Source organism: Streptomyces sp. VTCC 41912, assembly GCF_045799175.1.
Classification (GTDB): Bacteria; Actinomycetota; Actinomycetes; order Streptomycetales; family Streptomycetaceae; genus Streptomyces; species Streptomyces albulus_C.
Map to the genome: position 1 here is coordinate 1 of NZ_JBJMAB010000040.1, position 57671 is coordinate 57671.

Consider the following 57671-nt stretch of genomic DNA (forward strand, 5'->3'; position numbering starts at 1 on the left):
CCACGAGGCGTTCCTTAAACTCGCCTGTTCACTGATCTGCTGGCGACGCCTGCAAAACACGTTGCGTTAGGAACTCTAAGCCGCCTAAGCCGCCGGGGCAGATCCGTGCCCAGTTCACTCGGTCAATCAAGGCCAACGAGGGTGCTCCAGGGACCGATCTCGGCCTGTGGGCCAGAGCCGGTAGCTACTACCGGGCCAGCAGCGGATGCCCCAACCCTCCACCACCAGGCTCACGAAGCAAGTCTCTGCAGTAGTTCCTAGTACGCGGCTGCAAGGGCTTGGCTACCGTCGGCGCATGGCCAACAGTTCACACACCCAAGACGAGATCCTCCAACTCGGTGCCGAGGCAGCGGCACAGTGCACCATGCCCCGTGGCGGACTGATCAGTCCGGTCGGTAGCACGACCTTCAGGTCGGCTTGCCTGGATCTCAACTACCACGCCGGCATCGCAGCAGCCCGCGCCGGTTACACCTCCGAGGAAGTAGGACCCGAAGCGGCCGACCTCTTCCGGCGGGGCTTCACTCGGTACTTGGGCGACAGCGAACACTTCCACACCCGGTAAGGCAGAGGAGCGTCGGGCCCGGCAACTCGCCCGGGGCGACAGGTACATTCAGCAGCGTGGTTGAGGCCACTGGGGGCACAGCGAGGCACACGTGCGCCTAGTCCGTCGACTAGCCCGCCGCCGTGGCCGACTGTCGTTGGCTCAGGCCCAGGCGAACACCATCGAAGGCAAGCGCCTTCGGTCACATGCAGGTCCTGCACCCATCGAAGCTGGGCTGCCCCTGGGCCGCCCGAGGTCACTCAACAGCGGCCGACGACGAGCACGCACCGCTCCGACCCTGGAAAGCCCCGCTGCGAGAACGCAGTGTCGACTCGCCGGCAGCCTCCACCGGCCTGCGTAGGCCGGTGCCCATACAGCGCTGCTTGACACCGCTGCGCCCTAGGCTGGATCAGCCACATACCGAAATCCGATTGCAGTCCACGTCCGGCTCCGCGATCTATTCCCCAAACACCGCGTAGGATCCATAGGTGACCCAAGACAAGCTCGGCAATATCCTCAGCTCAGTGGCAAAGAGAATGCGCGCCGACTTTGAACAGTCCCAGAACTTCAATCACAATGGCGAAGCTGGCACATCGCGCGAGCTTCTCATTCAGGAATTTCTATCCGGATACCTGCCGACGCATGTAGAGGCAGTACATAACGTGGAAGTGATTTCCGCAAACGGCGACGTTTCACCGCAATCTGACATCGTTCTCATTGATCGCGGTACGCCACCGTTCACGAGCCTCAAAGGGTTTCGGATCATTCCCAACGAATGCGTATACGGAATGGTCGAAGTCAAGACGAAGCTAGACGGAAATCAGCTCACCGACGCCTGCAACAAAATCAGCAAGATGCGGACGATGCCGAAGACGGCATACCGGCCAATCACCGGGACGATTCCTAGATCCACCAAGGCGTACGGTCAGGTTCACAACTACTTCCCGACTTCGGGCATGATCGTCGGGTTTGACAGCCTCAAGCTGGAGACGATCGGAAACCATCTCATTGACTGGTGCCGGACTCGCAACCCCTATGAGTGGCCGGACAGCGTATGGGTGGCGGGCAAGGGGCACCTTCAATGGGGGGATGCACGCACGGGTTCACTCTTCAGATCTCCGGTGGCGGGCGCATCGCTCTTCCAGATCGATGCCGACCCAGAACAAGACATCCTCCTCCCGCTAGCACTCCACCTCAACGTCCACTTCTCTGACGCTTGGATGAATCCGCTCGACCTCAATCCATATTCTGGCACCACGCCACTGGGGCACATAGCCAGGAATTGGACGTTTTAGAACCGGCCAGGTGCGAGCTACCCTCTCTGGCGCCAACGATGTGACGTCAGAGAGGGTAGCGGCATTACCGCTAGCCCTTAGGAACTGCCTCTCCCACGAAGCGGCCGTCATCCGACCGATACACCACACCTACGTCATACCGATCGAGCAGGGTGTACATGTCGGGCGTCGGAGCGGCCGGCAGCAGGATGACGCGCTTCGGCTCTTCTCCCTGCCCTGGCGCCTTGACGTAGCGGCTGTAGTCCAGGATCTGCCCGAGAGCCATGCGCACGTCTTCCCGGGAATTCGACCCCTTTGCCTCGTAGAGAACGTGATCCGTCGCGTCATACAGGTCGGTGCGGAGAGTTGAAGTGAGACCTTTCACTTTGATCTGAAATGCTCCGGTCTGGTGCCCAGCAGAGTCCAAGAAGCCCTTGTATGCCTGGGTCAATTCGGCCTCATGCCGCACGGCGACCGTGGCAGCAGTGGCAGCCCGAAGGCTCAGCTTGGTACGAAAAGCCTCGGGGACGACAAAGGTGCCACTGGTCTCGGCGTTGGGGGCTGCCTTCCGTCCAGCAGCCCCCTTGCGTACGCGCTGCTTGGGCAACGGCAGAGCGCCGCTCGTTGCCGGATCCGACTGGAACATCGCCGCGGTGACCGCACGGAAAGGCACGAACTCAGCGGTCGTCTCCTCCGCAGGAGGAATCACGTCCTGCTCAGCATGCTGCACCTCGCCCTCTTGGCGCAGGCGAAACACCACGACGCTGCGCTCTTGGCCGTCCTCGCCGTGAACCCGGCGCCACACGTACGGCTCCATACCGTCCAGCGTGAACGTCCCAAGGTATCGGTGCGTTTTCGTATCGCTCCCGGGAAGCTTGCCGACGCGCGTGAAGACACGAAGCACCCGGTCCTGCTCCGCGTGTCGAAGAATCGCCCGGTTCCCTGCGCCGGCGACACCATCAAAGGTCTGGTCGCCAGACTTGCCAGCGCCGGTGTACTCGAAGACGGGGCCCAGCTCGTCTCCCTCAGCCAACCAGCCGTCGTAGTAACCGGCTTGCTCGCCCACGTCCGGGTCTGAGTAGAGGTTGACGCTGTGCATGTCCTCGGAAGGACAGATCCCGCCCTGCGGACTTCCACCGAATGCAGCACGAATCTCCGTGCACGTCCGAACGTCACCGGGGTTGATCACCTTAGCGCTAGCGGTCATGGGGTGACCCTAGGCCACAGCACTGACAGTCCGGATCTACTTTGCTTGAGGGGGACATGGGCCCCAGAGGGGGTGCAGGTCTTCGGCTCGTCCGGGCTGAGGCGCCGGCCGCGGCCGCCCGAAGACCGCCGAGCTGCCAACGCGGAGGGGCATCACGCGGCCGGGGCCTCCGGAGGAGTGGACTGGCCCTGATCGTCGGCATGGTCCGCCACCTCCATCGCCAAGCCCATGACGAGCAGGCGTGCCAGTGCCTCTCCAGCCTCGGGCTGGATGGGCCCCAGACGCACCAAGCCATCACCGAAGATCGTCACGTTAGCCCTCAGACCAAGGAAGTCCGCCCCTGAGGCCGGCGCTGTGGAGTTGTTCAGCCAGCGCAACAGCGCCTCGCTTAGCTTCAGCCCAACCGCGTACGGACAACATTGCCGGCGAAGGGTTCTCGGCTCGTTTGGCGACTACGCGACGCGGGTTGGTCACGCCCTCCACCTCCTCCTTGATGTTGCTCAGTCCGTCTTGTGAGTGGCCGAGTCGCCCGCCTCTTCGGAACCGCGGGAGCGAAGCATCGCCCGCCGCAGAAGCTCCTCCAGGGCGCTCCGCCGTCTCCAGTGACACACGGCCGAGTTCGATGAGACCGTGGCCGACGGCGTTCGGGGCGGCACGGATCTCCGGCCCCTGCGCCACGCCCACCCTCGATCCCAACGGCACACGACGGGAGGGGAGTTCCGAGAAGCGGAGCCCTTTCGGAATTCCGTCAGTATGGACGTTCCCGCGGCCATGCCCAGCGGGAACGGCGTCCTCGCTGCGAACCGTGGCGACCCCAGTGAGCGTGAGCGCGATCTCGCGCCGATGACGGGAAGGCCCGAGGGCCATGTGCGACAAGGTCCAGAAGCGCTGCGATCTGGAATGACCGTCCGGGTCTCGTACGTCGTCGGGCCACTTCTGGGCAGTCCGGAGAGCCCTCGTGGGTGACCACGGCGGCTGGATTGCGCGGCCCTTTCGCCCGGCGGGGGGCGGCGTGGCCCGGCAACCCCCGAATCGGACAAAAGTGATAAGCAACACATCAGTGAGAAGTCGCACAGGGGTAAGTGGTTGTTCTGCGCGCGGCCTCGGGGTGGAATCACCGGAACTGTCGAGTGGGGGTCTCACCTTGCAAGGGGAATGAACATGCGCAGAGTTCGTGCGCGACGCCGCATCGCGGCCGCAGCCGTCGGGGTCACCACCCTCGCCAACATCGCACTGTTGTCCCCCGCCCTGTCGGGTTCCGCGGTCGCCGCACCGGTGCATGCGGTGCATCCAGCGCCTTCGGCACGAGGAGCCGAGGTCGTGCCGGCCGTGGCCGGGCAGCAGTCGGAGAGCGCGGCCCACGGCTTGCTGACCACCGGGGAGTGCCAGGCGAAGTGGCAGATCTCCTGTTACTCCCCGAACCAGTTCCGGCAGGCGTACAACCTGAACCCGCTGTACCAGGCGGGAGTCACCGGCAAGGGGCGCACGATCGTGATCGTGGATTCCTTCGGCTCGCCGACCATCCAGCACGACCTGGATGTCTACAGCGCCCGGTTCGGCATGAAGAGCACCCACGTCGACGTGGTGAAGTGGGGCAACGTCCCGCGCTTCGATACCACCAACCCCGACCAGGTCGGCTGGGCCGGGGAGACCACCCTCGACGTGGAGATGGCGCACGCCGTCGCCCCGGACGCGCACATCGTCCTGGTGGAGTCCGGGGCCGACCAGAACGGGGACGGCACCACCGGCCTGCGGGAGATGATGGACGCCGAGAAGTCGCTCATCGACCGCGGTGTGGGCGATGTGATCAGCCAGAGTTTCGGTGCGACGGAGAACACCTTCCCCGGCTTCCGCAACGGTGACTTCTCCAGCATCGAGAACCTGCGGTACGCCTTCAAGGACGCGGCCAAGCACAAGGTGACCGTCCTCGCCGCCTCCGGCGACGGCGGCGCCACCAACACCACCGCGAGCGGCAACGGCGACTACCCGTACCGGGTCAACGCCTGGCCGTCCTCCGACCCGCTGGCCGTCTCGGTCGGCGGCACCCGGCTGCACCTGGACGCCAAGGGTGACCGCATCGCTCCGGACAGTGTCTTCAACGACGAGGGCGCGAGCGGCGGCGGCCCGTCCCACGTCTTCGCCCGCCCCTCGTACCAGTCCGGGGTCGAGCAGGTGGTCGGCGACCATCGCGGCACCCCCGACGTTTCGATGTCCGCCGCGCTGAAGGGCGGCGCATGGGTGTACTCCAGCTACGACCCGAAGCGGGTCGGCTGGCAGGTCTACGTCGGCACCAGCGAGGCCAGCCCGCTCTTCGCCGGCATCGTGGCCCTGGCCGACCAGGTCGCCGGACACCGGCTGGGTGACATCCACGAGGCTCTGTACGCGCTGTCCGCACAGCCCGCACGGAACCAGTCCACCGGAATCGTGGACGTGAAGGACGGCACGAACAACAGCTACGCGGGAGTCACCGGCTACACCGCGGCGAAGGGCTACGACATGGCGACCGGCGTCGGCACGATCGACGCGGCCCGCTTCGTCCCCGCCCTCGCCAAGGCGGGCTGAGGGCGTTCGCGTCCCGGGGGATCGGGCGCCCGTCGTTTCGCGACGGGCGCCCGATCGTATGGCTGACACCCGACGCAGCCGCACCCGTCATGGCGATCAGTGGGATTTCCCATATGGCCGGGCGCGGCGGCGGGCGTGGGGCGGGTGGCGGGCGGCCGGGAGTGGGTGGAGTTGTCCACAGGGTCGGCGGCGGGTGGGGCGGAGCTCGTACGCTTTCGGAGTGGTTCCGGCGGACGTGGGAGTGGTCGTGGGCGTGGAAGGCGACGTGGACGTGGCGAGTGGCCCGGAGGCGGGCGAGGCGGTGCAGACGCTGCGCCGGGTCTTCGGGTACGACGCGTTCCGCGGGGATCAAGAGGAGATCATCGAGCAGGTGATCGGGGGCGGGGACGCCGTCGTCCTGATGCCCACGGGCGGCGGGAAGTCGCTGTGCTACCAGATCCCCTCGCTGGTGCGGCCGGGTGTCGGGGTGGTCATCTCGCCGCTGATCGCGTTGATGCAGGACCAGGTCGATGCGCTGCGGGCGCTGGGGGTGCGGGCCGGTTTCCTCAATTCGACGCAGGACTTCGAGGAGCGGCGGCTGATCGAGGCCGAGTTCCTCGCCGGCGAGCTGGACCTGCTGTACCTGGCGCCGGAGCGGCTGCGGGTCGAGCAGACGGTGCAGCTGCTGGACCGGGGGAAGATCTCGCTCTTCGCCATCGACGAGGCGCACTGCGTGGCGCAGTGGGGCCACGACTTCCGGCCCGACTACCTGATGCTGTCGATGCTGCACGACCGTTGGCCGGACGTGCCGCGGATCGCGCTGACCGCGACGGCGACGAAGGCGACGCACGAGGAGATCACGTCCCGGCTGCGGATGGACGGGGCCCGGCACTTCGTGGCGAGCTTCGACCGGCCCAACATCCAGTACCGGATCGCGGCCAAGAGCGAGCCCAAGCGGCAGCTGCTGGAGCTGCTGCGCAGCGAGCACGCCGGGGACGCGGGCATCGTGTACTGCCTGTCCCGCGCCTCGGTGGAGAAGACCGCCCAGTTCCTGGTGGACAACGGGATCGACGCGGTGCCCTACCACGCGGGGCTGGACGCCCGGGTGCGGGCGGCCAACCAGGCGCGGTTCCTGCGCGAGGACGGTCTGGTCGTGGTCGCCACCATCGCGTTCGGGATGGGCATCGACAAGCCCGACGTGCGGTTCGTGGCCCATCTGGACCTGCCGAAGTCGGTCGAGGGGTACTACCAGGAGACCGGTCGCGCCGGCCGCGACGGCCAGCCGTCGACGGCCTGGCTGGCGTACGGGCTGCAGGACGTGGTGCAGCAGCGGAAGATGATCGACGGGTCGGAGGGGGACGACGCGCACCGGCGCCGGCTCTCCGCGCATCTGGACGCGATGCTGGCGATGTGCGAGACGGTGGAGTGCCGTCGGGTGCGGCTGCTGGCGTACTTCGACCAGGAGAGTGGTCCGTGCGGCAACTGCGACACCTGCCTCACACCGCCGCAGACCTGGGACGGGACGGTGTCGGCGCAGAAGCTGCTGTCGACGGTGGTCCGGCTGAAGCGGGAGCGGGGGCAGAAGTTCGGGGCGGGGCAGATCATCGACATCCTGCTGGGCCGCAAGACCGCCAAGGTCATCCAGTTCGACCACGACGGGCTGAGCGTCTTCGGGATCGGGGAGGACCTCCGCGAGGCCGAGTGGCGGGGCGTGGTGCGGCAGTTGCTCGCCCAGGGGCTGCTGGCCGTGGAGGGGGACTACGGGACGCTGGTGCTCACCGAGTCCAGCGGTGAGGTGTTGCGCGGGCAGCGCCGGGTGCCGATGCGGCGGGAGCCGGAGAAGGCGGCGCGGGCGGCCAAGGCGAAGTCCAAGGGCAAGCGGGCGCCGGTGGACCTGCCGGAGGAGGCGCTGCCGGTCTTCGAGGTGCTGCGCGGCTGGCGGGGTGCCACGGCCAAGGAGCAGGGCGTCCCGGCCTACGTGATCTTCCATGACGCGACGCTGCGGGAGATCGCGACGGCCCGGCCGACGACCCTCGCCGAGTTGGGCACGCTCACCGGAGTCGGTGAGAACAAGCTCGCCAAGTACGGGGAGCAGATCCTGGAGGTGCTGGCCGGCGGGCCGACCCCGGCCGCAACGGCGGGCGGTGCGGGCACTGCGGGAGTGGCGGGCGCCGCGGGCGCGGCCACGGCGGGCGCGACCCGGCCCGGCGCGGCGGCTCCGGCCGGTACTCCCGCCGGTGCGACCGCGGTCGGCGCCGCGCCGGCGTCCGTGTTCGAGGAGGACGAGGCGCTGCCCGAGCCGCCGGACGACATCGACTGGTGAGGCGGGGCACGGGCGCACCGCTCGCCGGACGCGACGCGGGCGCCCCCCTCACGAGCCGAGCGACCAACGGGCGGCCGGCGGGCGGGCGGCCGGCGGGCTGAGGGGTGCGGCGGTCGGCCCGCTCAAGGCGTCGTCCGGCCGCCCGGACGGCCGGGCCGCTCCGGCGGCGGCTGCGGGGGGAACGTCAGGAGGGCGTGGGCGCCGCCGTCGGGGGCGTTGCCGAAGTGCAGGTCGATGCCGAGGACGGCGGCCTGTCCGACGGCGATGGTCAGGCCCAGTCCGTGGCCCCGGCCCCGGCCCGGGACGTCCGTGCGGAAGCGCTGCGGCCCGTGCTGGAGCAGGTCGGCGGGGAAGCCCGGGCCATGGTCGCGCACGGCGATGGTCGGGGTGCCGTCGGGCGGCGCGTCGACGGTGACCGTGACCGGGGGCCGGCCGTGCCGGTGGGCGTTGAGGACGAGGTTGGCGAGGACGCGGTCCAGGCGGCGCCGGTCCGTTTCGACGACCGTGTCGGCGTCGATCCGCACCTCGGCGTCGAGACCGGTGGCGCGCACGGAGCGCAGCACGAGCGGGCCGAGTTCGTAGGTGGCGAGGTCGGCGTGCTCGGTGCCGGAGTCCAGGCGGGAGATCTCCAGCAGGTCTTCGGTGAGTCGGTGCAGGGCCCGCAGCCGGTCGTTGATCATCTCCTTGGGTCGGCCCTCGGGGAGGAGTTCGGCGGAGGCGAGGATGCCGGTGAGCGGGGTGCGCAGTTCATGGGCGACGTCGGCGGTGAAGCGCTGTTCGGCCTGTAGGCGGCTCTGCAGGGTGGCGGCCATGGAGTCCAGGGCGGCCGCGACGGCGGCCACCTCGTCCTGCTCCGCCCCGTCGCGCCGCCGTTGACCTGCGGATTCGTCGACCCTGGCGTCCAGGTCGCCGGCGCTGATCCGGCGGGCGACGGCGGCCGTGGTGGCCAGCCGGCGGCTGATGTGCCGGGCCAGGAAGAGTCCGGCCGCGGCGACGGCCGCGGCGGCGAGGACGGCCGAACCGAGGATCGCGGTGTCGAACTTGTCGAGGCTCCAGCGGGTGTTCCCGTAGGGCGACCAGACGGCCATGATCTGGTCGTCGGCGGGCGCCGCGGCCCACATGACGGGCTGCCCGCGGTAGCTTCCGACCATGCTGCCGCGCCGCCCACGACGCACCAACTCCCGTAGTTCCGAGGGGAGTTCGGGGGGATCGAGGACGGAGTTGATGCCTTCGCGGGAGGTGCCGTACTCGAAGAGGTCCAGTGCGGTGTCGAGGTCCGCGCGGGTCTCCTTGCGCACCTGGCCGACGGTCTGGCGGGCGACCGCGTTGTGCACGAGCGCCCCGAGGACGGCGGCGACCGCGCAGCACACCGCCGTCACGGTGAGCGAGATCTTCCAGCGCAGGGAGACCGCCGGGCGCCAGCGGAGGGGGAGCGTCGGCCACCGGCGGCGGGGGACCGCCGGGCGTCGGCCCGGCGGTTCGCCCGGGCGGGGGCGCGTCACGGGGGCCCCGCTGCCGGGGCGGCGCCGGACGTGGTGGGTTTGGGCTTGTGGGCCAGGTCGAGGGTGAGGTCCCACAGGCCCATCGAGTTCCCGTCCCAGACGTAGTCGGTGACGCTGACGTAGCGCGGGTCCTTGGTGGGCTCACGGATCGCCAGGTGGCCGGCCGCGAGTTCGACGCCGGCCAGTACGCCGCGCAGCGCGAGGATCCGGGTGACCACCGTCTTGCGGACGGTGTAGACGCGCAGTTCGCTGGTGCGGCGGTCGATGTCGACGACGGCGATCAGATCGGGTTTGCCGTCGTCGGTGAGGTCGTGCAGTTCCGGGCGGCGCACGGAGCCGGGCGCGGGCGGGGCGGCCCCGGACGCGGCGAAGTCCGCGTCGAGGACGGCGAGCGGATCGGCGTGCCCCATGTCGCCGCTCGGGATGCGGGGGAGCTCGGGGAGCGGCTTGAGGGCGGCCGGGTTCTCGTTCTCGCGCAACGGGGCGGGCGAGTTCCGCGGCCAGAGGTCCAGTGGCGCGGTGACCTGCCGTGCCCGCCCCTCGTCCTTGAGGCCCTCGGGGCTGGCGCATCCGGCGAGGAGGGCCAGCAGCGCGGCGGCGAGGGCGAGGGGCCGCACGCGGGCACGGGGAACGGGCGCCGGGGTACGGGCGGGACCGACCGGCGCGCTCCCTGCGGGGCTAAATGCGGACATAGCCTGACCAAGCTACCCAAGGTGTCGGGGTAGGGAATCTTCGGGACGACCGTTCCGGCGGCGGCTCGCCCCGGGCGGCGCACCCGGGCGGCTCCCCCCGGGCCGCGCACCGGGACCTCGGCCCGGCTCGCGGCCGGCACCCCGTGGCGACGCCGGCCCCGACCGCGTCGTCACAGGAATGACAGCAGAGGTGGGGCTGACTGTTACACAACATACGGATCGCCGTTATGGGCCCTCCGTAGCGTGATCACCCGTTACCGCGTCCCCAGGGCGGCCGCCGGCCGCCCCCGTCAAGGAGTAGTCATGCGTGGTCAGCGCCGTTCCATGATCCGTACCGCCACCGTTGCGACCGGTGCGCTGGCCGTCCTGCTGCTGCCCGCGGGCGCCGCGTTCGCCGCCGACTCGACCGCGCCGACGGAGACCCGGACCTCGATCATGCTCCCGGACGAGGGGCTGGCCGGCCTCGCGGAGAAGGCCGGGCACCTGCCGAAGGCCGGCCTCCTCGGCGGCGCGGCAGCACTGGGCGCGGCGAGCATCGGCGTCGCGGTGCAGCGGCGGCGGAACGAGCCCGCGGACCGGTCCCGGTAACCACCCGGCGCCCGCCCCGCCCGCGCCCCGCCGACCGGCACGCCGCACACCGACGCGCTACGCCTCCCCGCGCTCCCCCGCACCCCGGCCGTCCCCGACGTCGCCGTTGCCGCCGGTCAGCCGCTGCACCTCCCCGTAAGCCAGCGCGTCCGCGCAGGCCGGCGGTTCCCCCGCGCCACGGACCGGCGCGCCGCCAGGCCGCCCGCCGCTCGCGCGGATCGCGTCCGCGGCCGCACAGGCCGCCCCCAGGGCCGTACGGAACAGCAGCGAGCCGGTGCTGATGCGGCGCACGCCCAGGTCGGCCAGGCCACGGACGGTGTGCCGGCCGGGAGCGAACAGCACGTTCAACGGCGCGGCGATGCCGTCCACGAGCACCGCGAGGTCCGCGTCGGCGGTGACGCCCGGCACGAAGACGCCGTCCGCCCCGGCGGCCAGATACGTCTCGGCCCGGGCGAGCGCCTCCGACAGCGGCGGCGGGGTGTCCACCAACCAGTGCGTGTCGATGCGGGCGTTGAGGAAGAGACCCGGCGCGCGCTCCTTCACCGCACGGATCAACTCCGCCTGACGGGCCGGGTCTTGCAGCCCACCGCCGCCGGGGAGGCCGTCCTCCAGATTGATTCCGGCGGCGCCACACTCCGCCAACTCCACTGCCAGAGCGGCTACTTCACCGGGTTCGGCGCCGTAGCCGCCCTCGATGTCGACGGTGTACGGGCAGGGCAGCCGGCCGGCGAGCCGGTGCGCCAGGGCGAGCGTGGCGTTACGGACCTCGGGCAGCGCCCGGCCGTCCGGATGTCCGTGCGCGGCCGCGACGCCCAGGCTCGTCGTGCCGATCGCCGGGTGACCGGCGTCGGCGAGGGCGAGGGCCGAGGCGCTGTCCCAGGCGTTGGGGAGCAGGAGGGGGTGGCCGGGACGGTGGTGGAGCGCGTGGAAGGCGGCGGGGTGCGGGTCGGTGCCCGGCGTGACGCCCGCGTTCCGGCCGTCGCCGGTGCCCGCGCCGCTGTGCGTGTCGGTGGTCATGGGCGCACCGTAGGCCGGCGACGTGTCGGTGGTCGCCGAAGCGTCGCCGCGGACAATGGGCGTATGACGTCGCCGAAACGGACCGCGCAACGGACCGGGCCCGGGCCGAGCGTCCCGTGGGGCCCCGCGGTGGCGCCCGACCACAGCCACGAGCTGGCCCGGCTCGCCGCGCTGCTGGCGGACCGCACCCGGGCCGCGTTCTGCCTGGCGCTGCTCGACGGGCGGGCCTGGACCGCCGGGGAACTCGCCGGGTACGCGCGGGTGGCGCCCTCGACCGCCAGCGAGCACCTGTCCCGGCTGATCGCCGGCGGGCTGCTCGTCGAACGGCGGCAGGGCCGGCACCGCTACGTCCAGCTCGCCGGCCCGCGCGTCGCCGAACTGCTGGAATCGGTGACCGCGCACCTGGACCCGCCGGCCGGGCCGCCGCGCGGGCTGCGGGCGGTCAGCGCCTCGGCCGCGCTGGCCCGCGGCCGGACCTGCTACGACCACCTGGCGGGCCGGCTCGGCGTCACCCTCACCGACGCCATGACCGCACGCGGCCTCCTGGACCAGGAGGGCGGTTTCACCCTCACCGACACCGGCCGGGAGTGGTTCGCGGACGCCCTCGCGGTCCCTGCCGACGCCCTGCGCGGCGGGCGCCGCCCGCCGGCCCGCGGCTGCCTGGACTGGACCGAACGCCGTCAGCACCTTGCCGGCACGGCCGGCGCCCGGCTCTGCGAACGGCTGCTGGAGCGGCACTGGATCCGCCGGATCGGGACCGGCCGGGCGGTCCGCCTCACCTCCGAGGGCAGCAGCGCGCTGCGGGAACTGCTGGGCATCGACGGGCAGGCGGCCGGGCTGGGGTGAAGGGCTGGGGTGAAGGGCTGGGGTGAACCGGCCGAGGGCGGACGACGGCCCCGGACCGCCGCGGCCCGCACCCGCCGGCCCGCGGCTCCGGGCGTCAGCAGCGGCCCCCGCCGCCCGGCCCGCCCACCCGCACGTACAGCGTGACCTCCGCACCCCGCACCCGGGTGCGGCGGCAGACCGCGAACGCCGAGCGCAGCGTGGCCCGTTTGGCGATCTCCTGGTCGTTGGTGTCGGCCGGCTGCCCGGCCGGGTCCCCGGCGACGACGATGCGGCGGCTGGCCAGCATCCGGTCGCGGATCTCGTCGCCGGACAGCTCCGTGCCGTAGAGGGTGCGGGAGGCCACCGGGCTCCGGTCCAGGGCCAGGTCGTGCAGTCCGTGGAAGTCGTGCGGCCGGGTCGCCCGCCAGATCCGGCGGCGGGACGGTGCGAAGAGCAGCCCGTCGCCCGGTTCGGACAGGTGCCGGACGGCCTGGGCGACCGCGGTGACGTCGTCGACCCGGCTGTCCGGACTGCGCAGGTGGACGTCCACCGGGAGCAGCGCGGCCAGGACCAGCACCGCCGCCGCCGACCGCCGCAGCCGCCGGGCGGGCGTCTGGCCCGCCACGCCGGCCGGCCGCAGCAGCCGGGCCGCCGCGGCGCCCGCGACCAGCGCGAACCCGACGACGTAGTAGAGGACGTAGCGGTCCACGTAGGCCGGCTCGACGTTGGACAGGAGCAGCAGCAGGACCGTCGGCAGGAGCAGCAGCGCCAGGCCGAGGGCGCGCAGCCCGATCGGGCCGCGGGAGCGCACCGGGACACGGGCGCAGAGGCAGCCGAGGACGGCCAGCACGGCGAAGGTGAGCAGTTGCAGCGGGTCCGGCCACATCAGCCAACTGATCTGGTCCGACTGGCTGGTGCTGAAGACGGCGAGCGGGGCGAGGACGGCGAGCACGGTGCCGGCCGCGAGCAGCCAGGCGCGCCGGGTCCGGCGCGGCAACCGCGCCAGGGCGACGGCGGCGCCGTGCGCGGGCAGCGCCAGCGACGCGAACTCGTGCAGCAGACAGGCCAGCACCATCAGCGCGGTGTACCCCCACCACAGCGCGCGGCGCGGTCGGGGGCCGGCGGCCAGCACGAGCAGGTACGACGCCCAGACCACCAGGGCGCAGACCAGCGCGTACGAGCGGCCCTCCTGCGCGTACTGCTGGACGACCGGGACCAGCGCGAACGCCAGCCCCGCGCACAGCCCGGCGCGCCGTCCCACCAGGCGCTCGCCCAGCAGGGCCACCCCGGCGGCGGCCGCCGTCATGGCCACGGCCGACGGCAGCCGCAGGCCGATCACCGCGCCGAGGGCGTCGCCGAGGGTGGCGTCGTAGACGGCGAACCAGCAGTGCATCAGCGCGTAGTACAGGCCGTGCACGACGTCGACGTGCAGCAGCGTCGCCGCGAGGTCGGGCAGGCTGCGGTGCGCCATGTCGTAGGTGACCGCCTCGTCGCGCCAGACGGCGTCCTGGCGGCGGATGCCCCACGCGCTCAGGAAGAACATCAGCCCCGCCGGCACCAGCACCACCGCGCCCCGTGCGGCCCACGCGGAGCGCGCGGCGACGGAGCGGGCGGCGGACCCGTACGCCGGGTACCCCGAGGCCGGGGCGGTCGCCGGGGCCCCGGTGGACGCCCCGAACGCCCGGGCCGCCTGGTGCGGCTGCGACGGCTGGTGCGGCTGCGGCGCTTGCGGGGCGTCGATGGCGGGCTCCGGTCACATCGGGGGCGGCGGCCGGCCGCCGGGAGCGGCCGGGGGAACGGTCCGGCGAGGACCGGACGGACGGACGGAAAAACGGCCGGACGGCCGGGGGATGTGAGACATCCGCCCGACCGTCCGGCCGTGGACTCACCCCAGTCGGGTCAGCTTCGCCCCGAAGGACGGGTTGCTCAGGGCCGACTGGAGCGCCACCGGCACCTTCTGCTGGCTGGCGCCGTTGCCGACGGTCAGCTCGCCGACGACGGTCCCGGCCGCGGCCTCGTGCGGGATGGTCTTGCCGTCACCGCCGACGCTCAACTGGAGCTGCTGGCCCGGGACTCCGACCGCCTTCAGGTCCTTGGTGGCGACGACCGGCGTCAGCGTGCCCAGACCGTCGTCGACGTAGCCGACGACCTGCCCCTTCTGCACCGCCGTGGCCGAGTCCAGCGCGTCGCGCACCGCCTCGATGACCTTCTTGCTGTTGTCCTTGACCAGGGTCAGGCTGTTGGCGGCGTTGGGGTCCAGCCCCTTGAAGTGCTGGTCCATCATCGTGCCCAGTATCAGGCGGTCCTTGCCGTCCACCGTCTTGTACGCGGCCCAGGACAGGGCGCCGCCGGCCGCCGTGCTGGAGCCGGTCTTGATGCCCTTGACGCTCAGCCCCGCCAGCAGCAGGTTGTCGTTGTTGTTGTTGATCCGCTCCGGCAGGCCCGGGATCTCCGCGTTGGGCATGGCGACGATCGGCCGGAAGGCGTCGAACTTCATGACGGCCTCGGCGAGCTTGATCTGGTCGACGGCGGTGCTCACCGTCTTGGGGTCCAGGCCGCTGGGGTCCGTGTAGGTGGTCTTCGTCATCCCCAGGTCCTTGGCGGCGGCGTTCATCTTCTTGACGAACGCGGCCTCGTCGGCGGACTGGGTGTCCCAACGGGCGAGCAGCCGGGCGATGTTGTTGCCGGACGGGATCATCAGCATCTTGAGCATGTCCTGCTCGGTGAACTTCTGCCCCGCCTTGAGCCCCGCGATCCGCGACTCGCTCTCGGAGTTGCCCTCCTGGACCGCCTTGTCGTCGACCTGGATCTGCGGACCCTTGTCGTTCTTGTCCTTCAGCGGATGGTCCCGCAGGATCACGTAGGCCGTCATGATCTTGGCGACGCTGGCGGTCGGCACCGACTTCTGCTCGCCGAACATCCCGACCTCGCCGGAGCCCACGACCTTCACCGCCGCCTGCCCCTGCTCGGGCCACGGGATGGAGAGCTTGCCGCCCGCGAAGGTGAACGAGGACTTGGCGTCGCCGAGGACCAGCGTCGGGGCGGGCAGCGGACGCACCGCCTGGACCACCATGAAGACGATCACCAGCAGCACCGCCAGCGGAGTCCAGATCTTGAACCGTCGGACGACGGTGCGCATCGGGGTCTCGGGCGGCGGCGGGGTGTTGGTGAGCTTCGCCAGGAGGTCCAGCGGCGGCAGCGGCTCCTGCCGGGTCCGCTCGGCATCGGCCTCGGACGCGGACGCGGCGGGCGCGGCGGCACCGGCGTCGGGCTTGCCGTCCGGCTTCGCCGGCGCGGCCGCCGGCATCGCACCGGGAGCCTTGCCCGACCCCTTCTCCGGAGCCTTGTCCGACGCATCGCCGGACTTCCCGCCGGACTTGCCGCCCGACTTCCCGCCCGCGGCGGCATCCTTGTCAGCGGTCTTGTCGCCGGTCTTGCCGGCAGTCTTGTCGCCGGCCTTGTCAGCGGCCTCGTCGGCCGCCTTCTCCTGGCCCTTGTCCGCGTCGTCCGCGGCGCCGCCGGGCTTGCCGAGCGGCGCCTTGGGCGCGGTCTTGCCGATCGAGCGCTCCGCCGAACCGTCGTCCGACGACTTCAGCGCCACGAACTGGCTGGTCCGCTCGGCGTCCCGCTCGACCGCGGCGGCACCCTTGGCCTTCGCCCCGGCGTCCTTGGCGGCGGGCTTCTCGTCGGCCTTCTTGGCGTCGGCCTTGGCGGCGGACTTCTCGTCGGCCTTGCCGCCGGCCTTGGCCGCGGCCTCGGCGCCGTCCCCGTCGGCCTTCTTGGCGTCGCCGGCCTTGGGGTCGGTGTCCGTGCCCAACTTGAAGACGGCGGTCGGCTGGTCGGCGGGCCGTTCCGCCGCCTCCTTCTCGGACGCCTCGGACTTCGCGGCCTTGGCTGTCTTCGCAGCCTTCGCAGACTTCGCTACGGCAAAGACCCGCGTCGCGTCGTCGGCCGGCTCCTCCTCCGCGCTCTCGCCGGCGCCCTTCGGGTCCATCGTCTTGAAGACGGCGGTCGCCCGGTCCACGTCCTCCGCGCCGTCGGCCGGCGCGCCCTTCTCCCCGGACGCGCCCTTCTCCTCGGAGGCGGCCGGCTTCCCAGAAGCCGACTCCTCGGCCGACTTCCCGGACGCCCCGGACTTCTCGGGGGCGGCCGGCGCCTTCTCCTCGGCGGCTCCGGCCTTCGCGTCCGCGGACGCACCGGCCTTCACACGGCCCGCGCCAGCCTTGGCCTTCCCTTCACCCTCAGCATCGCCCTCCGCGGCCGCCTGAGCCGCCTCAGGCGCCTCCTCGGGCTTCTCGGCGGTCTCGGCCCCGTCCGCCTCCGCCGACACCTGCCCCGACGCGTCGGGCTTCGCCGTCCCGGACGCGCCCTTGCCGGGGGACGCCTTCTCCGCACCGGACGCCTTCGCCTCGGAAGCCTCCGCGTCGCCCACGTCGGACGACTTCGCACCGGCCGCCTTCGCACCGGCCGCCTTCGCGCTGGACGGCTTCGTCTCGGACGCCTTAGCCCCGGAAGTCTCCGCCTCGGGCGTCCCGTTGCCGTTGCCGGAAGCCCCCTCCTTGGGCGCCTTCCCCGCCCCGCCGTCCCCGGAGCCGTTCCCGGCCTTCTCCGCGCCGCCCCGATTCCCCCGCTCGTCGCGGAGGATCGACAGCCGCGGGTCCCGTTCGGTGCGCGCCGTCTCCCCCGACGACTGCTCCTTGCCCGACTTCTTGTCCGACTTGTCGGGGGACTCGCCCGCCACCGATGTCTCCTTCACTACGTCGCACTGCCCTGCCTGGTGCCATCTGGTACCCAACGGAACCAGTGTTGCCAAGTCTCCTGTGTCCGGGCGGCCGCTTCCCACCGCCACGCGAACCCGTTCGTACCGCGCCCCCAGGAAGATGTCGCCGACGTGCTAGACGAGAACGACATACCTACCGGTTCCCTACCGAACCCACCACGCACCCTCGACAGATGAATGTGAGAGGGGTCACCCTGTCATTCATCCACGCGGGGAGGCTTGGATGGGCAGGAGCCGCAGAACAATTCCGGAGGAGCTTCTGCTGCTGGCTTTGGACCCGACCACGGGCACCACAGCACAGCCGCAGTCGCTCGACCTCGGCCTGGCCGGGGCCCAGCTCGTCGAGCTGGCTCTGGCAGGACGGATAGCCCCAGACGGGGATCGTATCGCCGTGGTCATGGCACGGCCGACAGGAGATCCGACTCTGGACTCAGCGCTCGAACTGCTGCGCCGTCGCGGCAGTCCGGTGCGCGCGGTCCACTGGATCGGCGGGCCCCGACTGGGGCTGCGCCAGACGTACCTCACCCATCTCGAACGGTGCGGCATGGTGCATGCCGTGGCGGGCCAGATGTGCGGGGTGCTGCCGACGACGCGCTACCAAGCGACGGAGACGGCCATCAGCCGGGAGATCAGGACCCGGCTCGACAACGCGATCCGCACCGGAGTCCCACCGGACCCGCGGACCGCGGCGCTCGCCGCACTGGCCCACGCGGTCGGCCTCGGCAAGCACCTCTACCCGGGGAACGAGGGGCGCTCATCGCGCTCCCGCCTGCGGGACCTGATCCGGCACGACCCCATGGGCGGGCTGGTCGCACACGCCGTCATGGACGTCCAGAACGGCGTCGCGGCACAGCCGCGACGCAATGCCGGACCGGGCGGCGGCTCGGGGACACGGACGGCGGCGGCCCACCCGACGGCCGACGCCACCGGCGTGCCCGGCCAGTCACGACGGCACGGGCACGGCAGCATGGCCCGGGTCGGCGCCCGCTGAGACCACCGGCACCACCGAAGAGCGCCGGCCCGCGATGCCCGGGCCCGGCGCGCACCACCGGGTGCCGCCGCGCACCGACCGCACCACCAGGGCAGCCCCCGCGCCGCGGAGGCACCCACCAGCGCCACCGCACCGCCCCTTCCCGGACCGTTCGGGAGCCGCAGTGAGAAGCGCGGGGTGGCGGACCGAGCCGTTCGGACGACGGCCCCGGTCCGCCACCCCGCGCACATGTGCGCTCGCCTACTGTGTTCATTTGACTGCGCGGCGTCCACATGAAGTGGCAGTCTGCTCAACAAGAAATGACAGCAGTACGGAGCCGGAGGTGCACGTACCGTGGCGTCCAACGTCAACCCCACCGTCAGGCGACGCCGATTGGGCCAGGAGCTTCGCCGGCTCCGGGAGGACAAGGGCCTGACGGCGGAGCAGGTGGCCGAGCGGCTGCTGGTCTCCCAGTCGAAGATCAGCCGACTGGAGAACGGCCGCCGCAGCATCAGCCAGCGCGACGTCCGCGACCTGTGCGGGGTCTACGAGGTGGACGACCGCCGGATAGTGGATTCGCTGATGCAGATGGCCAAGGATTCGCGGCAGCAAGGCTGGTGGCACGCCTTCGGCGACATTCCGTACAGCGTCTACATCGGGCTGGAGACCGAGGCGGCGTCCCTGCGGACCTACGAGTCCCTGCTGGTGCCCGGGCTGCTGCAGACACCCGGCTACGCCGAGGCGGTCATTCCCGGCGCGGTTCCGGAGCTGGCGCCGGAAGACCTGGAGAAGCGGATCCAGGTGCGGATGCGACGCCAGGACCGGGTCCGCGACCAGGAGCGCCCGCTGCGGCTGTGGATCGTCCTCGACGAGAGCGCGCTGCGCCGGGTGGTCGGCAGCCACCTGGTCATGCGCGAGCAGTTGGAGCACCTCGTCGAGGTGAGCACGCTCCCGCACGTGACGGTGCAGGTGCTGCCCTACGACACCGGTGCGCACGCCGGGATGTCGGGGACGTTCTCGATCCTGGAGTTCGACGACGCCGCGGATTCCAGCGTGGTCTACATCGAGGGCGTCACCAGCGACCTCTACCTGGAGAAGACCAACGACGTGCACAAATACACCATCATGTACGAGCACCTGCGGGCGCAGGCGTTGAGCGCGGACGCCAGTCGCGAGTTCATCGCCGAGGCCGCCAAGCGCCATGCGGACGCGCTGAGTTGAGGGCGCCGGGGCGGGTTCGCCGGTGCGGATCGCGCGGAATGTTGAATTCCGATGAACGCGGCCGCACCGTACACCTGAGCCTCGACGCCTGAAAAGAGATCGCGGAATATGCCATTCGGACGGGTGAACGGCCCTCTGCGGCCGGTGATGTTGGCGCGTAGCGTCGTCCTCACCGAATCCGCGGTAACTCAGAGTAAGGTGGAGTGACAATGGCCGTTCAGCCCAATTCCGCGTTCTCCTGGACCAAGTCCTCGTACTCCGGCGGGAATGGCGCCTGCGTGGAGATCGCCGCACCGGCCGTCACGGCCATCGCGGTGCGCGACTCCAAGGTCCCCGACGGTGAGCGTCTGACCTTCGGCAACTCCTCCTGGAGCAGCTTCGTGGCGGACGTCGCCGCGGGCACCTTCGACCTCTCCTGAAACGAGTCGTCACCGCCCCGCAGTCCTTGTGACGCCAGCGCGGATACGAGCCCTCTCGACTGGATCGCCGTCCCGGCCGAGGGGGCTCGGCCATGTCCGGGCACGGACGGTCTCCGGGGACCGCCACGCACGGTCATCGGTGCCGCCGCTCAACGGAGTTCGGACACGTAGCGGTCGGTGCCCGGGACGGTGGGCACGAAGGGTGCCACCAGCTCGACGCGGCCCAGGCCGGAGGCGGCGACCTCGGCATCCAGGCCGGTGAAGTGCCCCGCCCAGGCGCGGCGCGGGTCCTCCTCCAGGAACCACAGCAGGGTGAGCCGGGTGTCGACCCCCTCGACCTGCTTGACGTAGGACATCCGGTCGCCGGGCAGCGGCGTCGGCCGGAAGACCGTGACCAGCGCCGACGGCGAGTCGGCCAGGCGCCGTGGCAGGTGGTCGGAGCGCAGCCAGTCCAGCAGGGCGGCGCGCGATTCCGGGCCGTCGGCGTCGATGACCTCCAGGACCAGTCCGGCGTAGGGGTGGTCGAGGGCGTGGAAGTCGCGGGGGCCGCAGGGGCCGTCGCGGTAGACGGTCGCCGCGTGGTCCTGGAAGGCGGTGAAGACGTGCGTGCGGTCGTGGTGGACCCGGCCGTCGCGGTTGAGGCGCTGGTTGATGGCGACGGTCCACCGCATGTGGGCGTCGTAGCGGCCCTCGGTGAGCCAGTAGGTGGAGAGGTAGCAGCCGGCGGTGACGGGGCGGGCGACCGCGGAGTGCTCGGGGTAGCGCAGGAGTTGCAGGTCGCGGGTGGCGACCCAGCGGCGGCCGGCGAACATCCAGGGCATGGCCATCGCGCCGGCGATGTAGTGGTCGTCCTCGTACCAGCGGTTGTAGGCGCGTTCGTGGCCGGGGTGGGGCTCGACCATGGTGATCAGGGCGTGGCCGGGGCGGACGCCGTAGGGGCCGGTGGCGGGCAGGGCGGCGTAGGCGGCGAGTTCGTCGGGGGCGTGGTCGGCGGCTTCCCGGTGGGTGCGGTGGTCGTCGGTCGTCATGGCCGTCAGGTGTAGCTGACGTCGCGTCAGAAGGGGAGGGGCGCGGACGGGGAATCGCGGCGGTGGTTCACGATGCGGGCACTTGTGTCCGGTCGGGGGGAACGCGTCTAAGCTGCCCGGCAGCTGCCGCTAACGATGGTTAACGCAGCGCACGAGCGAATGGAGCTGCCCATGTCGGACCAGGCCCTGCCCCTTGCCACCGCCCCCGTTCCCGAGCTCGCCGCGCGGGCGGTGCGGACCGGCAGCTCGCCCGTACGCGACATCCTGGCGCTGACCGCCCGGCCGGAGGTGATCTCGTTCGCCGGCGGGCTGCCCGCGCCCGAACTCTTCGACGTCGAGGGGATATCCGCGGCGTTCCGGGAGGTGCTGGCGCGGGCGCCCCGGCAGGCCCTGCAGTACTCGACCAGTGAGGGCGATCCGGCGCTGCGGGCGGCCGTGGCGGCGCGCGCCACGGCGCGCGGGCTGCCCACCGACGCCGACGACCTGCTGGTCACCACCGGCTCCCAGCAGGGGCTCACGCTGCTGGCCGCCGCGCTGCTGGAGCCGGGTGACGTGGTCCTGGTCGAGGACCCCTGCTACCTGGCGGCGTTGCAGATCTTCTCGCTCGCGGGCGCCCGGGTGGTGGCGGTGCCGACGGACGACGAGGGCCTGGACCCGGTGGCGCTGGACGAGTTGGCCGCCCGCGAGCGCCCCAAGCTGCTCTACGTCATCCCGACGTTCCAGAACCCCACCGGGCGGACGTTGGGTGCCGAGCGGCGGGCCGCGGTCGCCGAGGTGGCCGCCCGGCGCGGACTGTGGATCGCCGAGGACGACCCGTACGGGGAGCTGCGCTTCGAGGGGGAGCCGCAGCCCTGGGTGGCGTCCTTCCCGGGGGCGGAGGACCGCACGGTGCTGCTCGGCTCGTTCTCCAAGGTGATGGCGCCCGGGCTGCGACTGGGCACGCTGCGGGCCCCGGCGGCGCTACGCCGGGCCTGCGTCGTCGGCAAGCAGGCCGCCGACCTGCACAGCTCCACCATCGACCAGGCCGCCGCGGCGCGGTACTTGGCGGCCTCGGACCTGGACGCACACCTGGCCCGGGTCCGGGACGCCTACCGGGAGCGGCGGGACGCCCTGGTGGACGGGTTGGCCGGGGCGCTCCCCGAGGGCTCGCGGTGGAACCGCCCGGCGGGCGGGATGTTCGTGTGGGCGACGCTGCCCGCGGGGTGGGACGCGGCCGCGCTGCTGCCGGAGGTGGTGCGGCACGACGTGGCGTACGTCCCGGGCGCGCCGTTCTTCGCCGGGCGGCCGGACCCGGCGGCGATCCGGCTGTCGTTCGTGACCCACCCGCCGGAGGAGATCGCGACGGGGCTGCGGCGACTGGGGACGGCGCTGACGGCGGCGCGGCGGGCCGCCTGACGATGTCGGCCTGGGACTGACCGGCGGGCCCGATCGGGCCCGGTGGACGGCGGCCTTCCCTTCGCGGTGCGGCGCGCCTACCCTGGCCATCCGCCCATTAACTGACGCTCCGTCAGGTCAGGTTCGGCCAGGACCTGGCGCGGGCCGGCCGGCAGGAGGGTGCCGCATGCTGCTGCGCGACAAGACCGTCATCGTCTCCGGGGTCGGCGCCGGGCTCGGCCACCGGGTCGCGGCGGCGTGCGTGCGGGACGGCGCCCGGGTCGTGCTCGGTGCGCGCACCGAGCAGAACCTCGCGGCGGCCGCGGCCCAGATCGACGCCTCGGGGGAACGGACCGCCTGGCGGGCGACCGACATCGCCGACGAGGAGCAGTGCACGGCGCTGGCCGGGCTGGCCGTGGAGCGGTTCGGCGGGATCGACGCGGTGATCCACGTCGCGGCGCTGGACGGGCACCTCGGGGGCCTGCGGGACGCCGACTTCGACGCCTGGCGGCAGGTGGTGGACGTCAACCTCTTCGGCACGCTGCGGATGACCCGCGCCTGCCTGCCGGCGATGACGGCGGGCGGCGGCGGGTCGGTGGTGATGATCGGCACCCAGTCGTCGGTGGCCGCGCCCTCGCAGGTGCAGCAGGCGGCGTACGCGGCGTCCAAGGGCGGACTGGTGTCGGCGATGTACTCGCTGGCGCGGGAGCTGGGGCCAGACCGCATCCGGGTCAACACCGTGCAGCCGGGCTGGATGTGGGGTCCGCCGGTCGAGGGGTACGTGCGGTACGCGGCGCAGACCGAGGGGGTGCCGGAGTCGGAGGTGCTGGACCGGCTCGCGGGGCGGATGGCGCTGCCCGACCTGGCCACGGACGGGGACGTGGCGGAGGCGGCGGTCTTCCTCGCCTCGGACCGGGCGCGGGCCATCACGGGCCAGTCGCTGCTGGTGAACGCCGGAGAGTTGATGCGGTAGCGGCTGGCGGGGGGCGGGGGCGGCGCCGGGGGTGCGCCCTTCAGGGCCGTACGGGACGGGCGTCTCGTACGGCCCTTTCGCGCGCCCGCCGGCGGGCCGTTCCGCGCGGCGTGCGGGCGCGGGGGCACGCGGCGTGCGGGCGCGGGGCACGCGGCGCACCTCGTTCGCCTCGATGACCTGTGTTCATATCCATGACCGTCGAGACCCTTGACCGGCGGCCGCGTCGAACGGTTCAATCCCCAAAGTTCCCGCTGTCGGGCGGGGAGTTGGCGCCGCAGGACCGCATCACGACGACGTGCTTCCACATCTGGAACGTTCACAAGGCGGACCCCTGGAGGGGGCATGAACAGTCTCGACTGGGCCGTGCTCATCGGCTACTTCGGCGTGATGGTCGCGATCGGGGCGTGGTCGCACCGGAGGGTCGCGGACGTCGGCGACTTCTTCACCGCCGGCGGCCGGATGCCGTGGTGGCTGTCGGGCATCTCGCACCACATGTCCGGCTACAGCGCGGTGATGTTCACCGGGTACGCGGGCATCGCCTACCAGTACGGCATCACCTCCTACGTCACCTGGTCCTTCCCGATCGCCGTCGGGATCGCCATCGGGGCCCGGCTGTTCGCCGGCCGGCTGAACCGGCTGCGGTCCCGCCTGGGGGTCGCCTCGCCGCTGGAGTACCTCAAGGACCGCTACAACCTGTCCACGCAGCAGGCGCTCGCCTGGTCCGGGGTGCTGCTGAAGATCGTGGACGTGGGCGCCAAGTGGGCGGCGATTGCGACCCTGTTGACGGTCTTCACCGGCATCTCCCTCAACCAGGGCATCCTCCTCACCGGGGTGATCACCGGGATCTACTGCACGGTCGGCGGGCTGTGGGCGGACGCGCTGACCGAGCTGGGCCAGTTCGTCATCCAGTTGCTGGCCGGGGTGGCGATGGTGGTGACGGTGCTGGGGGAGCTGGGCGGCGTCAGCGGGCTGTGGACGCTGTGGGACCGGCTGCCGGCCGGCCACGCCCAGCCGACCGCCGGCCCGTACACCGTGACCTTCCTGCTGGCCTACCTCTTCATCAAGACCTTCGAGTACAGCGGCGGGATGTGGAACCAGGCCCAGCGCTACATGGCCACCCGCACCGCCCGGGAGGCGCGGCGGTCGGCGCTGCTGTCGGCGGCGCTGTGGTTCGTGTGGCCGGTCGTGCTGTTCTTCCCGATGTGGGCGGCGCCGCTGTTGGTGACGAGCGGCAAGCCGGACGCCTCGGACGCCTACGCGCTGCTGTCCGAACGGCTGTTGCCGCACGGCCTGTTGGGGCTCGTCGTGGTCGGCTTCTTCTCGCACACGATGGCCATGTGCTCCTCGGACGCCAACGCGATCGCCGCGGTCTTCACCCGGGACATCGCGCCGGCGGTGTCGGCGCGGGCCCGGGCCTGGTCGCACCGGGCCGGGCTGGTGGCGGCGCGGCTGTCGACGGTGTGCTTCCTGGCGCTGTCGATGGCGATCGCGACGCAGGTCGACTCGCCGGCGTTCAAGGACATCATCACCGTGGTCATCAAGTGGGTGGCCGGGCTGGTCGGGCCGGTGTCCATTCCGTTCCTGCTGGGGATGGTGCCGCTCTTCCGCCGGTCCGGGCCGACGGCGGCGCTGGTGTCCTGGGCGGCCGGCCTGGTCGCGTTCTGGCTGACCAACTACGGCCTGGCCGGCGTCCAGTTGCAGGTGCAGATCGTGGCGCCGGTGGCGACGTCGCTGGTGCTGTTCGTGCTGCTCGGGCTGGTGCGGCCGGAGCCGAGCGCGGCGCGCGACGCGCTGTTGGCGCGCATCAACGACGTTGACCACGGGGCCGACGTTGACGACGGAGACGACGGGGCCGACGGGGCCGACGGGGGCGCCGAGGGCGGGTCGGCGCGGCCCGCGGCGCTGCCGGACGGGTCCTGACCTGCGGGGCGGCGGGGGTCAGGCGCGGGGGTAGCGGGCCAGCCAGCCGGCGGCGGAGCCCGCCGGGCCGTGCAGGGCGGGGCCCTGGGTCATCTCCATGGCGAAGTCGTCGGCGAGTTGCAGGATGGTGGCGCGGCCCTCCAGCTCGACGAGCCAGTTGGGGGGCAGTGCGGTCTCGCCGTGCAGGGCGCCGAGGAGGTTGCCGCAGACGGCGCCGGTGGAGTCGCTGTCGCCGCCGTGGTTGACGGCGAGCAGCAGGCCGTGCCGGACGTCCTCGGCGACCAGGGCGCAGTACACCCCGATCGACAGGGCCTCCTCGGCGGTCCAGCCCTCGCCGAGCGACTCGACCCGGGCGGGCGTCGGCATGCCCTGCCGCACGGCGCCCAGGGCCCGCTTGAGCGCGTCGGTGGTCTCCTCGTGGCCGGGGCGGGTGGCGAGGTGGGCCAGGGCCTTTTGGACCGCGCCGTCCAGGTCCTCGCCGCGCGCCAACGAGTGGCTGATCACGGCGAACGCGCCGGCCGCGAGGTAGCCGGTGGGGTGGCCGTGGGTCTGCGCCGCGCATTCGACGGCGAGTTGGAAGACCAGTTGCGGCTCCCATCCGACGAGCAGGCCGAACGGCGCGGAGCGCATCACCGCGCCGCAGCCCTTGGAGTCGGGGTTCTTCGGCTGGTCGAGGGTGCCCATGACCTCGTCGCCGAGGCCGCTCAGGCAGGCCCGGCCGGGGGCCCGGCGGGCGTAGAGCCACTCCTCGCGGGCCAGCCAGCCGTCGTCGTCCTTGCGCTCGTCGGGGCCCCAGTCGCGCTGGGTGGCGGCCCAGCGGAGGTAGGCGCGGTGGACGTCGGTGGGCGGGTGCCAGGCGCCGGTGTCGCGGCGTACCTGGGCGCGGATCAGGCCGTCCATGGTGAAGAGGGTCATCTGGGTGTCGTCGGTGACCGCGCCGCGCCGCCCGAAGGCGGGGACGAGGTCGGTCACGCCGTCCTGGCCGTGCGCCTCGCGGATCGCGTCCAGCGAGTCGAACTCGACGGCGGCGCCGAGCGCGTCACCGATCGCGCCGCCCAGCAGGCAGCCGCGCACCCGGCTGCGGAAGTCCTGCTGCTCGGCGCGGCCCCAGATGGCGCTGCCTCCTGCCGCTGCGCTCATGCCGACACCTCGCTCCGCTCGTCCGCCCGGTCCCGGGGCCGTGCGGAGGCCCCTGGCGAAGCACTGTATCGACCGGGAATGATCGAAACTGGGCCGGGTTTGTATCAGGTTCGTATCGTGATCTGGCGGGTGGGACGGTCCGCCGCCCGTCACCGCCCCGGGAGGCCCCCGCGACTGCGTCCGCCACCGCGCCCGAGCCGGCCACCGGCCGGGGTGGTGGGGCGCGGTCGGCCGGCCGGCTGGCGGGTTCCCTTTCCGACCGCCCGTTCGATGATGGCGCTGCCACCCGCTGGGCATGCTCTTCCCATGTCCGAGTACGAGTGGGATCGCACCACGATGGCCGTCGTCGCCTCGGCCCTGTCCGGCGACAGCGACGGCGCGGTGGAACTCCTCCGTCCGCTCCCCCAGCGCGACGTGTGCCACGTCGCGGTACGGCTGGCCGCCATGGCCGCCGACGCCCTGATCGTCGCCGCCCAGGACGCCGGCGGCGACCGCGAGGAGGCGCTGTCGCAGTGGCAGCAGTGCATCCTCCAGCACGAGGCGGAGCACAGCGGGGAGTGACGGGTGTTGGCCCGGCCGGGCGGGACGCTCCCCCGCCCGGCCGGGCCGGCACCCCGTGCGGGCGGCTACTCCACCACCGGCAGCAGCTCCGGCAGGTGGCCGTCGGACGCCAGCGCGGTGGCCTGGCGCTCGGCGGGGACGTTGCCGTAGGTGGTGGTGCGGGGGCGGGCCGGGCGGCCGGCGAGCTCGGCGATGCCGACCAGGTCCTTCAGGGAGCGGTAGGAGCCGTAACTCGACCCGGCCATCCGGGAGATGGTCTCCTCCATCAGCGTGCCGCCGAGGTCGTTGGCGCCGGAGCGGAGCATCTCCGCGGCGCCCTCGGTGCCCAGTTTCACCCAGCTCGTCTGGATGTTGGGAATGTGCGGGTGGAGCAGGATCCGGGCCATCGCCGTCACCGCGCGGTTGTCACGGGTGGTGGGGCCGGGGCGGGCGATGCCGGCGAGGTAGACGGGCGCGTTGGTGTGGATGAACGGCAGCGTGACGAACTCGGTGAAGCCCTCGACGCCCTTGGCCACCGCGGACCGCTGGATCTCGGCGAGCAGCCGGAGGTGGCCGAGCCAGTGCCGGGGCTGGTCCACGTGGCCGTACATCATCGTCGAGGAGGTGCGGATGCCCAGCTCGTGGGCGGTCTTGATGACCTCGACCCAGGTGGCGGTGGGGAGTTTGCCCTTGGTGAGGATCCAGCGGACCTCGTCGTCGAGGATCTCCGCGGCGGTGCCGGGGAGGGTGTCCAGGCCGGCGGCCTTGGCCTCGGTCAGCCACTCCCGGATGGACAGGCCGGTGCGGGTCGCCCCGTTGACCACCTCCATCGGGGAGAAGGCGTGCACGTGCATGCCGGGGACCCGCTCCTTGACCGCGCGGGCGATGTCGAAGTAGGCGGTGCCGGGCAGGTCGGGGTGGATACCGCCCTGCATGCAGACCTCCACCGCGCCCACGTCCCACGCCTGTTGGGCGCGGTCGGCGACCTGGGAGAGGGAGAGGGTGTAGGCGTCGGCGTCCGTGCGGCGCTGGGCGAAGGCGCAGAACCGGCAGCCGGTGTAGCAGACGTTGGTGAAGTTGATGTTCCGGGTGACGATGTAGGTGACGGCGTCGCCCACCGTGGCGCGGCGCAGGTCGTCGGCGATCCGGCAGAGCGCGTCCAGCGCCGGACCGTCGGCGTGCAGCAGCGCGAGCGCCTCGTCGTCGGTGAGCCTGGTGGGGTCGTCGGCGGCCTGGGAGAGGGCCTGGCGGACGTCGGCGTCCAGACGGGAGGGCACCATGCCGGGCGCCGCGGCCGCGCGCAGCTCCGCCCAGTCGCCGTACACCTCGTCGAAGTCGTCCCGGCGGTCCGCCGTGCGGCCCTCGGTGTCGATGGTGCGGTGCAGGTCCGTGCGGCCGGTGGCGACGAACCCCTCGTCGGGCTCCTGCCAGGGGCGGCCGGTCACCACGGCGTCCTCGCGGGCCAGGCCGGTGGCCGGGTCGGCGAGGGCGGTGACGTGCGGCAGCAGCCGCGGGTCCAGCCAGGGCTCGCCGCGCAGGACGAACTCCGGGTAGACCGCGAGGCGTTCGTGCAACTGGAAGCCCTCGGCCGCGGAGTGCTCGGCGAGGGTGTCGATCTGGGGCCAGGGCCGCTCGGGGTTGACGTGGTCCGGGGTGAGCGGGGAGACGCCGCCCCAGTCGTCGATGCCGGCCCGGATCAGCCGGCCGTACTCCTCGTCGACGAGGTTGGGCGGCGCCTGGAGGCAGGCGGACGGGCCCAGGAGGTGCCGGGCGACGGCGACCGTGGCGACGAGTTCGTCGAGTTCGGCGTCGGGCATGCCGCGCATCGCGGTGTCCGGCTTGGCGCGGAAGTTCTGCAGGATCAGCTCCTGCACGCCGTGGTAGGCGCGGGAGACGCGGCGCAGCGCGAACAGCGAGTCGGCGCGCTCCTCGTAGCTCTCCCCGATGCCGATCAGCAGGCCGCTGGTGAACGGGACGGAGCTGCGCCCGGCGTCCTCCAGGACGCGCAGCCGCACCGCGGGCTCCTTGTCCGGCGAACCGTAGTGCGGGCCGCCGGGCTCGCTCCACAGGCGCTCGGCGGTCGTCTCCAGCATCATGCCCATCGACGGGGCGACGGGCTTGAGGCGCTGGAAGTCCGTCCACGACAGCACGCCGGGGTTGAGGTGGGGCAGCAGCCCGGTCTCCTCCAGGATGCGGATGGCGATGGCCCGGACGTAGGCGAGGGTGTCGTCGTACCCCTCGGCCTCCAGCCACTCGCGCGCCTCGGGCCAGCGCTCCTCCGGCTTGTCCCCGAGGGTGATCAGGGCCTCCTTGCAGCCGAGTTCGGCGCCGCGGCGGGCGATCTCCAGCACCTCGTCCGGGGACATGAACATCCCGTGGCCGGCGCGGCGGAGCTTGCCGGGGACGGTGACGAAGGTGCAGTAGTGGCACTTGTCGCGGCACAGGCGCGTCAAGGGGATGAAGACGCTCTTGGAGTACGTGATGACGCCGGGGCGGCCGGCGGCCTCCAGCCCGGCGTCGCGGACCCGCGCCGCGGAGGCGCAGAGGTCCTCCAGGTCCTCGCCGCGCGCCTGGAGGAGCACGGCGGCCTCGGTGACGTCCAAAGCCACCCCGTCCCGGGCCCGCTTGAGCGCTCGGCGCATCGCGTTGGCCGTCGGCCGCGGGGGCGCGGCGCCGCGGCCGGCCTCGTCCGACACCTGGTCAGATCCCTGATGAGAGCCCTGGTCAGATCCCTGCGCGCTGGAAGTCATGCCCCCGAGCATACGAGCGAGGGCCGACATCGCCGCCGCCGGAAGCGGAGCGATCCGTGTGCTGCTGATCACGTCAAACGGAGGGCATCTCCGGTCGGGTGGGGCGGCGCCGCCACGACGCCCGCGGCACGCCGACGGCTGGTCCGGCCGGACCGGACCAGCGGCGGGCACCACCACGCTCAGAGCGAGTTCAGCAGTTCCTCGGAGTAGGTCCGGGTCAGGAACTCCATGGCATGGCCGTCGGGGTCGTCGACGTACACGCCCCGACCGCCGTCGTGGTGGTTGATCTGCTGCGGCCTGGAGTGCCTCGGGTCCGCCCAATACGGCAGGTCACGCTTCTGTATGCGGGCCAGGATCCCGTCGAACTCCTCCTCCGTCACCAAGAACGCGTAGTGCGTGGCGACGAATTCCCGGCCGCCGGCGACGTGCTCGGCGTAGTCGAGGGTCACCCCGTTGTCCATCCTCAACGCGGCGAACGGACCGAACGCCTTGGGTTCGGGGGCGTCCAACAGGTCGGCGAGGAAACGGGCCGAGGCGAAGCGGTCCTTGCTGTGCACGATCGTGTGGTCGAGGCTGGGCATGGCGTCTCCTTGATCTCCGAGAGTTCGGCAGAACTCCTTCGGGGAGGTGGTCCCTGGTGCCTTCCCTTCCGACGTTACGCCCGGCGCCAACGGGGCGGATCGGTCTGAGGTACCGCTCCACCGGCACGACGCCGTACGCCGCTGGGCCTAGGGCTGTGCCCGATGGGTCAGCGCCAGGGCGCGCGGGCCCCGCCAGGTCACAGGTACTGCGCGAAGTCGTCCAGGGTCCGCAGCACCTCCGCCTCGCCCGCCGCCGGCAGTTGGAGCACCACCTCCGGCACGCCCAGCTCCCGGAAGTGCGCCAACTTCCCCGGGGTGGGCCGGACCGCGTACGGCACCACCGCCGGCTCGCCCACCCGGCCGGCGTCCGCCCAGGCGCGCCGCAGCGCCGGGAGACTCTCCGACAGCCCGCCGCCACCGATCGGCAGCCAGCCGTCCGCGGTGGCCGCGATCTCCGCCAGCAGCTTGGGCCCGGCCGCGCCGCCCAACAGGACGCGCGGCGCGCCACGGACCGGCTTGGGGTGGGCGAACGAGGCCCGGACCGAGCCGAAGGGGCCCTCGTAGGCGGTCGGTTCCTCGGCCCACAGGGCGCGCATCAACGCCAGCCGGTCGCGCACCAGGGCCCGCCGGGTCGACCACTCCACCCCGTGGTCGGCCGCTTCCTCCACGTTCCAGCCGTAGCCGACGCCGAGGGTGAAACGACCGCCGGAGAGGTGGTCCAGCGTCGCGACCTGCTTGGCCAGGTCGACCGGGTCGTGCTGGGCGACGAGCGTGATGCCGGTGCCCAGGCGCAGCCGCTCGGTGACCGCGGCGGCCTGACCGAGGGCGATGAACGGGTCGAGGGTGCGGCCGTACTCCCGGGGCAGCGGCTCGCCCATCGGGGCCGGGGTGTCCCGGGACGCCGGGATGTGGGTGTGTTCGGGCAGGTACAGCCCGTCGAAGCCGCGCTGCTCCAACTCCTGGGCCAGCCGGGTCGGCCGGATCGTCTCGTCGGTCAGGAACAGCGTGGTCGCGATCCGCATGCTGGGTGCCTCCGCGTCGGGTGGTCGGGCGTGGTGAGCGGTCGGGAGTGGGTCGTGGTCGGAGTGGGTCGTGGTCGGGAAGGGGTCGTGGTCGGGAAGGGGTCGTGTGGTCGGACGTGCCGGAACGAACGGGTGGGGCGGCCGGACGGGCCGTCGCGGACACCGGCCGGGTGGGTGGGGTGACCGCATGTTGCCGCACCGCCCGCGAGTTATCCACAGGGCTTTCCCCGCGTGTCACACACGCGTAGAACAGTTTTCACAGCGCGCAACGACGCGGAGACGACACGGCACCGACACCGGCACCGACACCGGCACCGACCGGTCTGCCACCGCCGACCGGCCCGAGCGCGCCGCACGACCCGCGGCGACCGCCCGCGGCGCACCGCACACCGACGACGCACGACGGATCCGATGACGCAAGGGGGCGGAGATGGAGCGACGCGACGTACTGAGGCTCTCGGCGGCCGCCGGCGCGGCCGGCACGCTGCCGCTCGGCCGGCTGAGCTTCGCCGAGGCGGCACCGACCACCGGACCGCACCCGGACGGGCCGGCCGAGCAGCGGCGCACGGTCACCGGCCGGCTCCCCGTCGGCGCACCCGACTACGTCTACCTCCCCGTCGACGTCCCGCACGGCGTCCGGGAGATCGCCGTCGCGTACCGCTACGACAAACCACCGGTCCCCGACGGCACCGCGGGCAACGCCTGCGACATCGGCATCTTCGACGAGCGCGGCACGGCAGCGGGCGGCGCCGGCTTCCGCGGCTGGTCGGGCGGGGCCCGCTCGGAGTTCTTCCTGCGCGCCGACGACGCCACCCCCGGCTACCTCCCGGGCCCCGTCAACGCCGGCACCTGGCACATCGCCCTCGGCCCGTACACCGTCGCCCCCCAGGGCCTGGCCTACGAGGTCACCGTCACCCTGCGGCACGGCCCACCGGGGACGACCCCGCCGCCCGTCCACCCGCCGGAGCGGGCCCGGGGCCGCGGCCGCGCCTGGTACCGCGGCGACAGCCACCTGCACTCCGTGCACTCCGACGGCAAGCGCACCCCGGCCCGCATCGCGGCACTCGCCCGGGCCGCCGGGCTCGACTTCATCACCACCACCGAGCACAACACCACCTCCAGTCACCGCGCCTGGGAGGGGCTGTGGGGTGACGACCTGCTGATCCTCACCGGCGAGGAGGTCACCACCCGCAACGGCCACGTGGTGGCGATGGGCACCGACCCCGGCGTCTTCATCGACTGGCGCTACCGGGCCCGGGACGGCGTCTTCGGCCGCTACGCCCGGGCCATCCACCGCGCCGGCGGCCTGGTCATCCCGGCCCATCCGCACGCCCCCTGCGTCGGCTGCGGCTGGAAGTTCGGGCTCGACGACGCCGATGCGGTCGAGGTGTGGAACGGCCCGTACGGCCCCGACGACGAGATCACCCTCGCCGCGTGGGACAACGCCCTGGTCGCGCACGTCCGGGACGGCGCCGCCTGGCTGCCCGCCGTCGGGCACAGCGACGCCCACCGCGACCCTGACGTGGTCGGCCTGCCGCAGACCGTCGTCCTGGCCGACGACCTCTCCCGCCGGGCCCTGCTGGACGGCATCCGGGCGGGCCGGGCGTGGATCGCCGAATCCGCCGGGATCGACCTCGCGTTCACCGCCACCGGCCCGCGCGGCGAGCACGCCGGGATCGGCGAACGCCTGGCACTGCCCGGCCCGGCCGCGGTCACCGCCCGGCTGACCGTCTCCGGGGCGCCCGGCTGCACGGTCTCCTTCGTCACCGACCAGGGCCGCCGGCACACCGCGCCGCTGCCACCGTCCGGCACCGGCACGCTCACCTGGCCGACCACACCGGACAACGCCGCCTACATACGCGTCGAGGTCCGCCACCCGTCAACGGCGGCGGACCTCCCGGGCCCGATGGCAGCGCTCACCAACCCGATCTTCCTGGGGCGGTGGTAGCGCCGGAGTGGCATGGGGTGGGGTGGGGACGGGGGGCGGGGGCGGGGGGGGAAGCCCCCCAGGCCGCTACCCCCCTACTCCTCCACCACCAGCGCCGGCGTGGCGCGGGTGAGGATCTCGCCGCGGAAGAAGGCCGGGCTGCGGCGCTGCATGACGAGCATGAGTACGACGCCGAGGAGCAGCAGGCCGACGCCGATGATGAACACCGAGCCGATGCCGAAGACCGAACTGCCCGATCCGTAGGCGGGGTTCCACATGTCGATCAGCGTCTTGGTGAAGACCGCGGCCAGCAGCAGCCCGCCGAGCAGCGGGAAGACGCCCTTGAGGAAGAGGTCGCGGACGGAGTTGCGCAGGTCGCGGCGGAAGTACCAGGCGCAGGCGAAGGCCGTGATCGAGTAGTAGAAGCAGATCATGAGGCCCAGCGCGTAGATGGTGTCGATCAGCACGTTCTCGCTGATGAAGCTCATCACGGCGTAGAAGACGCCGGTGGCGACGCCGGCGGCGATGGTGGCCTTGCCCGGGGAGCGGAAGCGCGGGTGGATCTTGGCGAAGGAGGCCGGCAGCGCTTCGTAGGTGCTCATCGCCAGGACGGTCCGGGCCACCGGGATGAAGGTGGTCTGGAGGCTGGCGGCGGCCGAGGCGAGGACCGCGACGAAGAGCAGTACGCCGAGTGCGGTGCCCATGACGGGGTTGGCGAGGGTGGCGAAGACGTTGTCGGCGGTGTGCGGGTTGCCGAGTCCCAGGCCCTTGCCGCCGACGCCGGCGAACATCTGGGAGCCCACGGCGGTGAGCAGGTAGGAGCCGATCAGCACGAGCATCGCGAGCAGGGCGGCGCGGCCGGGCGTCTTCTCGCTGCCGGCGGTCTCCTCGTTCACGGTCAGGCAGGTGTCCCAGCCCCAGAACATGAAGATGGAGAGGGAGAGTCCGGCGGTGAAGGAGGAGAAGGACTTGACCGCGAAGGGGTCGAGCCAGGTCCAGGAGAAGTGCAGGGAGCCGGCGAAGTCACCGGAGCGGGCCTTGACGACGGCCATCGCCACGAAGACGGCGAGGACGGCGAGTTGGAGGCCGACGAGGGTGTACTGGACGCCCTTGGTCGCGGTCATTCCGCGGTAGCTGATGGCGGTGGCGACGGCGATGAAGGCCAGGCACGTCAGGACGTGGGCGATCCGGTTGTGGTCCAGGGCGGCGATGGTGGGTGAGCCGGTGAGTTCGCCGAGCAGCAGGTAGAAGAACGAGGTGGCGACGCCGGCGAGGTTGGAGAGCACGATGATCGTCGCGATCACCAGGCCCCAACCGCACATCCAGCCGACCCGCGGTCCGAATGCCTTGACGGTCCAGGTGAAGGAGGTTCCGCAGTCGGGGACGGCCTTGTTCAACTCGCGGTAGGCGAAGGCGACCAGCAGCATCGGCAGGAAGCCGGCCAGGAAGACGGCGGGCATCTGCACGCCGACCTCGCCGACCGTGGGGCCGAGCGTGGAGGTGAGGCAGTAGACGGGCGCGACGGTGGAGATGCCGATCACTGCGCTGCCGAGCAGGCCGACGGAGTTGCCGCTGAGGCCCTTGCTCCGGGTGTCACTGGAGCCGCCCTGGCTGTTACTGCTGGTAGCCGTGACGCTCGTTACCGTGTCTCCGGTCTGGGGCCGGGGGTCAACCTGAACCATGAACAGGACGTTAAGCGCTGCTGTTTTCGTATCCGGAAGATCATCCTCCGGGGCGCCGCTCTTCACTCCGCAGGAAAATTTGATGCACGGGACACCCATTCACAAGAAAAAATTGAGTTGAACCTTGGACTTCACGGGCACGACTGAAGTCTTCCGCATTGCGAGAACCGCAGCGCTGTCCGCTTTGCCCCGGTTCTAAATTTTCCCGTCCGAATTTCGAACATCACATTCCCGCCATGCGAACACCTCGCGCGTCCGCACCGTCGGCACCCCTTCTCCCGTCCGCACTCTCCCGTCCGCACTCTCCCGTCCGCACCGTCGGCACCCCTATCTCCCCGCCTCCCCCCACCTCACCCCGGCCAGACGATCGCCTGGAGCTCGCTGTAGGCGTGCAGGGCGTACGAACCCACGTCGCGCCCCACCCCGCTGCGCTTGAAGCCGCCGAACGGCGCCTCCATGTTCCGGCCGACCGTGTTGATGCCGACCCCGCCGGCCCGCAGCCGCCCCGCCACCCGGAAGGCCCGGGCCACGTCGCCGGACCACACGTAGTCCAGCAGCCCGTAGTCGCTGTCGTTGGCCAGCGCGACGCCCTCCTCCTCGTCGTCGAAGGGCACCACCGTCACCACCGGCCCGAAGATCTCCTCGCGGACCGCCCGCATCGCGGGGGTGCAGTCGGCGAAGAGCGTCGGCGCCACGTAGAAGCCGCGCGCCGGCGCCGGCCGCTCGCCCCCGGTCACCAGACGGGCCCCCTCCTTCACCGCCAGTGCGGTGTACGCCTCGATGCGGTCTCGGTGGGCGGCGGAGATCACCGGACCGACCACCGTGCCCGGCTCCCGCGGATCGCCGACGCTCAGGTGCTCCGCGTACCGCGCCAGGCCGGCCACCAGCCGCTCGTAGATCCCGCGCTGGGCCAGCACCCGGGTCGGCGCGGTGCAGATCTGACCGCTGTAGAAGGAGAAGGTGGTGCCGATCCCGGACACCGCGGAGGCCAGGTCGGCGTCGTCGAAGACCAGCGCCGCGCCCTTGCCGCCCAGTTCCATCAGCTGCCGCTTCATCCCGCGGCCGCACTCCTCGGCGATCCGCTGGCCGACCGCGGTGGAGCCGGTGAAGCTGACCATGTCCACGCCCGCGGCCGCCACCGCCGCCTCGCCGACCTCCGGCCGCGCCCCGCTGACGACGTTGACCACCCCCGGCGGGGCCCCGGCCTCCGCCAGCGCCTCGGCCATCCGGTACACCGACAGCGGGTCCTGCGGGGCCGGCTTGACCACCACCGTGTTGCCCATCGCCAGCGCCGGCGCGACCTTCCCCGCCGGATTGGCCCACGGGTTGTTGTACGAGGTGATGCAGGTGACGACGCCCACCGGGCGACGCACCGCGACCGCCCCGAAGACGCCCCCGCCGCCCATCGGCCCGGCCGCGTTGATCTGCGGCGGCACCGCGGTCTCCACCGGTTCCAGGGCGCCGCGGGCGTAGCGCTCGAAGCGGGCCGCGGACACCCCGACCTGGAGGGCCCGGGCCGTCCCGGTCGTCGCGCCGCTCTCCGCCTGCGCGAGTTCCGCGTAGCCGGCGGCCTCCCGGCGGATCACCCGCGCGGCGCGGTCCAGGACGGCCGCGCGTTCCTCGGGCGCGGTCCGCGACCAGCCGTCGAAGGCGTCCCGGGCCGCGTCGACCGCGGCAGCCACCTGTGCCCGGCTCGCCTCCGGGGCCGCCCCGACGACCTCCTCGGTCGCCGGGTTGATCACGTCGTAGTGGCCGCCGTCGGGCGCCACCCACTCCCCGCCGATGTAGAGCCGCTGTGCGGTCGGGTTCCGGTCCGTGCTCACCTGGTGCTCACCGTCCTCGTGTCCCGCCCGGAGCGCAGTACGGTTCCGGGCACCGCGCCGGTCACCACGTCGTCCCTGATCGTCTCCACCCCGTTGACGCGCACGCTGACCACGCCGATCGCGCGGGAGTCCAGTCGCGGGCTGTCCCCCGGCAGGTCGTGCACCAGCGTGGCGGGCCCGGCGTCGATCCGTTCGGGGTCGAAGAGGACCAGGTCGGCGTGGTGGCCCTCGGCGATCCGGCCCCGGTCGCGCAGTCCGAACAGTTGTGCCGGGTCGTCGGTCAGCATCCGCACCGCCGCTTCCAGCCCGACGAGTTTGCGTCCGCGCAGGCAGTCGCCGAGGAAGCGGGTGGTGTACGGGGCGCCGCACATCCGGTCCAGGTGGGCGCCGGCGTCGGAGCCGCCCAGCATGACGTCCGCGTGCTGCCAGGTCTGCTGCCGCAGTGCCCAGCTGTCCGGGTCGTTGTCGGTCGGCATCGGCCAGAGGACGGTGCGCAGGGCGTCGTTGGCGCAGATCTCGACGAGGCAGTGGAAGGGCTCCTGGCCGCGTTCGGCGGCGATGTCGCGCACCACCCGCCCGGACAGTCCTTCGTTGGCCGCCGAGTAGGTGTCCCCGATGACGTACCGCGCGAAGTCGGTCAGCCGGCGGAAGACGCCGGCCTCCTTGCTGTGGGCGCGGCGCAGCATCTCGGTCCGGACGTCGGCGTCGCGGAGCCGGGCGATCCGCTCGGGGACAGGGAGGCCGAGGACGTCTCCCCAGCCCGGGATGAGGTTGAGGGCGCAGAAGGTGCCCAGCGACATGTTCATCGGGGTGAGGATCGGCATGGTCAGGGCCACGATGCGGCCGCCGGCCCTGCGGGCCCGTTCGCTGGCGAGGAGTTGGCGGGGCACGCGTTCGGGGACCGCGGCGTCGATGGTGAGCACGTTCCAGTTGAGTGGGCGGCCGGCCGCCGCCGACATCTCCACCAGCAGGTCGATCTCGTCGTCGGCGAACTGGTCCAGGCAGCCCGCGACGATGGCCTCCAGCTGGGTGCCTTCGTGGGCGGCGACGGCGCGGGAGAGCGCGAGCAGTTCGCCGGGGCGGGCGTGCCGGGAGGCGACGGGTGCGCCGTCGCCGTCGGAGTGGCTGGAGGACTGGGTGGTGGACAGGCCCCAGGCGCCGGCGGTCATCGCGTCGTGGAAGAGCGTGAGCATGGCGTCGAGTTGGGCTTCGGTGGGTTGGCCGCCGACGGCGTCCGGGCCCATCACGTGGCGGCGCAGTGCGCAGTGCCCGACCATGAAGCCGGCGTTGACCGCGATCCGGCCCTCCAGTGCGTCGAGGTACTCGCCGAACGTGTGCCAGTTCCAGGGCGCGCCCTGTTCCAGTGCGATCAGCGCCATGCCTTCGACCTTGCTCATCATCCGCCGGGTGTAGTCGGCGTCCTCGGGCCGGTCGGGGTGGAGCGGGGCGAGGGTGAAGCCGCAGTTGCCGCCGGCGACGGTGGTCACGCCGTGGTTGAGGGACGGGGTGGCGTACGGGTCCCAGAAGAGCTGGGCGTCGTAGTGGGTGTGCGGGTCGATGAAGCCGGGGGCGAGGACGAGTCCCGCCGCGTCCTCGGTGGTCCGGGCGTCCTCGGTGACGGTGCCGGGCCGGGCGATCACCGCGATCCGCCCGTCCCGGATGCCGACGTCGGCCGCGAAGGCCGGCGCGCCCGTGCCGTCCACGACGGTCGCGGACTGGATGAGGTGGTCGAGCATGGCGTGCGTCCTTCCTGGGGTGCGGGCGCGTGCGGGACGGGCGGGTGCGGGGTCGGGCGGGCTCAGCCCGTCGTCCCGGCCGCCTGCCGGAAGCGGGTGGTCCGGTGCACCGGATCGGTGTCGATCTTCGGGATGACGTGCTCGCCGATCAGCTTGATGCTGTTCAGGGTGTCTTCGCGGGAGACGCCGATCGGCAGTCCGAAGGAGAGCTGGTCGGCGCCGGCCTGTTCCCAGCGCTTGCACTGGCGCAGCACCTCGTCGGGGTCGCCGCAGATCATCAGTTCCTCGGCGATGAGCAGTTCGATGATCTCCTCGGTGTAGTCCGGGAGCAGTTCGGGCCACTCGGGGATGCCGTCCGGGCGCGGGAAGGTGTCGTGGTAGCGGAAGAGCAGCGACTGGAGGTAGTTGAGGCCGCCGCCGAGGGCGATCTCGACGGCTTTTTGGTGGGTCTCGGCGCAGATGGCGGTCGACGTCACCATCACGTTGTCGTTGACGAAGTCGCCGACGGGTTCGGCGTCCTTGACCGCGTTCTTGTACGACTCGACGACCCATTCCATGTCGGCGACCTTCTGCACGCTGAAGCCGAGGACGCCGAGTCCCTTCTTGCCGGCCATCGCGTACGAGGCCGGCGATCCGGCGGCGTACCACATGGCCGGGTGGGAGCCGCGGTACGGCTTGGGCAGGACCTTGCGCGGCGGCAGCTGCCAGTGCTTGCCCTGGAATCCCTGGTACTCGTCCTGGAGCCACATCTTGGGGAATTCCGCGATGGTCTCTTCCCAGATCTCCTTGGTGTGGTTCATGTCGGTGATGCCCGGCAGGAACCCCAGGATCTCGTGGCTGCCGGCGCCGCGGCCGGAGCCGAACTCGAAGCGGCCGGCGGAGAGGTGGTCGAGCATGGCGACCTTCTCGGCGACCTTCACCGGGTGGTTGACCGGGGCGAGCGGGTTGAAGATGCCGGAGCCGAGGTGGATCCGCTCGGTCGCGTGCGCGAGGTAGCCGAGGTAGACGTCGTTGGCGGAGAGGTGGGAGTACTCCTCCAGGAAGTGGTGCTCGGAGGCCCAGGCGTACTTGAAGCCGGACTTGTCCGCCTGGATGACGTACTCGGTCTCCTCCATCAGTGCGTGGTGCTCGGCCTCCGGGTCGGCCTGCGCTCGTGCGGCGGGCACGTAGCCCTGCACAAAGAGCCCGAATTCCAAGGGGGTTCACCGTCCCTTATCCGCTGCTGCGGCTATTTCTGACGTACCGTCAGATTGGCTTTCCCCGACTGTTCCAGCGGCGTCGGGACCCGTCAATACCCGCAACCCGCAAACCTGACGACTCATCAGCTACGGGCGCCGGCGCCTGCCCGCACCTCGCCCGGCCCCCCACCACGCTCGCCCGCGGAACGGTCCCGGACGCCCCTCAGAGCGGACTCACCCCCGCCAGCCACCCCCCGTCGATCACGAACGGCTGCCCCGTGATGTACGACGAGTCCTCCGCCGTCAGGAACAGCGCCAGCCGCGCCACCTCCTCCGGCCGCCCGATCCGCCCCAGCGGCACCAGCTTCCGGTACAGCTCGGCCACGGCCCGCGCGCTCTGCGCCGGGTCCGCCGACGGGTCCAGCGCCGCCGGGTTCGTCATCGGCGTGTCCACCGCCCCCGGACAGACCGCGTTCACCCGGATCCCCTGCGCCGCCAGCTCCAGCGCGGCGACCCGGGTCAGCCCGACCACCGCGTGCTTGGTGGCGGCGTACGCCCCGACGAACGCCATCCCGGTCACCCCCGCGTACGAGGCGGTGTTGACGATCGTCCCGCCGCCGGCCGCCGCGATCCGCGGCGCCACCGCCCGCATCCCCAGGAAGCAGCCCGTCTGGTTGACCGACACCACCTGCTGGAACTCCTCCAACGGGGTGTCCACCAGCGCGTTGAACCGCAGGATGCCGGCGTTGTTCACCAGCCCGTCGATCTTCCCGAACGCCTCCTCGGCGACATCGACCAACGCCGACCAGTCCTCCTCCGCCGCCACGTCCAGATGCACGAACCGCGCCCGCTCCGGCCCCAACTCCGCGGCGAGCGCGTCCCCCCGTTCGTCCAGCACGTCACCGAGCACCACCCTCGCCCCCTCCGCCACGAAGAGCCGCGCCTCGTGCTCCCCCTGCCCACGCGCCGCCCCGGTGATGACGACGACCCTGCCGTCGAGCTTGCCCATGCCCACGCTCCTGTGGTGTGCGTACGGATGACGGTCCCGGTGTGCGTGCGCTCAGCCGTTCAGCAGCGGCCCGACCTCGGCCCCGAAGGCCGCGACCTGCTCGACGAGTTCCGCCCGTTCCCGGCTGCGGAACCGCACCTGGAGCTGCTGCACCCCCATCGCCGCGTACTCCCGCAGCGAGGCGGCGATCCGCTCCGGCGCCCCGACCAGCGTCCGCCGCCCGACGTCCCACCCGGGCTCCCCCACGTACACCGGCTCCACGATCGCCCCGATCTCGATCGGCTCGTCGACGCCCGCCGCCTCCCGCAGCCGCCGCACCTTCGCGATCTGCCCCGGAAGCTGCTCCCGCCGGTCCCCCTGCGGCAGCCACCCGTCACCCCGCACCGCGGCCCGCCGCACCGCCGCCGGGGACGAGCCCCCCACCCACACCGGCGGCCGCGGCAGCTGCACCGGCCGCGGCGCCTGCCCCAACCCCCCGAACGCGAACCGCTCCCCCTTGAACTCGGGGAACTCCTCCTCCCCCAACGCCGCCTTCAACGCGTCGATCGCCTCGTCCAGCACCGCCCCGCGCCGCGCGAAGTCCACCCCGAGCGCCTCGAACTCCTCCCGCACATGCCCGGCGCCGACCCCGAGGACCAGCCGCCCGCCCGACAGCCGGTCCAACGTCGCGTACTGCTTGGCGCTGAGCAGGGGGTGCCGCAGCCCGACCACCGCCACATGACTCAACAGCCGCACCCGTTCCGTGACCGCCGCCAGGTAGGAGAGCGTGGCCACCGGGTCGTACCAGACCGTCCCCATCGCCCCGGCCAGCCGCCGCGGTATCGCCACGTGCTCACAGCACGCCACGTAGGCGAACCCGGCCCGGTCCGCCGCCTGTGCCACCGCCACCAGATCCTCCGGCCCGGCGCCCGCCTCCCACTCCTCCGCGAAGAGCGTGCTCTGCGCCTGCACCGGCAACTGCATCCCGTACACCAGCCGCCCCTGCGGCAGCACTTGCACCATGACTGCACCCCTTGTCCGTCCCTGCGCCACGCCGCCGCGTGCCGCGCGAAGTGCGGACATGGTGATACCTGACGGTCCATCAGACAAGGGTGCGGACACCACGACGGCCCCGCCCACCCCGACACCCGGGGCGGGCGGGGCCCACCTCCCTCACCGCACCGCACCCGGCGCGGCACCCTTCAGGGGAACGCCCGGGACGCCCCCCGCAGGACGGACCGGGGCCGACGAGCCACACCCGCCGGCCCCGATCGGGGGAGCTCCTAGCCGGGCACACCACCCGACGCACCCAGCCGGGCACCGCGGCTCACCGCCACCCGACGGACGTCGCGTAACGCGCGCGTCAGATTCCCCGCCAGAAAACGAAGTTCCCGCTCCGACAACCTCGATTCGCCGAGCATCCCGTCCGCATGGGTGGCCAGCTTGTCCGCCATATCGAGCTGAACGGCCTCCACCCGGTCCGCCATCCGGGACACGAACCCCTCCCCGTCCCCCAGGACGAAGCAGGTCTTCCCCTCCGGCGACACCCACGGCAGCAGCCGCGGCGCACGCACCTCGCTCACCGCCCCGCCACCTCCACCCGGCGCCGTCCTGAGGCGGGCAGTAACAACCGCAACAGCGGCTCGAAGATACGGGCGATACAGTGCGGCATGTCGACGCTCCTCTGAGGCGTTGGCCATGCCCCCGGGCCGTTGCTGCGGCCGCGGGGGTCTTCGTCGGTCAGGTACTGGACGACCGTACGGCGCCTGAGAAGGTCGAGAGGGCACAGTTTGTGCCCCCTCGTTCACGCCGCCAACATGCCGATCTTCACGGCCAGTTCACTGGCGCGACGGCGCTGGGACTGGTTTCCGGACTCGGACTCCTCCAGGACGATGCGGCGGGCGTAGCCGTTGTAGCGGATGGTCTCCGGGGCGGCCTCGTACGCCTTGCCCAGAGTGCCCAGCGCCGCTTCCGGCTGGCCGTCGAGCTGGTAGCCGCGGGCCTCCTCGATGCGGTGCCGGGCCCGGCGCGGGCGGGACGGCAGGGCGGCAGTGACGTCTGCGGCTGTTGCCTGCCGGACGCTCTCCGGGCCCGAGTGCAGCTCGACCGCGATGGTTACGGCGTGTGCGCCCATCACCGCGCGGGAGAAGGACGTCACGGGGTGGTAGTAGTCGCCGGACAACCGTTCGGCCACGGCGCGAGCAGTGTCCCAGTAACGCCAGGCTGTGCCCGTGTCACCGCGGCGGGCGGCCGTGTACCCGGCCTCGAACCGCAACGCGCCCGTAATGGCGAGCACGTCCGTTCCTGCGTCCGGCAGGAACGGCTCCAGGTAACGCAGCGTCGCCAGGTTCACGGCATCCGCCGCTTCGAAGTGGGCGTGCCCACTGTCGCGGTGTGCCTGGGTCGCCAGCCAGGCGGCGACGCCGATGACATGCGGGTCCTCGGACTCCTGCGCGGCGACCATGCCGCGCTCCACCGCCCGCCACAGCAACGCCGGGTCCGGCTGGTACGCGAGGAAGAACTGGCTCAGGCCGTACACCTCGGCGAGCAGTCCCTGCGCCGTGCGCCGCTCGCGGCCCGAGTCGGCCTGGAGGACCGCGAGCTGCGCGCCCTGGATGAGCTCCGGGAGGAGGCAGCCGATGACATCGCGGTGGTTCGGCGCGGAGTGCCGGGCCTGCCAGGCCCGTACCAGCCGCGCCCGCAGGTGCCTGGTGCTCGGCGCAGGATGCCGTGAGGCCAGGGGGAAGGCGTCGATGGCCGCCCGCACCTGGGGCAGTCGGGGATGGCCGGGGCCGGTGAACATCGCGACGGACATGGACTGATCGCCGGTGAGGTCGGCGAGGTCCCCGACGCGCAGGACCTCGGCGATCCGCAGGATCACCGGGAGCTTGGGCATCTGGAGGCGCCCGCACTCCACCTGCTTGACCCAGCTCGGCGACTTCCCCAACAGTCCGGCAAGCACGGTCCGGCTCATACCGCGTCGCGTCCGCAAGATCTGCATGCGCTGACCGAAGACAACAGGTTCGACCACCGGGTCGGGCGTAGCATCAGATGTCACGGCCTTGCCCCTTTCTGGACGGCTCGTCACCGCCAGCGTAGGGGCCAGGACCGTCCGTATCGCTCCCGCGCGCAGACTGCTCCCGGAGAACGACACCGACGTGGCATCAGTCGGCCCGGGCAGGCCCCTCAAGTGCCGCCGACTCAAGACGAATCAGCGCCTTGGCCGCGTCACCGTAGACCGCCAACCGCGCCAGAAGCGCGAACAAGTCGCCCACGCCGAGTACCGCCCGAACCGACGGCGACCGCCCGCCCCCGCCCCCGCCAGATCAGCTGCCCCCCGCCGACGGCCCCCAGAGCCCCTCCCCCGTCAGTCCCAGCAGTTCGATCGCGTTGCCGCGGACGAGGCGTTCGACGACGTCGGGGGCGAGGTGGGACATCTGTGTCTCGGCGACCTGGAGGGACTTGGGCCAGGTGGAGTCGGAGTGCGGGTAGTCGGTCTCGTAGAGGACGTTGCCGACGCCGATGGCGTCGAGGTTCTTCAGGCCGAACGCGTCGTCGAAGAAGCAGCCGAAGACGTGGCCGGCGAAGAGTTCGGACGGCGGGCGGCGGACCTTGTCGGCGACGCCGCCCCAGGCGCGGTTCTCCTCCCAGACCACGTCCGCGCGCTCCAGGATGTACGGGATCCACCCGATCTGCCCCTCGGCGTACATGATCCTGAGGTGGGGGAAGCGTTCGAACTTGCCGCTCATGAGCCAGTCGGTCATCGAGAAGCAGCAGTTGGCGAAGGTGATGGTGGAGCCGACGGCGGGCGGCGCGTCGGCCGACGTCGACGGCATCTTCGACGACGAGCCGATGTGCATGGCGATGACCGTGCCGGTCTCGTCGCAGGCGCGCAGGAACGGGTCCCAGTAGTCGGTGTGGATGCTGGGCAGCCCCAGGTGCGGCGGGATCTCGCTGAAGCAGACGGCGCGCGCGCCGCGGGCCGCGTTGCGGCGCACCTCCTGGGCGGCCAGCTCCGCGTCCCACAGGGGGATGAGGGTCAGCGGGATCAGTCGGCCGCCGGCCTGCGGGCCGCACCACTCCTCGACCATCCAGTCGTTGTAGGCGCGCACCCCGAGCAGTCCCAGGTCGCGGTCCTTGGCCTCGGTGAAGGTCTGGCCGCAGAAGCGCGGGAAGGTGGGGAAGCAGAGGGCGGACTGGACGTGGTTGACGTCCATGTCGGCCAGCCGGTCGGGGACCGCGTAGGAGCCGGGGCGCATCTGCTCGTAGGTGATGCCCTCCAGTTTGATCTCGTCGCGGGGGTAGCCGACGGCGGTGTCCAGGCGGGTCAGCGGGCGGTGCAGGTCCTCGTAGATCCACCAGTCGGCTATCGGCCCGTCGTCGCCGGGCGCACCCATCTTCGGGGCGAACTTGCCGCCGACGAAGGTCATCTCCTTGACGGGGGCGCGGACGATGCGGGGGCCGGTGTCGTGGTACTTCGACGGGAGGCGGTCCCGCCAGACGCCCGGGGGCTCCACGGTGTGGTCGTCGACCGAGATGATCAGGGGGAAGGGCTCCGGGGAGTGTTCGGGCGGCTGGGTCTCCTTGGGCTGCGTGGTCTCCATGGGCGGTACGGTAGCGCTGATCTGACGGTCCGTCAGTAAGTTGGACGGGGAACGGGTCGGCGGGCGCGCGACGTCGGGGCGGTCGCGGGGCCCCGCGGGACGGCACGAGGCGGCCCGAGCTGCGGCGGGACGTCCCGCCGGGGGGGGGCCGACCGGCGCCCCCCGGGGCCGTACGCAGGCACTTCCGGCGGCCGGTATCGATCCACCGGCAGTAACAAACCAGCCAGTCAGAAACGTTGTGCGGCGTGCCGGGTGGACAGCAGCGGGCCTTCCAGCGGCGACCGGGGAGGTCGGTCCGAACGCGGGCCGGCGGGCGGGTGAGCGGGTGACGGTCGGCGCGGCACACCGCACCCATCAGGGCGAATACGCCGGACGGCCGCCGTCGGGGGCGGAGCGGGAGAGAACGGAAGGTTCCCCTCCGAACTCCCGGGAAATCACCGCGCCTTCCCCTCCGCGCCGCACGAGGAGGCTTTGTGCACGCTCCGGACCCCTACTGACGCGAGGGGGCGCGACAAGGCAGACTGACCGTTGCGCACGATGTAAAGGCGCGAACGGCCTTGACAAAGCGGACAGACGGGACAGGGCAGGGGGACACCATGGACGACGGTCCGGGACAGGTGCGGGAGCGGCTCCGCTTCACCGTGCTCGGTCCCGTGCGGGCCTGGCGCGGTGCGACGCCGCTGGCCGCGGGTTCTCCGCAGCAGCGTGCCCTGCTCGCCGCGCTGCTGCTACGCGGCGGCCGGACCGCCACCGCGCCCGAGCTCGTCGACGCCCTGTGGGGCGACGAACCGCCGCACGCCGCGCTCGCCGCCCTGCGGACCTACGCCTCCCGCCTGCGCAAGGCGCTCGGCACCGACGCGGAGGCGCTGGTCAGCGAGTCCGGCGGCTACGCCCTGCGGTCCGTGGACGGAGTCCCGTTGGACCTCGACCACGACACCGCCGAGCAGTACGCCGCCGAGGCCGAGAAGGCCAAGGCCGCCGGCGACCGCACCCGCGCCCGCGAACTCCTCGACGCCGCACTGGACCTGTGGGACGGCGAACCGCTCGCCAGCGTCCCCGGGCCGTACGCCGAGAACCAACGCACCCGCCTCCAGGAGTGGCGGCTGTCCCTGACCGAGGTCCGGCTCGACCTGGACCTGGAGGCCGGCTGCCACGCCGAGGCGGTCTCCGAACTCACCGCGCTCACCGCCGCGCACCCGCTGCGCGAACGACTGCGGGAACTGCTCATGCTGGCCCTCTACCGCAGCGGCCGGCAGGCCGAGGCGCTCGCGGTGTACGCCGACACCCGGCGGCTGCTCGCGGACGAGCTGGGCGTGGACCCCTGCGCGTCGCTCTCCGAGCTCCACCAGCGGATCCTGCGGGCCGACACCGAGTTGGACGCCCCGTCCGCCGCGGACTCCGGTTCGCCGGAGGCCACCTTCGTCCGGCCGCGCCAGCTCCCGGCCACCGTCGCCGACTTCACCGGCCGCGCCGCCTTCGTCACGGAACTCAGCGACCAGCTAGCGACGGCGGAGGGCAGCGTGATGGCGGTCTCCGCGGTCGCCGGCATCGGCGGCGTCGGCAAGACCACCCTCGCGGTGCACGTCGCCCACGCCGCACGGGAACACTTCCCGGACGGCCAGCTCTACGTCGACCTCCAGGGCGCGGGCCACAACCCCGCCGAACCCGAGGCGGTGCTCGGCGCCTTCCTGCGCGCCCTGGGCGCCGCGGACTCCGCCATCCCCGACGGACTGGAGGAACGGGCCGCCCTCTACCGCTCCACGCTCGCCGGACGGCGCGTCCTGGCGCTGCTCGACAACGCCCGGGACGCCGCCCAGGTCCGCCCCCTCCTGCCCGGTACGGCCGGGTGCGCGGCCCTGATCACCAGCCGCTCCCGGATGATCGACCTGGCCTCGGCCCATCTGGTCGACCTCGACGTGATGAGTCCCGAGGAGGCCCTGACCCTCTTCACCCGCATCGTCGGCGAGGAGCGTGTCACCTCCGAACGGCAGGCCGCCATGGCGGTGGTCGGCGCCTGCGGCTTCCTGCCGCTGGCCATCCGCATCGCCGCCTCGCGGCTGGCCGCCCGCCGCACCTGGACGGTCTCCACCCTGGCCAGCAAGCTCGCCGACGAACGCCGCCGACTGGACGAACTCCGCGCCGGCGACCTGGCCGTGAAGGCCACCTTCGAACTGGGCTACAAGCAACTGGAGCCGGCCCAGGCCCGCGCCTTCCGCCTGCTGGGCCTGGCCGACGGGCCGGACATCTCGCTGACCGCCGCGGCCGCCGTGCTCAACCTGCCGCCGGACGACACCGAGGAACTGCTCGAATCGCTGGTCGACACCTCCCTGTTGGAGTCCGCGGCCCCGGGTCGCTACCGCTACCACGACCTGGTGCGCCTGTACGCCCGCGCCTGCGCCGAGCGCGACGAGCACCCGCCCTCCGATCGGCATGCGGCGCTCTCCCGGCTGCTCGACTTCTACCTGGTGACCGCCTCCCGGATGTACGCACTGGAACGCCCCGGGGACCGGCTGATCGCCCACATGGAGCCCACCGACTACCCGGGGCTGGAATTCCCCGACCGCGCCTCCGCGTTGGAGTGGCTGTTCAGCGAGGCGGGGTGCGTCCTGGCGTGCGCCCGGCAGTCCACGAGCCCGTCGACCCTGCGCCGCGCCGCCGACCTGCTGCTGCTCACCAAGGACCTCGCCGAATCCGGGGCCGACGCCCTCCAGTACGAGCAGGCGAACACCGCCCTGCTGACCGCGGCGCGCGAGCTCGGCGACGAACACGCACAGGCCCGTATCCACACCGCCCTGGCCTACGTCCGGACGCTCTCGGGCCGGCTGGAAGACGCCGACGAGAACGCCAAGTCCGCGATGCTGCTCGGGCTCGCCGCCGGGGACGCCTTCTCCTCCTCCTACGCCCCCAACGACCGCGGCATCATCGCCAACGCGCAGCGCCGCCACAAGGATGCCGAGGCGTACCTGCTGCAGGCCCTGGCGGCCTTCCGCGACGACGGCAATCGGCAGTCCGAGGCCAGCGCGCTGTGCAACCTCTCCCGCGTGCACCTGGACACCGGGCGGGTGGACCACGCCATCCGCCTGGCGGAGGAGGGCATCGCGATCTACCACGACCTCGGAGCCAGACGGCGTCTCGCCAACGGCATGTACGCCCTCGCGCTGGCCTACACCCAAGCCGGGCGGCTGCCCGAGGCGGCCGAGCAACTGATGTCCGCCCTGGGCATCTTCCGGGACAGCCGCCAGCGCTTCTGGGAGGGCATGACCAACTACCGGCTGGCCGAGGTGGACCTCGCCGCCGGCCGCCCCACCGCCGCCGCCAACCGCGCCGAACAGGCGCTGACCGCGTTGCGGGGAATCGGCGGGGAGCCGTGGCGGGCGAGCGCCCTGACCACGCTCGGCCGCGCCCTGCACCAGATCGGGCACGGCGGTCGGGCCCGCGTGTGCTGGCAGGAAGCCCTGACGATCTTCGAGCGGCTGGGCTCCGCGGAAAGCGCCGCCGTGCGCAGCCTGCTCACGCCCGCAACGGTGGCCTGACGCCCGTTCAGCCGCGCGCCGCCGGCGTTTATCGATCGTTCATCGGCCCGGGCCAATCTTATGGCTACCGATCCGCCGCCTCGGGGGGCAAGCGGCTCGGTGCCCAGGCCGCGCAGTTATCGTGAGCGGCCGCGTCACGTCCGTCCGGCGGCCAACGGGGGAGTCGCCGGCCGGACTGACAGCCTTCAAGCGCCCATCAGGAGTTGATCGCCATGAGCACCGAGAACACTGTGCAGAATTCGGGGGAACGGGACGTCGTCGCCCCGCGCGACAGCCATCAGCCGATCATCGCGCCGCGTGACAGCCACCAGCCGATCATCGCGCCCGGCACCGCGCCGAAGGTCCCGAAGCCCCGGGACCGCGACGTCGTCAAGCCGATGGACAGCCACCAGCCCATCGCCGCCGACGCGGTCACCGCGGAAGCCCCGGCGGACAAGGTCGGGAAGGCTCCGGCCGAGGGGGAGAACCTCACCACCATGGACAGCCACCAGCCCGTCGGCGGAGTCAAGTAGACCGTCGACGCAGGGGGGAACACGGGGGAAGGGGGACACGGGGGACACGGGGGACACGGGGGACGGGGGGCACGACCGGAGGGCCCGGGGGGGGCTCCGGGGGGATCCGGATGATTCCGGGAGTTCGTAGGGGCCGTTTTCCCGTGGCTTGGAGGGGAAGCCACGGAAAACCGGCCCCTACGACGTTTTCGTGCGGGAAGTAAAACCTGCAGATGTGCCTCGGCTTTCCATGGCAAGGCTCGAACACCTGCACACACTTGACGCTAGTTTGTTTCTGGGAACAGCAACGACCCCCGTTACTAGAGGAGTTGGAATGACCCGCACGAAGAAGTCCCTGGCCGTCGCCGCCATCGCGGCGGCCGTGCTCGGCACCGCCGCGGTGCCCGCCATGGCCGACAACCACATACCCGGCCCGCCGAACACGGTCACGGCCCAGGACAAGCACATGCCGATGGCGCCGCAGGACAACCACGCACCGCTGGCCCCGCAGGCCCAGCACGCGGGGCTGGCTCCGATGGACAACCACATGCCCTGACCGGGAGCCGAAGGACAGCCCTCCGGTAGCGGCATCACGGACGGGGTCGGGTCTGCACCCGGCCCCGTCCGCCGTTCCGCAACGGCCGGACGTTTCCATTCCGAAACGCTCGGCGCGGCCCGGCAGCAGTGCGCGGCACCCGACGGGGCACCGCACCACATCTGACGCTCCGTCAGTTCTGGTGCTACAGTCACGCCCCACCCCGCCCATCCACCCCCGGAGGCGCGCCGTGTTCGAACCCGCCCGTCTACGCACGCTGTGGGAACTGGTCGAGTACCGGGCGCGGGCCTCCGGGGACGCGCCGATGTTCTTCGACGGCGACGGCGACGGCGGGCGGACCGTGACCTTCGGGGCGGTCCGGGACGCCGCGGCGCGCGCCGCGGCCGGGTTCCGGCAGTGGGGCATCGGGGCCGGCACGCGGGTGATGTGGCAGCTGCCGACCCGGATCGACACGGTGGTCGCGTCGCTCGCGCTGGCCCGGCTCGGGGCCGTGCAGACGCCGGTGATCCACCTGCACCGGGCGCGGGAGGTCGGGTTCATCCTGCGTGAGTCGGCCGCCGAGTTCGCCCTGGTGCCCGGGGCGTGGCGGGGCTTCGACTACCCGGCGATGGTGCGCGGCGCGGCCGGGGACCACTCCGACGTGCGCGTCGTCTCGGTAGCGGACGGGCTGCCCGAGGGCGATCCGGACACCCTGCCCGCGGCCCCGGCCGCCGCGGACGACGCCACGCGGTGGATCTACTACACGTCCGGCACGACCTCCGCCCCCAAGGGCGTCGAGCACACCGACGCCTCGCTCATCGCCGGCGGCGTGGGGCTGGCCACCGCACTGGGCATGACGGCGGACGACGTCGGCTCGCTCGCGTTCCCGTACGCCCATATCGCCGGGCCGGACTACGTGATCGCCATGCTGGTCAGCGGCTTCCCTGCGGTGGTGCTGGAGAGCTTCGACGCGGACCGGGCGGCCGCGGTCTACCGACGCCACGGGGTGACCATGGCGGGCGGCAGCACCGCGTTCTACCAGGCGTTCCACGACGCCTCGCGGCGCCGCCGGGCCGCCACGCCGGACGCCGGGCCGCTGATCCCCTCGCTGCGGCTGCTGTCCGGCGGCGGGGCGCCGCTGCCGCCCGAGCTGTACCGCGCGGCCGGACGGGAACTGGGCTGCGCCGTGGTGCACGGGTACGGGATGACGGAGAGCCCGATGATCGCCATGGGGACGCCGTACGACGCGGACGAACAGCTGGCGCACACCGTCGGCCGGCCCGTGGCGGGCGCCCGGGTGCGGATCGTGCGGGCGGACGGGAGCCCGGCCGCGACCGGCGAGACCGGTGAGGTCACGGTCTCCGGGCCGATGGTGTTCCGGCGCTACACCGATCCCGCGCTGACGGCCGGGGCGTTCACCGCGGACGGCGCGTTCCGCACCGGCGACCTCGGGCACCTGCGGGCCGACGGGCACCTGGTGCTCACCGGGCGGCTGAAGGACATCATCATCCGCAAGGGCGAGAACATCTCCGCACAGGAGGTCGAGGACCTGGTGCACACCCACCCTGCGGTGGCCCAGGCGGCGGTGATCGGCCTGCCGGACCGGGAGCGCGGCGAGCGGGTCTGCGCGGTGGTCACGCTCGCCGAACCGCGGGACGGTGCGCCGCCGCTCACCCTGGCCGACCTCACCGCGCACCTGCGGGCGGCGGGGCTGATGACGCAGAAGCTGCCGGAGCAGTTGGAGATCACCGATGCGCTGCCGCGCGGCGGGCCGCTGGACAAGGTCCTGAAGGCGGCGCTGCGGGAACGCTACGGGCGGTAGCGGCTGCCCGGGGCGGGGCCGGGCGCGCCGATGAGTTCTTCGGCGTTGCGGGGTCTGCACTCGTGAGACCGGCCGCGGTGGCCGGTCCGCCGGAGGAAAGGACCCGCAACCATGACCGAGAAGGCTGCCCCGCCGACCCCGCCGATCGACTTCGCGGCGCAGGCCCGGGAGGTGGCGCGGCTCGCCGCCGGGACCGCCGACGCGCAACTGGCGGCGCCCACCCCCTGCCCCGCGTACGCCGTGCGGCACCTGCTGGGCCACCTGGCCGGGTTGTCCGTCGCGTTCCGGGACGCCGCGCGCAAGGACCTGGGGCCGACCACCGACACGCCCCCGGACACCGAGCTGCCGGACGTCGCCCCGGGCTGGCGCGCGGAACTGGCGCGGAACCTCGACGAGTTGGCGGCGGCCTGGCGGGTGCCGGCCGCCTGGGAGGGCGAGACGCGGGTGGGCGGGGTCACCCTGCCCGGGGCCGCCGCGGGCCGGTTCGCGCTGAACGAACTGGTGTTGCACGGCTGGGACCTGGCGCGCGCCACCGGCCAGCGGTACGCGCCCGACGGCGCGAGTCTGGAGGTCGCGCACGGGCTGCTGGCGGCCGTGGCCGACGAGGCGCGCGACGGGTCGCTCTTCGGGCCGGCGGTCCCGGTGGCGCCGGACGCGCCGCTGCTGGACCGGGTGGTGGCGCTCGGCGGACGCGCGCCGGACTGGACGGCGGCACCGGCGGCCCCGGCGGACGGCGACGCGCGGTGAGCGGCGCCCGGTGAACGGCCGCCGACCGCCCGGCCCTTGACCCTCACATCGGTGTCAGGGCTTAGGAAGGGGGCGTCCGACCCAGTCACCCGTATCGGGAGCGGAGGCCCCCATGAGCGACGCCGTCACCCCCCAGCACCCCACCGCGCCCCCCGACGTCCCCGGTGCGGGCACCGGGCGGCCGGACCGGATGCGGCTGCACGTCGTCCTGCCGTCCGAGGCGGGCACGATGCCCGCCCCGGAGCTGGTCCGGCTGGCCCGGGAGGCCGAGGAGCTGGGGTACGCGGGGGTCTGGCTGCCGGACCACCTGCTGCCGCCGGGCCCGTACGGGCGTCCGCCGGAGGGCTACGGCGGGGTGTACGAGGCGCTGACCACGCTCGCCTTCCTGGCCGCCGCGACGGAGCGGCTCACGCTGGGGACGTCGGTGCTGATCGCGCCGCTGCGCGAACCGCTGCTGCTGGCCCGGCAGTCGGCGACGCTGGCGCGGCTGAGCGGTGGCCGGTTCGTGCTGGGCGTCGGCGTGGGCTGGCAGCCGTACGAGTTCGCCGCGGCCGGCGTCGGCTTCGGCGACCGGGGTGCGCGCACGGACCGGACGCTGCGGCTGGTGCGGCACCTGCACGCGGGAGCGGGCGGGCCCTACGACGACGGGCAGGTGGCCTTCGACGGGCGGGCGGTGTTCCAACCGGTGCCGCGGGAGCCGGTGCCGTTCCTGATCGGCGGGAACTCGGACGCGGCGCTGCGCCGCGCCGCGGAGTTCGGCGGCCACTGGCAGGGGGTGGGGCTCACCCCCGGGCAGTTCGCCGAGCGGGCGGCGGAGTTGGCCCGGCGGGCCGCGTCGCGCGGGACCCGGGTGACGGCCGGCACCCGGATCGGCTGGGACGGCCCGGACCGCACGGTCGCGAACGTGGCGGCCGAGGTCGCCGACTGGGAGGCGGCGGGCGCCGCGGACCTCGGGGTGTGGTTCGGGTCGGCGGACGCCGGGTTCGCGGACCGGATGCGGGCGCTGGCGGAGCGGACCGGGGTCGCCGGCGGCCGCGTCGCACGGTGATCCCGGTCCGTTCCGCCAGCGCCCGGCGACCGCGTCGCGGGCCGTTCGGCTCGGCCGGGGCCGAGGAGGGCCGTTCCGGGCGGGGCGTCGTCGGACGCTCCGCCCGGAACGGCCTCCGGGGGGGGGCTGGGGCATCAGCCGATGGGGTTGACGAAGGTGGCCGGGTGGGTGGCGCCGCGCTGGTCGAGGAGCGTGCCCCAGGGCCACTCGACCTTCAGCGAGGTGGTCTCGTTGGGCGGGGTGATCTCCACCCATGCGGGCTGGTAGAAGCCCTCGCTCTCCTTGGTCATGGCGACGTTGAGCGTGACGTCGGTGCTGTCGCCGGGCGCCAGGGTGATCGAGCTGAACTTGGCCGAGGAGCGGGCCAGCGACCACCGCTCGCCGCCGTTGACGGACGTCAGGTCCACGCCCGGGAACCCGCCGATCTTGCAGGCGCGGCTGCCCTTGTTGACCAGGTTGATGCTGGTGGTCGTCGACCCGCCCGCGTCCTCGTCCGGGACCGCGTCCCCGCCGGTGTTGAACGACGCCTTCAGCCCGGAGGTGTGGCAGCGCTCGATGCCCGAGCCCGCCCGGCCGCCGGTGGCGTGCGCGGTCCCCGCCTGCTGGCCCGCGGCCCCCGCCTTCGTGCCGCCCTCGGCCCCCGTGCCCGCCTTGGCGCCACCGTCCGGACCGTCGGCGGCGGGGCCGGCGGCGTCGCGGCCGGCAGTGTCGGTGCCCGCGGAGTCGGCGGAGGAGCCGGCGGCGTCCACGCCGGCGGCGCCCACCGCTCTCTCCGTGCCGCCGGCGGCCTTGGCGGCGCCGGGCGTGTCCGCACCGGAGCAGGCGGTCAGGGTCAGGCCGGCGACCGCGGTCAGTGCCGCGGCGGCGATGCGCAGGGTGTGGCGGCGGGCGTTGCGGACGGCGGTGTTGGAGCTCATGTCAGGTCCCCCCGGGACGGTCGGTGTCGTGGTCTCCTCGGTACGACACCCACTCTGTCCCGGCGCCCTGGCGTCCGGCTGCCACGTGGCTAACGCGCCGCTAATGCCCCCGCGGCCGCGCCCTGCGCGGTCGCCGGCGCGGGCGTCCCCCGACCCGGTCGACCCTCAGCACGCCCCGCCCGGCCCGGTACGCGAACCGCCCTGCCGCAGCCGCCCCTTGACCACCTTGCCGCTCGCGTTGCGCGGCAGTCCGGCGACGAACTCCACCTCCCGGGGGACCTTGTAGTTCGCCATCTCGCGCCGGGACCAGGCGATGAGGTCGTCCGCGGTGAGCCGGGAACCGTGGCGGCGGACCGCGTACGCCTTGCCGACCTCGCCGAGGCGGCGGTCGGGGACGCCGATGACCGCGACCTCGGTGATGTCCGGGTGACGGGCGAGGAGTTGCTCTATCTCGGCGGGATAGGCGTTGAAGCCGCCCACGATGAACATGTCCTTGATGCGGTCGGTGATCCGGAGGTTGCCGGCCCCGTCCAGGACGCCGACGTCGCCGGTGCGCAGCCAGCCGTCGGGGGTGAGCGCGGCGGCGGTGGCGGCCGGGTCCTCGAAGTAGCCGGACATCACGTGGTAGCCGCGGACCAGGATCTCGCCGGCCTCGCCGGGCGGCTGCGGACGGCCCGCCGGGTCCACCACCCGGACCTCGGTGTCCGGCACGGCGCGCCCGGAGGTCGCCGCGATCACCTCGGGCGGGTCGCCGCGCCGGCACATGGTGACCACGCCGGTGCTCTCCGACAGGCCGTAGGCCGTCAGGACGGTGGCCACCTTCAGCTCGCCGCGCAGCCGTTCGACGAGCTCCAGCGGGACGACGGCGGCGCCGGTGACGACCAGCCGCAGCGCCGACAGGTCGTGCAGGGCGCGGTCGGGGTGGTCCAGGAGCTGCTGGTGGAGGGTGGGCGGGCCGGGCAGCACGGAGATCGCCTCGGCGGCGATGTTGGCGAGCGCGGTCTCCACGCTGAAGACCGGCTGCGGGACCATCGTGGCGCCGCGCAGCAGGCAGGCGACGACGCCGGCCTTGTAGCCGAAGGTGTGGAAGAAGGGGTTGACGATGAGGTAGCGGTCGCCCTCCTCCAGGCCGGCCAGTGCGCTCCAGACGTCGTAGGCGCGCAGGGTCTGGCCGTGGGTGATCACGGCGCCCTTGGGATGGCCGGTGGTACCGGAGGTGAAGATGATGTCGGAGGGGTCGTCGGGGCCGAGGGCGTCGGCGCGGGCCCGGACCGCCTCGGGCGGCACCGCCGCACCGGCCGCGAGGAAGTCGCGCCAGGTGGTGAAGTCGGCGGGGGCGTCGTCGGCGAGCACCACCACCCGTTCCAGGTGCGGCAGTCCGGGCAGCGGGCCGTGGCCGTCGCCCCGCTCGGCGGCGCGGCGCAGCGAGGCGACGTAGGAGGTGCCGAGGAAGGTGCCGGTGACGAAGAGGACCTTGGCGCGGGTGCGGCGCAGCACGTCGGCCGCCTCGGCGCCCTTGAAGCGGGTGTTGACCGGGACGAGGACCGCGCCGGAGGTCACCGCGCCGAGGGCGGAGACGATCCAGTCGAGGGTGTTGGGCGCCCAGACCGCGACCCGGTCGCCGGGGGCGACGCCGGCGGCGAGGCAGGCCGCGGCGGCCCGCTCCACCCGCCCGCCCAGTTCGGTGTAGGACACCCGGGTGCGGCCCTCGACGACGGCCTCCCGGGGGCCGTACCGCGCGGCGGCCGCGCGCACCAGGTGCGCCAGCGAGCCGTACGCCACGTCCGCCCGCGCATCGAGCTGTTCGCCCATCGCACTGCCTCCCGCTCCCGGCAAAGACCCCGCACCGCACTAGCTGACTGTCCGTCAGATTAGCGGTAGCCTCCTCCGCTGTCAGCAGTGACGGCCGAGCACGGAGGTGGCGATGGGGGCGACCCTCAAGGACGCTACGGCGATCGTCGGCATCGGACAGACACCCTTTGCCAAACAACTCCACGAATCCGAGCGGACCTTGGCGTGCCGGGCGATCGTCGCCGCCCTGGACGACGCCGGTATCGCCCCCTCCGAGGTGGACGCCTTCGCGTCGTACACCATGGAGGAGACCGACGAGGTCGAGATCGCCAAGTCCATCGGCGCCGGGGACGTCACCCACTTCTCCAAGGTCGGCTACGGCGGCGGCGGTTCGTGCGCGACGGTGGCGCACCTGGCCGCCGCCATCGCCACCGGGCAGGCGAGCGTCGGCGTCGCCTGGCGGTCCCGCAAACGCGGCTCCGGACCCCGACCGTGGACCAGCACCAGCGCCCAACTCCCCACCCCCGGCCAGTGGACCCGGCCCTTCGGCCTGCTCCGACCCGCCGACGAGATCGCCATGCTGGCCCGGCGCTACATGCACGAGTACGGCGCCACCCGCGACCACTTCTTCAACGTCGCGCTGGCCTGCCGCAACCGTGCCAACCAGAACCCGGCCGCGATGATGTACGACCGCCCGCTGACCCGCGAGATGTACATGACCTCCCGCTGGATCAGCGAACCGCTCTGCCTCTTCGACAACTGCCTGGAGACGGACGGCGCCCTGGCCTGCGTCGTGGTCTCCGCCGCGCGCGCCCGCGACTGCCGCCGGCGCCCGGTCTACGTCCACGCCGCGGCCCAGGGCCTGCCCGCCCAGCACCACGGCATGGTCAACTACTGGAACGACGACCCGCTCAGCGGCCCGGCCCAGGCCGCCGCCCGCCACCTCTGGAAGGGCGCCGACCTCGGACCGCAGGACGTCGACGTGGCGCAGATCTACGACGCGTTCACCCCGCTGATACCCCTCTCCCTGGAGGGCTACGGCTTCTGCGGGCGCGGCGAGGGCGCGGCCTTCACCGAGGGCGGCGCCCTGGAGATCGGCGGCCGGCTCCCCCTCAACACCGCCGGCGGCGGCCTCTCCGAGGCGTACCTGCACGGCTTCAACCTCATCACCGAAGGCGTCCGCCAACTGCGCGGCACCAGCACCGCGCAGGTTCCCGACGCCGCCACCTGCCTCGTCACCGCGGGCGAGTGCGTGCCCACCTCCGCGCTACTGCTGAGGAGCTGATCCGAGATGCGCGCAGACCACCGCGCCGGCGGGACCGCCGCCGACGCCCGATCCGTGACCGCCGACGGACCCCCGGCCCCCGAGACCGGCCTGCTGACACCCGTCACCGACGACGACGGGGCCCCCTTCTGGGAGTACGCGGCCCGCGGCGAGCTCCGCGTGCAGACCTGCACCGACTGCGACGAACCGCGCTTCCCGCCCCGGCCCTGCTGCCCGCACTGCCAGTCGTTCACCGCCCACTGGCAGCGGACGAGCGGCCGCGGCCGGATCTGGTCCTTCGTCGTGCCGCATCCGCCGCTGCTGCCCGCCTACGCGGCCCAGGCCCCCTACAACACG

The 57671-nt window shown here is 72.6% G+C and carries 45 protein-coding genes (1 of these 45 running past the window's edge); 22 read left to right on the forward strand and 23 right to left on the reverse strand.

What is annotated here, in order from left to right; genetic code table 11:
• The first annotated feature begins 295 nt into the window (after window positions 1–295).
• A complete protein-coding gene (locus tag ACJ6WD_RS34560) occupies window positions 296–562 on the forward strand; it encodes a hypothetical protein (RefSeq protein WP_407617208.1) in 267 nt (88 codons plus the stop codon).
• A gap of 467 nt (window positions 563–1029) precedes the next feature.
• Entirely contained in the window at window positions 1030–1836 is an 807-nt protein-coding gene (locus ACJ6WD_RS34565) for a DUF6602 domain-containing protein (RefSeq protein ID WP_407617209.1), read from the forward strand.
• Between the two features lie 70 nt (window positions 1837–1906).
• On the opposite strand, the gene ACJ6WD_RS34570 is transcribed toward ACJ6WD_RS34565, so the two are convergent.
• Together ACJ6WD_RS34570 and ACJ6WD_RS34575 are read right to left on the reverse strand one after the other, a co-directional pair.
• On the reverse strand, window positions 1907–3022 hold the full coding sequence (locus ACJ6WD_RS34570; RefSeq protein WP_407617210.1) for a hypothetical protein: 1116 nt from the start codon (window positions 3020–3022) through the stop codon (window positions 1907–1909).
• A gap of 152 nt (window positions 3023–3174) precedes the next feature.
• Window positions 3175–3333 (reverse strand): hypothetical protein, encoded by a 159-nt coding sequence (locus ACJ6WD_RS34575; protein WP_407617211.1) that lies wholly within the window; start codon window positions 3331–3333, stop codon window positions 3175–3177.
• Between the two features lie 850 nt (window positions 3334–4183).
• Between ACJ6WD_RS34575 and ACJ6WD_RS34580 the strand changes: the two genes are divergently transcribed.
• The gene (locus tag ACJ6WD_RS34580) at window positions 4184–5584 is read left to right on the forward strand and encodes a S8 family serine peptidase (protein ID WP_233658735.1); all 1401 of its coding nucleotides are present in this window, start codon (window positions 4184–4186) and stop codon (window positions 5582–5584) included.
• 265 nt (window positions 5585–5849) lie between these two features.
• On the forward strand, window positions 5850–7886 hold the full coding sequence (gene recQ / locus ACJ6WD_RS34585; RefSeq protein ID WP_407617212.1) for a DNA helicase RecQ: 2037 nt from the start codon (window positions 5850–5852) through the stop codon (window positions 7884–7886).
• Between the two features lie 122 nt (window positions 7887–8008).
• On the opposite strand, the gene ACJ6WD_RS34590 is transcribed toward recQ, so the two are convergent.
• Both ACJ6WD_RS34590 and ACJ6WD_RS34595 read right to left on the reverse strand, forming a co-directional pair.
• Entirely contained in the window at window positions 8009–9388 is a 1380-nt protein-coding gene (locus ACJ6WD_RS34590) for a sensor histidine kinase (protein WP_407617213.1), read from the reverse strand.
• Window positions 9385–10005 (reverse strand): hypothetical protein, encoded by a 621-nt coding sequence (locus tag ACJ6WD_RS34595; RefSeq protein ID WP_233658737.1) that lies wholly within the window; start codon window positions 10003–10005, stop codon window positions 9385–9387. The genes ACJ6WD_RS34590 and ACJ6WD_RS34595 overlap by 4 nt, the downstream gene beginning before the upstream one ends.
• Before the next feature lie 378 nt (window positions 10006–10383).
• On the opposite strand from ACJ6WD_RS34595, the gene ACJ6WD_RS34600 reads away from it, so the two are divergent.
• Window positions 10384–10668 (forward strand): hypothetical protein, encoded by a 285-nt coding sequence (locus ACJ6WD_RS34600; RefSeq protein ID WP_233658738.1) that lies wholly within the window; start codon window positions 10384–10386, stop codon window positions 10666–10668.
• Between the two features lie 57 nt (window positions 10669–10725).
• On the opposite strand, the gene ACJ6WD_RS34605 is transcribed toward ACJ6WD_RS34600, so the two are convergent.
• A complete protein-coding gene (locus ACJ6WD_RS34605; protein ID WP_331249399.1) occupies window positions 10726–11685 on the reverse strand; it encodes an isocitrate lyase/phosphoenolpyruvate mutase family protein in 960 nt (319 codons plus the stop codon).
• A gap of 63 nt (window positions 11686–11748) precedes the next feature.
• Between ACJ6WD_RS34605 and ACJ6WD_RS34610 the strand changes: the two genes are divergently transcribed.
• Window positions 11749–12531 (forward strand): ArsR/SmtB family transcription factor, encoded by a 783-nt coding sequence (locus ACJ6WD_RS34610; RefSeq protein ID WP_407617214.1) that lies wholly within the window; start codon window positions 11749–11751, stop codon window positions 12529–12531.
• 94 nt (window positions 12532–12625) lie between these two features.
• Here the strand turns inward: ACJ6WD_RS34610 and ACJ6WD_RS34615 are convergent, their stop codons facing one another.
• Both ACJ6WD_RS34615 and ACJ6WD_RS34620 read right to left on the reverse strand, forming a co-directional pair.
• A complete protein-coding gene (locus tag ACJ6WD_RS34615; protein ID WP_374206824.1) occupies window positions 12626–14077 on the reverse strand; it encodes a glycosyltransferase family 39 protein in 1452 nt (483 codons plus the stop codon).
• 318 nt (window positions 14078–14395) lie between these two features.
• On the reverse strand, window positions 14396–17251 hold the full coding sequence (locus tag ACJ6WD_RS34620; protein WP_407617215.1) for a D-alanyl-D-alanine carboxypeptidase family protein: 2856 nt from the start codon (window positions 17249–17251) through the stop codon (window positions 14396–14398).
• Between the two features lie 262 nt (window positions 17252–17513).
• Between ACJ6WD_RS34620 and ACJ6WD_RS34625 the strand changes: the two genes are divergently transcribed.
• From ACJ6WD_RS34625 to ACJ6WD_RS34635, 3 genes are all read left to right on the forward strand, one after another.
• The gene (locus ACJ6WD_RS34625) at window positions 17514–18281 is read left to right on the forward strand and encodes a GPP34 family phosphoprotein (protein WP_016571959.1); all 768 of its coding nucleotides are present in this window, start codon (window positions 17514–17516) and stop codon (window positions 18279–18281) included.
• Between the two features lie 333 nt (window positions 18282–18614).
• Window positions 18615–19481: a helix-turn-helix transcriptional regulator gene (locus tag ACJ6WD_RS34630; RefSeq protein WP_020929840.1), complete on the forward strand. Its 867-nt coding sequence runs from the start codon at window positions 18615–18617 to the stop codon at window positions 19479–19481.
• Between the two features lie 209 nt (window positions 19482–19690).
• The gene (locus ACJ6WD_RS34635) at window positions 19691–19900 is read left to right on the forward strand and encodes a DUF397 domain-containing protein (protein WP_016571961.1); all 210 of its coding nucleotides are present in this window, start codon (window positions 19691–19693) and stop codon (window positions 19898–19900) included.
• Window positions 19901–20049: 149 nt separating this feature from the next.
• Here ACJ6WD_RS34635 and ACJ6WD_RS34640 read toward each other — a convergent pair whose 3' ends face one another.
• Window positions 20050–20928, reverse strand: a complete 879-nt coding sequence (locus ACJ6WD_RS34640) for a hypothetical protein (protein WP_407617216.1) — start codon at window positions 20926–20928, stop codon at window positions 20050–20052.
• 171 nt (window positions 20929–21099) lie between these two features.
• Here ACJ6WD_RS34640 and ACJ6WD_RS34645 point away from each other — a divergent pair, with 171 nt between their 5' ends.
• From ACJ6WD_RS34645 to ACJ6WD_RS34655, 3 genes are all read left to right on the forward strand, one after another.
• Entirely contained in the window at window positions 21100–22323 is a 1224-nt protein-coding gene (locus ACJ6WD_RS34645; protein WP_407617217.1) for a PLP-dependent aminotransferase family protein, read from the forward strand.
• Between the two features lie 166 nt (window positions 22324–22489).
• Window positions 22490–23275, forward strand: a complete 786-nt coding sequence (locus ACJ6WD_RS34650) for an SDR family oxidoreductase (RefSeq protein WP_407617218.1) — start codon at window positions 22490–22492, stop codon at window positions 23273–23275.
• A 342-nt stretch (window positions 23276–23617) separates the two neighbouring features.
• Window positions 23618–25195, forward strand: coding sequence for a sodium:solute symporter family protein (locus ACJ6WD_RS34655; RefSeq protein ID WP_331249406.1), 1578 nt, complete (start codon window positions 23618–23620; stop codon window positions 25193–25195).
• 18 nt (window positions 25196–25213) lie between these two features.
• On the opposite strand, the gene ACJ6WD_RS34660 is transcribed toward ACJ6WD_RS34655, so the two are convergent.
• Window positions 25214–26335 carry an ADP-ribosylglycohydrolase family protein gene (locus tag ACJ6WD_RS34660; protein ID WP_020929842.1) on the reverse strand — a complete coding sequence of 374 codons (1122 nt, stop codon included), beginning with the start codon at window positions 26333–26335 and terminating at the stop codon, window positions 25214–25216.
• Between the two features lie 306 nt (window positions 26336–26641).
• On the opposite strand from ACJ6WD_RS34660, the gene ACJ6WD_RS34665 reads away from it, so the two are divergent.
• Window positions 26642–26896, forward strand: a complete 255-nt coding sequence (locus ACJ6WD_RS34665; protein WP_018538657.1) for a hypothetical protein — start codon at window positions 26642–26644, stop codon at window positions 26894–26896.
• Window positions 26897–26961: 65 nt separating this feature from the next.
• Here the strand turns inward: ACJ6WD_RS34665 and ACJ6WD_RS34670 are convergent, their stop codons facing one another.
• The 3 genes from ACJ6WD_RS34670 to ACJ6WD_RS34680 form a co-directional block, all read right to left on the reverse strand.
• Window positions 26962–29625, reverse strand: coding sequence for a bifunctional FO biosynthesis protein CofGH (locus ACJ6WD_RS34670; RefSeq protein ID WP_267952845.1), 2664 nt, complete (start codon window positions 29623–29625; stop codon window positions 26962–26964).
• A gap of 179 nt (window positions 29626–29804) precedes the next feature.
• Entirely contained in the window at window positions 29805–30206 is a 402-nt protein-coding gene (locus ACJ6WD_RS34675; RefSeq protein WP_016571191.1) for a VOC family protein, read from the reverse strand.
• A gap of 197 nt (window positions 30207–30403) precedes the next feature.
• Window positions 30404–31228, reverse strand: coding sequence for a TIGR03619 family F420-dependent LLM class oxidoreductase (locus ACJ6WD_RS34680; RefSeq protein ID WP_331249410.1), 825 nt, complete (start codon window positions 31226–31228; stop codon window positions 30404–30406).
• Window positions 31229–31658: 430 nt separating this feature from the next.
• On the opposite strand from ACJ6WD_RS34680, the gene ACJ6WD_RS34685 reads away from it, so the two are divergent.
• On the forward strand, window positions 31659–33176 hold the full coding sequence (locus ACJ6WD_RS34685; RefSeq protein WP_407617219.1) for a CehA/McbA family metallohydrolase: 1518 nt from the start codon (window positions 31659–31661) through the stop codon (window positions 33174–33176).
• Between the two features lie 74 nt (window positions 33177–33250).
• On the opposite strand, the gene ACJ6WD_RS34690 is transcribed toward ACJ6WD_RS34685, so the two are convergent.
• The 9 genes from ACJ6WD_RS34690 to ACJ6WD_RS34730 all read right to left on the reverse strand — a co-directional run bounded on the left by ACJ6WD_RS34690 (window position 33251) and on the right by ACJ6WD_RS34730 (window position 45166).
• Window positions 33251–34837: an APC family permease gene (locus ACJ6WD_RS34690; protein ID WP_407617220.1), complete on the reverse strand. Its 1587-nt coding sequence runs from the start codon at window positions 34835–34837 to the stop codon at window positions 33251–33253.
• A 350-nt stretch (window positions 34838–35187) separates the two neighbouring features.
• Entirely contained in the window at window positions 35188–36660 is a 1473-nt protein-coding gene (locus ACJ6WD_RS34695; protein WP_331250067.1) for an aldehyde dehydrogenase family protein, read from the reverse strand.
• Window positions 36657–38396, reverse strand: coding sequence for an amidohydrolase family protein (locus ACJ6WD_RS34700; RefSeq protein ID WP_233658749.1), 1740 nt, complete (start codon window positions 38394–38396; stop codon window positions 36657–36659). Before ACJ6WD_RS34700 ends, ACJ6WD_RS34695 begins: the two co-directional genes overlap by 4 nt.
• A 62-nt stretch (window positions 38397–38458) precedes the next feature.
• Window positions 38459–39592, reverse strand: a complete 1134-nt coding sequence (locus tag ACJ6WD_RS34705) for an LLM class flavin-dependent oxidoreductase (RefSeq protein ID WP_037682607.1) — start codon at window positions 39590–39592, stop codon at window positions 38459–38461.
• A 205-nt stretch (window positions 39593–39797) separates the two neighbouring features.
• Window positions 39798–40583 (reverse strand): SDR family NAD(P)-dependent oxidoreductase, encoded by a 786-nt coding sequence (locus ACJ6WD_RS34710; protein WP_233658751.1) that lies wholly within the window; start codon window positions 40581–40583, stop codon window positions 39798–39800.
• A gap of 51 nt (window positions 40584–40634) precedes the next feature.
• Window positions 40635–41585: an LLM class F420-dependent oxidoreductase gene (locus ACJ6WD_RS34715; RefSeq protein WP_407617221.1), complete on the reverse strand. Its 951-nt coding sequence runs from the start codon at window positions 41583–41585 to the stop codon at window positions 40635–40637.
• Between the two features lie 260 nt (window positions 41586–41845).
• Window positions 41846–42145, reverse strand: a complete 300-nt coding sequence (locus ACJ6WD_RS34720; protein WP_376557145.1) for a hypothetical protein — start codon at window positions 42143–42145, stop codon at window positions 41846–41848.
• A gap of 221 nt (window positions 42146–42366) precedes the next feature.
• Window positions 42367–43620 carry a helix-turn-helix domain-containing protein gene (locus tag ACJ6WD_RS34725; protein ID WP_407617222.1) on the reverse strand — a complete coding sequence of 418 codons (1254 nt, stop codon included), beginning with the start codon at window positions 43618–43620 and terminating at the stop codon, window positions 42367–42369.
• A gap of 268 nt (window positions 43621–43888) precedes the next feature.
• Window positions 43889–45166: an amidohydrolase family protein gene (locus ACJ6WD_RS34730; RefSeq protein ID WP_407617223.1), complete on the reverse strand. Its 1278-nt coding sequence runs from the start codon at window positions 45164–45166 to the stop codon at window positions 43889–43891.
• A 596-nt stretch (window positions 45167–45762) separates the two neighbouring features.
• On the opposite strand from ACJ6WD_RS34730, the gene ACJ6WD_RS34735 reads away from it, so the two are divergent.
• From ACJ6WD_RS34735 to ACJ6WD_RS34760, 6 genes are all read left to right on the forward strand, one after another.
• Complete coding sequence (locus tag ACJ6WD_RS34735; RefSeq protein WP_233658756.1) at window positions 45763–48699, forward strand: BTAD domain-containing putative transcriptional regulator; 2937 nt, start codon at window positions 45763–45765, stop codon at window positions 48697–48699.
• Between the two features lie 212 nt (window positions 48700–48911).
• Complete coding sequence (locus tag ACJ6WD_RS34740; RefSeq protein WP_376557148.1) at window positions 48912–49211, forward strand: hypothetical protein; 300 nt, start codon at window positions 48912–48914, stop codon at window positions 49209–49211.
• A 313-nt stretch (window positions 49212–49524) separates the two neighbouring features.
• Entirely contained in the window at window positions 49525–49746 is a 222-nt protein-coding gene (locus tag ACJ6WD_RS34745) for a hypothetical protein (RefSeq protein WP_233658759.1), read from the forward strand.
• 229 nt (window positions 49747–49975) lie between these two features.
• On the forward strand, window positions 49976–51547 hold the full coding sequence (locus tag ACJ6WD_RS34750) for a class I adenylate-forming enzyme family protein (RefSeq protein ID WP_407617224.1): 1572 nt from the start codon (window positions 49976–49978) through the stop codon (window positions 51545–51547).
• Between the two features lie 111 nt (window positions 51548–51658).
• Window positions 51659–52294, forward strand: a complete 636-nt coding sequence (locus tag ACJ6WD_RS34755) for a TIGR03086 family metal-binding protein (RefSeq protein WP_407617225.1) — start codon at window positions 51659–51661, stop codon at window positions 52292–52294.
• A gap of 112 nt (window positions 52295–52406) precedes the next feature.
• The gene (locus ACJ6WD_RS34760; protein ID WP_407617226.1) at window positions 52407–53342 is read left to right on the forward strand and encodes a TIGR03619 family F420-dependent LLM class oxidoreductase; all 936 of its coding nucleotides are present in this window, start codon (window positions 52407–52409) and stop codon (window positions 53340–53342) included.
• A 134-nt stretch (window positions 53343–53476) separates the two neighbouring features.
• On the opposite strand, the gene ACJ6WD_RS34765 is transcribed toward ACJ6WD_RS34760, so the two are convergent.
• Both ACJ6WD_RS34765 and ACJ6WD_RS34770 read right to left on the reverse strand, forming a co-directional pair.
• A complete protein-coding gene (locus ACJ6WD_RS34765; RefSeq protein WP_376447179.1) occupies window positions 53477–54259 on the reverse strand; it encodes a DUF4232 domain-containing protein in 783 nt (260 codons plus the stop codon).
• A gap of 165 nt (window positions 54260–54424) precedes the next feature.
• Window positions 54425–56071, reverse strand: a complete 1647-nt coding sequence (locus ACJ6WD_RS34770; RefSeq protein WP_376447180.1) for a FadD3 family acyl-CoA ligase — start codon at window positions 56069–56071, stop codon at window positions 54425–54427.
• A 112-nt stretch (window positions 56072–56183) separates the two neighbouring features.
• Here ACJ6WD_RS34770 and ACJ6WD_RS34775 point away from each other — a divergent pair, with 112 nt between their 5' ends.
• Both ACJ6WD_RS34775 and ACJ6WD_RS34780 read left to right on the forward strand, forming a co-directional pair.
• Complete coding sequence (locus ACJ6WD_RS34775; RefSeq protein WP_233658774.1) at window positions 56184–57335, forward strand: lipid-transfer protein; 1152 nt, start codon at window positions 56184–56186, stop codon at window positions 57333–57335.
• A 6-nt stretch (window positions 57336–57341) separates the two neighbouring features.
• Window positions 57342–57671 carry the 5' portion of a Zn-ribbon domain-containing OB-fold protein gene (locus ACJ6WD_RS34780; RefSeq protein ID WP_016571025.1) on the forward strand. 183 nt of this gene lie beyond the right edge of the window, so the window shows 330 of its 513 coding nt (coding positions 1–330); its start codon is at window positions 57342–57344; its stop codon lies off the right edge, out of view.

Coding starts and splice junctions, on each gene's coding strand:
- ACJ6WD_RS34560 (WP_407617208.1), top strand. CDS start 296: ATGGCCAACAGTTCACACACCCAAGACGAGATCCTCCAACTCGGTGCC.
- ACJ6WD_RS34570 (WP_407617210.1), bottom strand. CDS start 3,022: ATGACCGCTAGCGCTAAGGTGATCAACCCCGGTGACGTTCGGACGTGC.
- ACJ6WD_RS34580 (WP_233658735.1), top strand. CDS start 4,184: ATGCGCAGAGTTCGTGCGCGACGCCGCATCGCGGCCGCAGCCGTCGGG.
- ACJ6WD_RS34600 (WP_233658738.1), top strand. CDS start 10,384: ATGCGTGGTCAGCGCCGTTCCATGATCCGTACCGCCACCGTTGCGACC.
- ACJ6WD_RS34605 (WP_331249399.1), bottom strand. CDS start 11,685: ATGACCACCGACACGCACAGCGGCGCGGGCACCGGCGACGGCCGGAAC.
- ACJ6WD_RS34610 (WP_407617214.1), top strand. CDS start 11,749: ATGACGTCGCCGAAACGGACCGCGCAACGGACCGGGCCCGGGCCGAGC.
- ACJ6WD_RS34625 (WP_016571959.1), top strand. CDS start 17,514: ATGGGCAGGAGCCGCAGAACAATTCCGGAGGAGCTTCTGCTGCTGGCT.
- ACJ6WD_RS34635 (WP_016571961.1), top strand. CDS start 19,691: ATGGCCGTTCAGCCCAATTCCGCGTTCTCCTGGACCAAGTCCTCGTAC.
- ACJ6WD_RS34640 (WP_407617216.1), bottom strand. CDS start 20,928: ATGACGACCGACGACCACCGCACCCACCGGGAAGCCGCCGACCACGCC.
- ACJ6WD_RS34645 (WP_407617217.1), top strand. CDS start 21,100: ATGTCGGACCAGGCCCTGCCCCTTGCCACCGCCCCCGTTCCCGAGCTC.
- ACJ6WD_RS34650 (WP_407617218.1), top strand. CDS start 22,490: ATGCTGCTGCGCGACAAGACCGTCATCGTCTCCGGGGTCGGCGCCGGG.
- ACJ6WD_RS34655 (WP_331249406.1), top strand. CDS start 23,618: ATGAACAGTCTCGACTGGGCCGTGCTCATCGGCTACTTCGGCGTGATG.
- ACJ6WD_RS34660 (WP_020929842.1), bottom strand. CDS start 26,335: ATGAGCGCAGCGGCAGGAGGCAGCGCCATCTGGGGCCGCGCCGAGCAG.
- ACJ6WD_RS34665 (WP_018538657.1), top strand. CDS start 26,642: ATGTCCGAGTACGAGTGGGATCGCACCACGATGGCCGTCGTCGCCTCG.
- ACJ6WD_RS34670 (WP_267952845.1), bottom strand. CDS start 29,625: ATGACTTCCAGCGCGCAGGGATCTGACCAGGGCTCTCATCAGGGATCT.
- ACJ6WD_RS34675 (WP_016571191.1), bottom strand. CDS start 30,206: ATGCCCAGCCTCGACCACACGATCGTGCACAGCAAGGACCGCTTCGCC.
- ACJ6WD_RS34680 (WP_331249410.1), bottom strand. CDS start 31,228: ATGCGGATCGCGACCACGCTGTTCCTGACCGACGAGACGATCCGGCCG.
- ACJ6WD_RS34685 (WP_407617219.1), top strand. CDS start 31,659: ATGGAGCGACGCGACGTACTGAGGCTCTCGGCGGCCGCCGGCGCGGCC.
- ACJ6WD_RS34690 (WP_407617220.1), bottom strand. CDS start 34,837: ATGGTTCAGGTTGACCCCCGGCCCCAGACCGGAGACACGGTAACGAGC.
- ACJ6WD_RS34700 (WP_233658749.1), bottom strand. CDS start 38,396: ATGCTCGACCACCTCATCCAGTCCGCGACCGTCGTGGACGGCACGGGC.
- ACJ6WD_RS34710 (WP_233658751.1), bottom strand. CDS start 40,583: ATGGGCAAGCTCGACGGCAGGGTCGTCGTCATCACCGGGGCGGCGCGT.
- ACJ6WD_RS34715 (WP_407617221.1), bottom strand. CDS start 41,585: ATGGTGCAAGTGCTGCCGCAGGGGCGGCTGGTGTACGGGATGCAGTTG.
- ACJ6WD_RS34730 (WP_407617223.1), bottom strand. CDS start 45,166: ATGGAGACCACGCAGCCCAAGGAGACCCAGCCGCCCGAACACTCCCCG.
- ACJ6WD_RS34735 (WP_233658756.1), top strand. CDS start 45,763: ATGGACGACGGTCCGGGACAGGTGCGGGAGCGGCTCCGCTTCACCGTG.
- ACJ6WD_RS34740 (WP_376557148.1), top strand. CDS start 48,912: ATGAGCACCGAGAACACTGTGCAGAATTCGGGGGAACGGGACGTCGTC.
- ACJ6WD_RS34745 (WP_233658759.1), top strand. CDS start 49,525: ATGACCCGCACGAAGAAGTCCCTGGCCGTCGCCGCCATCGCGGCGGCC.
- ACJ6WD_RS34755 (WP_407617225.1), top strand. CDS start 51,659: ATGACCGAGAAGGCTGCCCCGCCGACCCCGCCGATCGACTTCGCGGCG.
- ACJ6WD_RS34760 (WP_407617226.1), top strand. CDS start 52,407: ATGAGCGACGCCGTCACCCCCCAGCACCCCACCGCGCCCCCCGACGTC.
- ACJ6WD_RS34765 (WP_376447179.1), bottom strand. CDS start 54,259: ATGAGCTCCAACACCGCCGTCCGCAACGCCCGCCGCCACACCCTGCGC.
- ACJ6WD_RS34770 (WP_376447180.1), bottom strand. CDS start 56,071: ATGGGCGAACAGCTCGATGCGCGGGCGGACGTGGCGTACGGCTCGCTG.
- ACJ6WD_RS34775 (WP_233658774.1), top strand. CDS start 56,184: ATGGGGGCGACCCTCAAGGACGCTACGGCGATCGTCGGCATCGGACAG.